At 40.9% G+C, this 57671-nt stretch carries 38 protein-coding genes and 1 pseudogene (2 of these 39 running past the window's edge); 8 read left to right on the top strand and 31 right to left on the bottom strand.

Features of this window, described 5'->3' with window-relative positions:
- The 3 genes from HG267_RS33370 to HG267_RS33360 all read left to right on the top strand — a co-directional run.
- A protein-coding gene (locus tag HG267_RS33370) for a DUF2809 domain-containing protein (RefSeq protein ID WP_045871539.1) crosses the window boundary here: on the top strand, window positions 1-310 show its 3' portion. The gene continues 71 nt to the left of window position 1, outside the view; 310 of the gene's 381 nt are visible here — the last part of the coding sequence; its start codon lies beyond the left edge, outside the window; its stop codon occupies window positions 308-310.
- 208 nt (window positions 311-518) lie between these two features.
- Entirely contained in the window at window positions 519-2234 is a 1716-nt protein-coding gene (locus HG267_RS33365; RefSeq protein WP_052335257.1) for a WG repeat-containing protein, read from the top strand.
- Between the two features lie 582 nt (window positions 2235-2816).
- On the top strand, window positions 2817-2999 hold the full coding sequence (locus tag HG267_RS33360) for a hypothetical protein (RefSeq protein WP_155539357.1): 183 nt from the start codon (window positions 2817-2819) through the stop codon (window positions 2997-2999).
- 1359 nt (window positions 3000-4358) lie between these two features.
- Here HG267_RS33360 and HG267_RS33355 read toward each other — a convergent pair.
- The 4 genes and pseudogenes from HG267_RS33355 to HG267_RS33340 form a co-directional block, all read right to left on the bottom strand.
- Window positions 4359-4805, bottom strand: a complete 447-nt coding sequence (locus tag HG267_RS33355) for a DUF3598 family protein (protein ID WP_045871538.1) — start codon at window positions 4803-4805, stop codon at window positions 4359-4361.
- A gap of 76 nt (window positions 4806-4881) precedes the next feature.
- Window positions 4882-6300, bottom strand: a complete 1419-nt coding sequence (locus HG267_RS33350; protein WP_045871537.1) for an aldehyde dehydrogenase family protein — start codon at window positions 6298-6300, stop codon at window positions 4882-4884.
- A gap of 313 nt (window positions 6301-6613) precedes the next feature.
- The gene (locus tag HG267_RS33345) at window positions 6614-7666 is read right to left on the bottom strand and encodes a nitrilase-related carbon-nitrogen hydrolase (RefSeq protein ID WP_045871536.1); all 1053 of its coding nucleotides are present in this window, start codon (window positions 7664-7666) and stop codon (window positions 6614-6616) included.
- Between the two features lie 21 nt (window positions 7667-7687).
- Window positions 7688-7904: pseudogene (locus HG267_RS33340) on the bottom strand (red chlorophyll catabolite reductase); the annotation flags it as partial.
- A gap of 16 nt (window positions 7905-7920) precedes the next feature.
- Here HG267_RS33340 and HG267_RS33335 point away from each other — a divergent pair.
- Window positions 7921-8322 (top strand): reverse transcriptase domain-containing protein, encoded by a 402-nt coding sequence (locus HG267_RS33335; protein ID WP_081584067.1) that lies wholly within the window; start codon window positions 7921-7923, stop codon window positions 8320-8322.
- Here HG267_RS33335 and HG267_RS33330 read toward each other — a convergent pair.
- The 3 genes from HG267_RS33330 to HG267_RS33320 are packed head-to-tail and all read right to left on the bottom strand — an operon-like array spanning window position 8209 to window position 10888.
- A complete protein-coding gene (locus tag HG267_RS33330) occupies window positions 8209-9936 on the bottom strand; it encodes a recombinase family protein (protein ID WP_063749834.1) in 1728 nt (575 codons plus the stop codon). The genes HG267_RS33335 and HG267_RS33330 overlap by 114 nt on opposite strands.
- 55 nt (window positions 9937-9991) lie before the next feature.
- Window positions 9992-10627 carry a hypothetical protein gene (locus HG267_RS33325; RefSeq protein ID WP_045871534.1) on the bottom strand — a complete coding sequence of 212 codons (636 nt, stop codon included), beginning with the start codon at window positions 10625-10627 and terminating at the stop codon, window positions 9992-9994.
- A 33-nt stretch (window positions 10628-10660) separates the two neighbouring features.
- On the bottom strand, window positions 10661-10888 hold the full coding sequence (locus HG267_RS33320) for a hypothetical protein (protein ID WP_045871533.1): 228 nt from the start codon (window positions 10886-10888) through the stop codon (window positions 10661-10663).
- A gap of 412 nt (window positions 10889-11300) precedes the next feature.
- Here HG267_RS33320 and HG267_RS33315 point away from each other — a divergent pair, with 412 nt between their 5' ends.
- Window positions 11301-12593, top strand: coding sequence for a hypothetical protein (locus HG267_RS33315; protein WP_052335256.1), 1293 nt, complete (start codon window positions 11301-11303; stop codon window positions 12591-12593).
- A 22-nt stretch (window positions 12594-12615) separates the two neighbouring features.
- Here the strand turns inward: HG267_RS33315 and HG267_RS33310 are convergent, their stop codons facing one another.
- The 8 genes from HG267_RS33310 to HG267_RS33275 all read right to left on the bottom strand — a co-directional run bounded on the left by HG267_RS33310 (window position 12616) and on the right by HG267_RS33275 (window position 27585).
- On the bottom strand, window positions 12616-13926 hold the full coding sequence (locus tag HG267_RS33310; RefSeq protein WP_045871532.1) for a clostripain-related cysteine peptidase: 1311 nt from the start codon (window positions 13924-13926) through the stop codon (window positions 12616-12618).
- Between the two features lie 76 nt (window positions 13927-14002).
- Window positions 14003-15790 (bottom strand): Hsp70 family protein, encoded by a 1788-nt coding sequence (locus HG267_RS33305; RefSeq protein WP_045871531.1) that lies wholly within the window; start codon window positions 15788-15790, stop codon window positions 14003-14005.
- Window positions 15791-15819: 29 nt separating this feature from the next.
- Window positions 15820-17703, bottom strand: a complete 1884-nt coding sequence (locus HG267_RS33300; protein ID WP_045871530.1) for a hypothetical protein — start codon at window positions 17701-17703, stop codon at window positions 15820-15822.
- Window positions 17700-18479 carry a hypothetical protein gene (locus HG267_RS33295; RefSeq protein WP_045871529.1) on the bottom strand — a complete coding sequence of 260 codons (780 nt, stop codon included), beginning with the start codon at window positions 18477-18479 and terminating at the stop codon, window positions 17700-17702. Before HG267_RS33295 ends, HG267_RS33300 begins: the two co-directional genes overlap by 4 nt.
- The gene (locus tag HG267_RS33290) at window positions 18479-19666 is read right to left on the bottom strand and encodes a CHAT domain-containing protein (protein WP_045871528.1); all 1188 of its coding nucleotides are present in this window, start codon (window positions 19664-19666) and stop codon (window positions 18479-18481) included. Before HG267_RS33290 ends, HG267_RS33295 begins: the two co-directional genes overlap by 1 nt.
- Window positions 19663-23154: a protein kinase domain-containing protein gene (locus HG267_RS33285; protein ID WP_052335255.1), complete on the bottom strand. Its 3492-nt coding sequence runs from the start codon at window positions 23152-23154 to the stop codon at window positions 19663-19665. The genes HG267_RS33290 and HG267_RS33285 overlap by 4 nt, the downstream gene beginning before the upstream one ends.
- Window positions 23155-23185: 31 nt before the next feature.
- Window positions 23186-24412, bottom strand: a complete 1227-nt coding sequence (locus HG267_RS33280; RefSeq protein WP_045871527.1) for a CHAT domain-containing protein — start codon at window positions 24410-24412, stop codon at window positions 23186-23188.
- Window positions 24409-27585: a hypothetical protein gene (locus HG267_RS33275; protein WP_052335254.1), complete on the bottom strand. Its 3177-nt coding sequence runs from the start codon at window positions 27583-27585 to the stop codon at window positions 24409-24411. The genes HG267_RS33280 and HG267_RS33275 overlap by 4 nt, the downstream gene beginning before the upstream one ends.
- Window positions 27586-28097: 512 nt before the next feature.
- Here HG267_RS33275 and HG267_RS33270 point away from each other — a divergent pair.
- On the top strand, window positions 28098-29195 hold the full coding sequence (locus HG267_RS33270; protein ID WP_045871526.1) for a DNA sulfur modification protein DndB: 1098 nt from the start codon (window positions 28098-28100) through the stop codon (window positions 29193-29195).
- A 66-nt stretch (window positions 29196-29261) separates the two neighbouring features.
- Here HG267_RS33270 and dpdD read toward each other — a convergent pair whose 3' ends face one another.
- The 13 genes from dpdD to HG267_RS33205 all read right to left on the bottom strand — a co-directional run bounded on the left by dpdD (window position 29262) and on the right by HG267_RS33205 (window position 50882).
- Complete coding sequence (gene dpdD / locus HG267_RS33265; RefSeq protein WP_045871525.1) at window positions 29262-31529, bottom strand: protein DpdD; 2268 nt, start codon at window positions 31527-31529, stop codon at window positions 29262-29264.
- Between the two features lie 101 nt (window positions 31530-31630).
- A complete protein-coding gene (gene dpdK / locus HG267_RS33260) occupies window positions 31631-32146 on the bottom strand; it encodes a phospholipase D-like domain-containing protein DpdK (RefSeq protein ID WP_045871524.1) in 516 nt (171 codons plus the stop codon).
- Window positions 32147-32186: 40 nt separating this feature from the next.
- Complete coding sequence (locus HG267_RS33255) at window positions 32187-32843, bottom strand: hypothetical protein (RefSeq protein WP_052335252.1); 657 nt, start codon at window positions 32841-32843, stop codon at window positions 32187-32189.
- A 3-nt stretch (window positions 32844-32846) separates the two neighbouring features.
- Window positions 32847-35873, bottom strand: coding sequence for a class I SAM-dependent DNA methyltransferase (locus HG267_RS33250; protein WP_045871523.1), 3027 nt, complete (start codon window positions 35871-35873; stop codon window positions 32847-32849).
- A 37-nt stretch (window positions 35874-35910) separates the two neighbouring features.
- Window positions 35911-36384: a hypothetical protein gene (locus HG267_RS33245; protein ID WP_045871522.1), complete on the bottom strand. Its 474-nt coding sequence runs from the start codon at window positions 36382-36384 to the stop codon at window positions 35911-35913.
- A gap of 127 nt (window positions 36385-36511) precedes the next feature.
- Window positions 36512-41056 (bottom strand): protein DpdJ, encoded by a 4545-nt coding sequence (dpdJ, locus tag HG267_RS33240; protein WP_045871521.1) that lies wholly within the window; start codon window positions 41054-41056, stop codon window positions 36512-36514.
- 23 nt (window positions 41057-41079) lie between these two features.
- A complete protein-coding gene (locus HG267_RS33235; protein WP_045871520.1) occupies window positions 41080-41784 on the bottom strand; it encodes a hypothetical protein in 705 nt (234 codons plus the stop codon).
- Window positions 41775-44870, bottom strand: a complete 3096-nt coding sequence (gene dpdH / locus HG267_RS33230; RefSeq protein WP_045871519.1) for a protein DpdH — start codon at window positions 44868-44870, stop codon at window positions 41775-41777. The genes HG267_RS33235 and dpdH overlap by 10 nt, the downstream gene beginning before the upstream one ends.
- The gene (gene dpdG, locus HG267_RS33225; protein ID WP_155539354.1) at window positions 44867-45487 is read right to left on the bottom strand and encodes a protein DpdG; all 621 of its coding nucleotides are present in this window, start codon (window positions 45485-45487) and stop codon (window positions 44867-44869) included. The genes dpdH and dpdG overlap by 4 nt, the downstream gene beginning before the upstream one ends.
- Window positions 45471-47171 (bottom strand): protein DpdF, encoded by a 1701-nt coding sequence (gene dpdF / locus HG267_RS33220; protein WP_096621725.1) that lies wholly within the window; start codon window positions 47169-47171, stop codon window positions 45471-45473. The genes dpdG and dpdF overlap by 17 nt, the downstream gene beginning before the upstream one ends.
- Complete coding sequence (gene dpdE / locus HG267_RS33215; protein ID WP_228045408.1) at window positions 47168-49966, bottom strand: protein DpdE; 2799 nt, start codon at window positions 49964-49966, stop codon at window positions 47168-47170. Before dpdE ends, dpdF begins: the two co-directional genes overlap by 4 nt.
- A 3-nt stretch (window positions 49967-49969) precedes the next feature.
- Window positions 49970-50200, bottom strand: a complete 231-nt coding sequence (locus HG267_RS33210) for a hypothetical protein (protein WP_045871517.1) — start codon at window positions 50198-50200, stop codon at window positions 49970-49972.
- Window positions 50201-50321: 121 nt separating this feature from the next.
- Window positions 50322-50882 carry a hypothetical protein gene (locus HG267_RS33205; RefSeq protein ID WP_045871516.1) on the bottom strand — a complete coding sequence of 187 codons (561 nt, stop codon included), beginning with the start codon at window positions 50880-50882 and terminating at the stop codon, window positions 50322-50324.
- Window positions 50883-50995: 113 nt separating this feature from the next.
- Here HG267_RS33205 and HG267_RS33200 point away from each other — a divergent pair, with 113 nt between their 5' ends.
- Complete coding sequence (locus tag HG267_RS33200) at window positions 50996-51880, top strand: hypothetical protein (RefSeq protein ID WP_045871515.1); 885 nt, start codon at window positions 50996-50998, stop codon at window positions 51878-51880.
- On the opposite strand, the gene dpdA is transcribed toward HG267_RS33200, so the two are convergent.
- The 3 genes from dpdA to HG267_RS33185 all read right to left on the bottom strand — a co-directional run bounded on the left by dpdA (window position 51832) and on the right by HG267_RS33185 (window position 56293).
- Entirely contained in the window at window positions 51832-53649 is a 1818-nt protein-coding gene (gene dpdA / locus HG267_RS33195) for a tRNA-guanine transglycosylase DpdA (protein ID WP_096621729.1), read from the bottom strand. The two genes, HG267_RS33200 and dpdA, sit on opposite strands and share 49 nt — an antisense overlap.
- A 258-nt stretch (window positions 53650-53907) precedes the next feature.
- The gene (dnaB, locus tag HG267_RS33190) at window positions 53908-55278 is read right to left on the bottom strand and encodes a replicative DNA helicase (RefSeq protein WP_045871512.1); all 1371 of its coding nucleotides are present in this window, start codon (window positions 55276-55278) and stop codon (window positions 53908-53910) included.
- Between the two features lie 133 nt (window positions 55279-55411).
- On the bottom strand, window positions 55412-56293 hold the full coding sequence (locus HG267_RS33185) for a hypothetical protein (protein ID WP_194007787.1): 882 nt from the start codon (window positions 56291-56293) through the stop codon (window positions 55412-55414).
- 221 nt (window positions 56294-56514) lie between these two features.
- On the opposite strand from HG267_RS33185, the gene HG267_RS33180 reads away from it, so the two are divergent.
- Window positions 56515-57671, top strand: the 5' portion of a protein-coding gene (locus HG267_RS33180; protein WP_045868498.1) for an NF041680 family putative transposase. 151 nt of this gene lie beyond the right edge of the window; only the first 1157 of its 1308 coding nucleotides appear in the window; it begins with the start codon at window positions 56515-56517; its stop codon lies off the right edge, out of view.

Genomic DNA, 57671 nt, shown 5'->3' with positions numbered 1-57671 from the left:
TTTCTTTGATGACAGTTTTATACGTCCTTTTGTCGGTGATGTTTTAGTAGTTATATTAATTTATTGCTTTGTGAAAAGTTTTTGGCAGATCAAAGCAAATGTTTTGGCTTTATCTGTTTTTGTATTTGCTTGTATTATCGAAATTCTGCAATATTTTAATTTTGTCAAGGTTTTAGGATTAGAAAAATATAAGATTGCGGTTGTAGTATTGGGCAGTTCATTTGATTGGAAGGATATCATTGCTTATGCAATAGGTAGCGCCACAGTCTTGTGGTTAGAAAATAGGATAAACAAACGGCTGAAAAGCTAATAAGTTTAAATATTATTTAATTGCTAACAAAATTTCATCTAAGTGGGATGCATTAGGCGTGAGCCGTAACGCATCCTACTTGAATCCGTTGACTATTGACAATGTTTAATATATTTTCTTTAATGCAGAATAGCTTGTTTTGTGATGTTACCTCACAGATAAGCGTAAACCAGCAATGTCATTTATATTAGCTATTACAAAATACTAGATGAATACCAGCTTAAAATTAATTGCCAACACTTCACTGATTGTTACATTATTAGGTCAGATATTTATATCTAAAGCTTCGGCATTTTCTGATATAAAAAATCAAATAGCCAAAGATTGTATTACTCAACTGGCGGAACGCAACTTAATTAGAGGATATGCAGATCAAACATTCCGCCCCCAGTCAACTATTAATCGAGCTGAGTTTGTGGTTTTATTATTAAATGCCTTTCCTAATAGCGAAGTAAAACACCCAGGAATGGAATTTAAAGATGTTCCCAATACGCATTGGGCATATAAAGCCATTCAAGCTGCTTATCAACGGGGATTTTTTAGCGGATATCCAGACCGTACTTTTAGACCATCTCAAGCTATTCCCAGGGTACAGGCGATCGCAATTCTGAGCAATCATCTCAATTTCAATACTCCAGAGAATGCAGAAACCATACTCAAACAGCATTTTGATGATGAAGCACAGATTCCAGATTATGCCAGAAAATCCCTAGCTGCAGGCATAATTGGGCGGATAGTAGTTAACTACCCCAACATCAAACAACTACAACCGAATAAAGGTGCTACTCGAGGTGAAGTTGCAGCAATTATCTGTCAATCTTTAAATTTAGCGAGAACTATACCCTTAGAATACATTGCTGGTGGGAAGCAACCTTTTACAATTCCGCCAGAAATGGGAGGATTTACAAATTTTTCTGAAGGGTTAGCGGGTGCAGAAGTTAATAGAAAGTATGGATTTATTAATAAAACTGGTGAATTAGTGATAGCTGCTAAATTTGATGGAATTCAGAATTTTTCTTCTGGGTTAGCGGCTGTGAAAATTGGGGATAAATGGGGTTATATCGACAAAACAGGTAAATTAGTTATCCCAGCACAATTTTTGCAACAACCCGCAGATTTTGTTGAGGAAGTAGCCCAGGTTCAGGTAGAAGATAAAATAGGATTTATTGATAAAACTGGCAAGCTTTTATTTACCGTTACCTATCCAGGTGCTAACTCATTACAAGTGAATAATTTTTCCGATGGGCTGGCGGCGGTGAGAATTGACTCAGAAAGAACAGGATTTATTGATAAAACTGGTAAATTTGTGATTGAACCACAACCTTATAATATTGCAGATTTTGCCTCTGGGTTGGCAGCTATTAAGGTAAATAATAAATATGGTTATATAGATAAAACTGGTAAAGTGGTAATTACCCCTCAATTTAATAAAGCCAAGCGATTTACCGAAGGATTGGCAGCAGTAGATTTTAGTGCCAACGGCATTTCTAATTGGGGTTATATTGACTCTACAGGTAAAACAGTAATAGCACCACAATTTTATGATGCTAAGAATTTTTCTGAGGGGTTGGCGTGCATATATTCAGAACAAGGTTTTGGTTTTATAGATAAAACAGGGAAATTAGTTATTTCGAGTAGTCAATTAACCTCTAATGCGGGTAACTTCATCTCAGAATTAGGCTCATTTTCATCAGGGTTAGCGTTGGTGAAAATTGGCAATAAATTTGGCTATATAGATAAAACTGGCAAGTCAATTATCAAGGTAGAACTGCCTAATGCTTTGAGTTTTCAGGATGGTATGGCTATGGTAAATGTATCTGGCACATGGATAAAAAATATTGGCTTTGATAGTGCTAATATTCCTATTATTGACTACACTTTTGACGGCGGTAAATGGGGTTATATCCGTTCGCCATTGAATTGAAAGTGCTGACTTCTGATACCATTTTGAAAAAAGAATGCCACAGATGAGTAGGGAACATACACCATTGGTATCAACTTAACGTGAAACCCGCTTTGTGCAAAGGTTTTTCCCTCACCCCCAGCCCCTCTCCCTCAGGGAGAGGGGAGCAAGAGATTCAATTCCCCTTCTCCCTGAGGGAGAAGGGGTTAGGGGATGAGGGTGCGAGGTATTTGTACAACACCCGCCGTATATAGCTTTTAGCTCAAGTTTACACCAATGGGCATCCACAATCTTTTGGTATATTCAATTATCTTACTTGTGCCGTGCCCTTACATGGAATTTATTTGTCGCAAACAGTATTTGAATTGGTATGAGTTTTTAATTAGGGACTTCCAGAAATAAAATTTAGATGAACAGCTATCTGATATATGTTGCGCTCAAGATGTTTGCAGCACAGGGGTTATAGGGGATCATGAGTGATATTACTCAATGATATGTTGTAAATTTTAAAAGTTAGCCCGTATATTTCTGGAAAAGCCATTGTACAATTTGTAGTCATAGGGCAAGTATCACTGGATGCTCCCGTTACCTCAAGAGGGTTAAATGATTAATCGCTTTGTGAATCTCGTTTTTATTGATTCCTTTGCCATCGCAATTAACGTGACACTTGGTACATTACTTCGCACTAAAATCTGTAACTATTCATGGGATGGAGTTGTAGATAATGATTTGTCAACGTTAGAAAGTAGCAACAGTTCTTGTAATGACTCCTCATCGGTAAATTAATTACAAATTCACTACCCTAACAAAATGTATAAAAATCCGATTTGATTTCTGAAAAAATCTCAGCTTTGGCACTGATGCGTCACGCTATCGCTAACGCATCCTACGTGAACTTTAAATGATATTTGCGGTAGATAAATGATTCTTAAGGGTACAGCAGTGCTGTGCCCCTTTTTTTATAATCGCCTAGAATTTTTAGCTATATTTTCATCATCTTACGGGGAAATGCGATCGCAAAGTCAGCCTTGTAAGCGAAAACGGTGCTACTCAAGTGTTTTTATCCCCTTGCAGTGGAATAGGTTGTGGAAACTAACCTTTTTTCTACTGCTCTGGACACGACAATCAAGGTTTCAATCCCCTTGCGGGGAAATAGGTTGTAGAAATTTGCTGCTGGAACCGTCCCCGCGGACGTGCAGACAGCAGTTGACAAGTTTCAATCCCCTTGCGGGGGAATAGGTTGTGGAAACCCAACCCTATGTTGAGGTTTACCAGATGGTTTCGCAGGTTTCAATCCCCTTGCGGGGGAATAGGTTGTGGAAACGCTGGGTAGATGCCTATCAAAGCCTTTTTGAAATTGCGTTTCAATCCCCTTGCGGGGGAATAGGTTGTGGAAACCCTACATAAGTAATGGTGGTATCGCTGCCAGTAAAGCGTTTCAATCCCCTTGCGGGGGAATAGGTTGTGGAAACCGATGCTGTAGCTCAAAATAAAAACGTCTTTGACTTTGTTTCAATCCCCTTGCGGGGGAATAGGTTGTGGAAACCAAATTACACAATTTTCTGACTGAAGTTTGTGGAGGTTTCAATCCCCTTGCGGGGAAATAGGTTGTGGAAACAGCTCGGTATTGAAACCTAACCAGAGCAAGCTTCCTGGAAAGCATTTTGGCAGATCGAAAATTTTAATCATTTTCAGCCCACCTTATTGAAACTAATTTGCAACTTTCCTGATTGCTAAAACGCTGTAATTATTCACTTGTCAAGGTTCCGGCGATTTTGGCATATCCCCCAGGGTTTTCGCCCCCACTTCGACTTGCCAAACATCAAGCTGTTAAATTCATCATCATGATAAAACTACTTACAAATCTTGTCTAGCTTTTAGTCCCAATAAATTGGGGATGAGGGAGATGAGGGAGATGAGGGGGATGAGGGGGATGAGGGAGATGAGGGAGATGAGGGAGATGAGGGAGATGAGGGAGATGAGGGAGATGGGGAGATGAGGGAGATGGGGAGATGAGGGAGATGAAGAGACAAGGAGACAGGGAGAAATTACTCATTACTCATTACTCATTACTCATTACCCATTACTCATTACTCATTACTCATTACTCATTCCCCCTTCCCCATTCCCCATTCCCCCTTCCCCTTAACGCAACCGTTCCTCTTGTATCAAAGTCCGTTGGTAAATTTGATGATTTTTAAACCAATGCCAGGTACGGGCACGATAGTTATTATCGGGGCTAATTTGAATCATTTCATATAAATTCATGTCTGGTGCTGTTTTATAAGCAAACCACAAAATTACTGTGGAATCATCTATTTCCCAAGCTTTGCCTAAAATCCGTTCCGTATCAAAAAACAGGATTTTATCTTTATATGTGCCAGGAAATTGATGTTCTTCTTGTTTGCCGGTAGACCATTTATAGCGATTAATTTGGTAGTAAGGATAGGTAGAATCTTCTGGGAACTGGCAGCTGAGGTGAGACTCATACTTATCGAGAATATTCCCCGCATTATCTACTATAGTATACGTGCCTACCCAATCTCCTTCGTGACGGACAAGCACGGGCATTCCTTCTCGGATTGTAGACATACAAAGCTCCTTGAAATTAGCTGCTAGGAATCAATTATCAGGTCTGAATGTTAAATTATCAGATTTGAATTTTTTCTTAACTATTCTCAAACCACCAAGGGTCATTTGCAGAATTAGTTTTGATTAAAAAGGCTTTTTTCCTCATAAATCTTTTTAACCCTGCTGCACCCATACGTGAGCCACCTAAACCAGATAATTTGAAAGAATTTTTTTCTCCTTCGTACATGATTGAGGTAAGCCCGGCATCATTAATACTAATAGCGCCTGCATCTATGCGCTGGGCGACTTCCATTGCTAATTCTTCTGGTTGTGCAAATACAGCCGCGCTTAATCCATACACTGAATCATTAGCTAATTCAATTGCTTCCTCAATGTTAGAAAATGGCATTACAGGCATAATGGGGCCAAATGTTTCTTCTGTCATCACTTTCATGGAATGATTGACCTGAGTTAACACTGTAGGGCGACACCACCAGCCCCCGCCCAATTCTTCAACTTTACCACCACAGTGAATCACAGCACCTTTTTCGATAGCATCTAAAAGATGATCGCTAATTGCTGCTGCTTGTTTTTCGGAAATAATCGGCCCGATTTCTCCACTTTCTAATGTGGGGTGAGCTAATTTTACTTTTTGGGCTTTAGCTACTAACTGGGCGACAAATTTCTCAAATATAGTTTCGGCAACATAAATGCGCTCAATTGACAGACAAGACTGTCCAGTATTAACAACTGAACCCCATAAAATTGCTGAGGTTGCTAAATCTAAATTAGCCGATCCTAAAACAATTGCCGGGTCTTTTCCTCCTAATTCTAATAAAGCCGGAATAAACTTTTTGGCAGCAAGTTCGCCAATTCTGCGCCCTGTATTGGTACTACCTGTAAAACAGATTAAATCAACATGTTCAATTAAAGCCGTTCCTGTTTCGCCAGATCCTTCCACAAAAGTGAAAACATCCCGCAATTTTGGCACAGCATTGATGGTTGATATTAATGGTGCAACAAAGCGGGGAGCATTTTTACTCGGTTTAACGACAACAGCACAACCCGCTAGCAATGCAGGAATAGCATCAATTGTAGATAGCAATAAGGGCAAATTCCAGGGACTGATTATCCCCACTAGGGGATAGGGAACAGCTGTTTGTTGCAGGGCGATAAAGGGGATAGATGTATTTTTGGCAGTTTCCTGCAATAGTTCTGGTGCCAACCGACACCAACGGTCGATGTTAGAAATAAACGAGTCAATTTCTAATTCCGAGACAGATAATCTTCCTGTATCATTCACCAAAGCCTCAGTCAAGCGATCGCGTCCTGCTAATATCGCTTGTTTCCATTCCTGTAAGGCTTCTACTCTCCCTTCAATACCTATCTGTTGCCAACGAACTTGCGATCGCCGCAACCGATTACACAACTGCGCCAGCAACTTCGGCGGCGGCGGTATAATCACATAGTCAAATTTTCCCGTCCGAGGATTACGAACATCTATTGATTTGGTCATTTGTTATTTGTTATTAGGTAATGGGGCATGGGGCATTGGGCATGGGGCATTGGTAATAGGTAAGTAGCTGGTTGGAATTAAATATAAGATGGACGTAGGTTGGGTTGAGGCACGAAACCCAACACCCGCATGGGTTACGCTATCGCTAACCCATCCTACAAATAATTATGCCTCCCTACTTAATAGGTAATTGGGTGTTTGGTGTTTCTCCCTCATCTTCCTCATCTTCCTCATCCCCCTCATCTCCCTCATCCCCAATCCCCAATCCCCATTACCCCTTATCCCCAGAGGGGGCCCCGAGTTCCCCAATCCCTCAAATCACCCCTAATTCAGCTAGCCGCGCGATGGTTGCTTGCTGGGTTTGCAGAAAGTGTTTGCGGTCTACTTCTGTTTCCAGCATAGTGTTTGGTGGGTAAAATTGTGACTGCAGATAACTCTGGGCGTAGAGTTCAAATCGCTGGCGGGAAAGTAAATTATTTAACCCTGGTCTGCGGCGATCGCGGCGTAATGCTGCTAGGTCTATCTCTGCAAATGCTGCCATGCTTTCGCCTGTGGTTGTCTCTGCTAATACTATGCCGCGATGATCGATAATTTTGGAACCGCCATCAACAGAAGCAAAGGGGATGGGGCTATTAGCGGTACCTGCTGTATTAGCAGATACTACGTAAGCTTGATTTTCTACGGCACGGGTAATTTTAGCTGCGTCTTTGGGTGTGAGTGCTTTGCTATAAACTTCGGATGTGGAGTGGAGAAAAATCTCTGCACCGCGCATTGCTAAACATCGCGCTACTTCTGGATACAATATTTCTTCTGATGCTAAGGCTGCTAAATTACCGATCGCAGTTTTGGCGACTGGGAAAACGCCTTCTAATCCGTAGCAATCGAGATATTTATCCCAAACATCATGGGGAGTCGGGGCAAACATCGAATTTAACCGCCGATAACGCAATACAATTGTCCCCGAAGGGTCAATGACAAAGCAGGTTTGAAAGTATAAACCGGGAAAATTGGGGTCTAATTCGTAGGCGTTACCACCTAAAAATATACGATGTTTTTGAGCAATTTTACTGAGAGCTTCATACTCAGCACCGTGCATTTCCAAACAGGCTTTTTCTGACCACACTGCTAAAGATTCACCCAAAGGAAAACCTGTGAGAAAATATTCAGGTAAAACAATTAACCGACAGTCAAAACCGATAAAAGCGATACTGGCTGCAATTTGTTGTGCCAAGCGGTTAATAGTAGTTTGCATTAAAGCATGAGCTTCAGTGCGATCGCTTGCTTGATTAACTGCATGGCAAGTAACTTGCAGTGCCAAAGCTCGGTATGAGTTGATATTGTCAGTATTATCAGTGTGGGCTGTCATGCTGTTTACAGGGTGGAAATTTTAACTACCACCTTTAAGAATACGATCACCACCCCAGAGCGATCGCACGAGTTTCTCTGTTAATTCTGCTCCTAACAGCCGCACAGCGATTTGGTTATCTGGATCTCGTTCCGCACTGCCATAAATCCCGATTAGCTAAGTCCTCGCGTGTGTTTTCTGGTACAGGTTCAGCTTCGTCAACCCAGACTAACCACCGATCCAACATTTCATGAGCGATCGCAACAAGACGGGTAATGATTCCTAAACCTGGCAAAGCCGAAAAGCGTCCATTAGGAATCCCGAATATGAGGGATAGAGCCACACAAGGTCTAGCAAAATTAGCACTAGAACCTGAATGGGAAGCGGTATTTGAACCAAATTCCTATGGTTTTAGACCAGGACGTTCTGCCCACGATGCGATACAAGCGATATTTTCAGGAATCAGCCAAAAATCAAAAATGGTTTTAGATGCCGATATATCACAATGCTTCGACAGGATTAACCACTCAGCAATAATGGACGAACTCATTGCCCCTTTTGGCTTAAAACTCGGTATCTTCCGATGCCTCAAGGCTGGAGTCAACCCAGAATTCCCCGAACAAGGGACACCCCAAGGGGGAGTGGTTACCCCTCCCACAATCTTGCAAACTTTCTAGCTCAAACTTTGGGAAATCAGGAACTTCCCCTACGCGAAAAACCACATTTACCTGTTCAGTGTCCACCTCAACTCGCTTTACTAGCAGGCGAATAATTTCTCGTTGGCTATTCCATTCTATTGATTCAAGGTTGTTGATGACTTTAGCGGAAAACTCCTCCAAGCGACCAATAATCAGCCTCAGTTCCCGATTTAGCGTAGCCTCATCGTTAAGATTTTTCACCTGGGCTTCGATAACTGCCACTCGTTCTTTAATTTTATGAATCCTGGGCTCAAATTCGTTTTTTTCAATTAGACCCTCAGCATAGCTATCAATCAACCGTGCAATACCCCGACGTAGTTTGGTAATTTGAGATTCTAAGGCTTTAATATTTTCTTGAGTAGCTGAAGTCGGTTCTTGCCCTCGGCGTTGATATTCCAGATAAAGGCGTTGGGGATTTCTGAGCAAAGAACATACTTCTTGCCAAACAGCCGCTTCCAAAGTATCAGTTCGTACCTGGGTATTGCTACAGACTCGATTCCCACCAAAGCGATAAGCATCAGTACCAATGCATCGATAATAAGCATAGTCACGAGGTTTGCTTTTGGCAGATTTATTACTGATAGCTTTGCCATAGTAAGTATAGCCACAGAGCTTGCAGGTAACTAAACCTTGCAACAAGTATCTGGCACCTCGTTGACCAATTCGAGAACGACGCTGATTTTCTTGCAATTGCTCTTGTACAGCAGCGAACAAATTTTCATCCACAATCTTGGGGACTGGGACTGAAATCCATTCAGAGACATCAACTGAGTTGGTTGAATAGTCACGCCTTGGTTGAGCAGAAGCACCCCGAATCGGTCTTAATCGATGCCGACGGGAGCAAACTTGGGTTTTACCAAAAGCAGCAAATCCAATATAGGCTGGGTTTTTGAGCATTCCCCACACCGTAGACCTATCCCAAACTGATTTTCCTGTTTGGGTCAAGTGTCCATCTGCATTCAGTCGCCGACACACTTCCCCAATTGTGAGCCTTTCTCTGCCCACCCAGTCAAATATTTGTCGAACTATTTGAGCTTGTTCAATAACCAATTCAAAGTGAGCCTGACCGCCACCATCAACTTTGCTGACATATTGATAACCATAGGGGGCACAAGACAAGACGTTGACTGAGCCGGATTTGGCTGCATGTCGCTTACCTCGCCGACTGCGTTCCATGATTTTGGCTCGTTCATACTCGGCTACCATCCCCTGTACCTGTAGTAGCAAATCATCTTCTGGAGATTGTCCCAATTCTCGATTGAGGAAAATTACTTCCACGCCACAACGGTACATTTCGTCAATTAATAACACTTGGTAAGCATATTTGCGAGCTAATCGGTCGGGAGAGTGGACGTAAAGCCGATCTACTCCATTAGCAAAAGCCAAGTCCCTCAAACGTTCTAATGCCGGACGTACCAGCGTTGCTCCACTATACCCTGCATCAATAAAGGTCAGTTCTTCACACAGTTTTAACCCATCTGCTGCTACCCTCAAGCGAAGGGCAGCTAATTGACTAGCGACTGTCTGAGTTTCTGTTTGCTGCTCTGTAGAAACCCGAGCGTAGATAGCAGCCTGTATTTGGTTAGTGGTCATAAATTAGACCTTAAATTAAGTAAATTTTTGTGTTCTACCTTAGCGACTGATCTCGTTAAAGATCATCTGCTTTTACCTGGGTTGAGTAGAGTTTTGACAGTAATCGGGCAATTGACTCTCGTGCTGATTTTTTTGCTGTCAGGATAGTTTTTGCGTTTTTGAGTGCAAAAGCCAGTCCTGGAAAAAAGTCGTGAGTAGTCTGACTAATCTCGAGCAAACTTGATTCTGTGACAATATCGAAATTCGGCAATCTTGATTCTGTATCATTTTCAAATTCAGCCGATAATTCTTGCTGTTTCTGTAACTGGGTTAAGGATTGTCCTGAACTAGACATTGATTCTGTGACAGTATCATCAACTAAAGATTTAGATTTTGTGTCAATATCAAATTGCGACTCTGACTGGTGGACAAATTCGCGATCGCTTTGCGGGCGCTCTACGCCATCGCCATTAGTACCAACTAGTTTTGATTTTGTAACTAAATCCTTTTCTCTGTTAATAAATTCTGTGTCATTATCAATCTTTTCACCCTGATCCAGACGACGAGCTATTTCTACAAGTTGAGAAGCAAATTCTTTAGGGATTCTGATTGTACAAGTATCTTTGTGATTCCAGCCTGATTTTCTACCTGCATTTTCCCGATATCCGCCTCTAGGCGAACTTGAGTTGTCAGGTCGCTTCTTTTTTTTCATCAATTTCAACTCCTTCCTGATTCTGTCACAAAATCACCCACTACCAAAATCTAAGGAGTTAAAATGACCGATTTCTTCGGCTTCTTCTCTTGTTAGCTCATTTTGTAATCCGGGATTTTGACTGGATTTTCGTGTTGAAAGGCGAAGTTCAGGAATTACTTGTTCATAGGCACAAGCCATACACTCATCCGATACCCGGCTGGCTTCAAAACTAACTTGCACCTTGAGATGCCGACTTTTTTTCGGCTTTTGACTACTCATGGTTTCTTTCCTCCAATAGATGGCCCTGTAATGCCATCATCGGGGACTATATGAGTATTTATTGGTGCCCCTGCAAAACCTTTACCATAGCCTGGACGCAGTTGTTTTCGAGGAATAGTGACCGAGAACTCTATGGTACTTTTTGCAAGATTGTGGGAGGGGTAATTACCCCTCCTTGTGGTGTCCCTTCCAGGTTAGGAAATAAACTATCTTCAGTAAAATCTTTAAACAAAATGAACAAGCAGAAATTAATGGAGTAAGTTTAGAGATTCCACTAGAATTACAACCAGAGAATCCAACTCATATTAATGGGGTTCAAAAGTTTTTCAGCAGTACAGATAGAATTAGTAGTACAATACGACACAGACAAGGTATTGCTCGGAAAATTGAAGCTGTAGAAGCAAATTTGAGGGTGCTTGCATCTGTCCTTCGTGAAATCGAAGATCATCATAATCAGCTAATGAAGCAGCTAGATAATCTGAACATTAAACAACTCTTCAAAGAAATTGATTTTGTGACGGTTCAACAGAATATAGCAATTGAGTTAGAGGCACTAAAAAAGCTTAGAATTAACTTCTCTCGTAACACCCTAAATATTGGAGTAGTTGGACGAGCAAGGCAAGGCAAGAGCCGATTATTGCAAAGCTTAACAGGACTTAGTGCAAACGAGATTCCTGATGGTAACCGAGGCTTCTGTACTGGTGTAAAGAGCAAAATTTACCATACTCCTAACGTTGAAACCTATGCACCGGTCTGGTTCCATACTGAACAATCATTCTTAGAAGAAGTAATCTTTCCCTATTATGACAAGCTCAACTTAAGCTCTAAGCCCTCAACATTAGAGGAGTTTGCGAGTAGTACACTTCCTGGTCTTCCTGAATACATGAGGAGTACTTCATCGCTTGTAATGTATGATTATCTCCGACAAAATTATTACTTAAATCTTCCTATGTATCGTGAGATGCTTCAGGTACAGTCACCCCAATTAATTGAAAAGAGTCAAATTCGGGAATATCTCTCTCAAGAGAACGTTACAGGTGAACGCACCTATTTTAATTATCTTGCAGTAAGAGAAGTACACATTTATTCTGACTTTCCTAATGCTTATATTGGACAAATTGCTTTAGTTGATATGCCTGGATTAGGTGATGCCAGGCTTGGAGACGAGGAAAAATTAATAAAGTCGCTTGCTGAAGATATTGATATTATTCTCTTTGTACGTCGTCCAAGTCCTTTTGGGGATTACTGGACATCAGCTGATGTAGCTTTGTATGATCTATTCCACGGATTGATGTCCGACCTTCCTCAAAGATCGTTTATGATTCTCAATCGAACAAATATTGACTCTGCGGATAGTGATAATTTGCAAATTTGTCAATATTTCCAATCACAACTAGAGGAAATGCACATTAAAGTTGTCGAATGTATAATTGCTAATTGTGCCGATTCTCAGGAAGTAAATACCCAAATTATTGAGCAGGTTATCAAGTATTTAACTACTAATATCACCTCTCTTAATCGGCAAGATGTATCTTCTCATCAGTTGCGGCTGTTCCAACTTCAAAGTACGATTACTGCCGATCTGAACAAAGCACATCAAGCTTTACTACAAGTACCACAGTTCCAAAATATACAGAAATGGCAACAATTAATAGAACAGGCAGTAACAGTTAGTCAATTACGCAATATGCAGTTCCTTGACTAATTTATAACGTGATACACAATCCTTAAACCAAATCATTAAGCTTCCGTAAAAACTCTCCCCACCCACAACCTGCAAAATCTGACCTGTCATAAAACTGACAATAACCTCTCACTGGTGAATAAATTGACAACCCCTTTACACGCTCAAATCTCACTCCTGAAGTCACATTCGCTAAAATTAACTGCGGTTCAACTTCAACAATCATCAAATTCATCACTTCATCAATAACCTGGGTTAATTCATCACTATCCCCAGCGTATTTATCCTGCAAAACTTTCAAAAAATCATACAAATCTACAAAGTCACTATCCTTAAAACGCACAGCTTTACGTTGAGAATGATACATTGCTTTCTCAGTATAAATGTCTTCTTCTGAAACCAATTGACGCAAAATCGTTGCCAATCTTCCTAAGGAATCAGCCAGTTTCTCAACCACTTTTAAATTTGTTGCTGATTGGGTAATTTGAGTTACACTACCCCGCGATTCTCCTTCGTAGTAGCGCCCATACTCCTGTACAATTAACTTTGCCAACGCCTCCGATGTTATTTCTGGATGGGCGGTTAAATTCTGCAAAATTGCTGTGTAGGGATAACCTGTTAGGGGTTCTACTTCTTGCGATGCAACCATATAATTAGCATTAGCCCGCAGCTGGTAAGCCACTTCCACCATGCCCATTAAGCAGGCATCCATACCAATTAAGCTAACTTTTTTACCTGTAATTGCTTCTGCTTCCTGAAAAGCCTGCTGAAGTTTGGCATTATCTAGGAAATCTAAGGATGAATCATCAAAAGCGATCGCTCGTGAATCTTCATCATCTAGTTGTAGCAATTCCGTAATTGAGGAAAGGAAAAAAGCACGAGACAATCTTCGATTATTTCGGGTAAGGGAACGCACTTCATCCTGACTTGCCTGAATTTCCACACCACGCGATCGCGCAAAAGCATAAATATCATCTTCTTTCCAGCCAGTACCGTGATTCCACAAAATTACTGCATAGTTTTCCGCCGGGTAATTCTCAATTCCCCAAACAATAAAGTCTCGTAATGCACGAGGATCGCCCGTATTCTGCTCTGGGATATTTTCAATGTGCCTGGGTTCTTCTGAAGGGCGAATATATATGCGGTATGTGTGTTCTCTATCAGAAAGAGTATCGAACTGCACTAACACAGCCACTTCTGGTGTTGAGCCAACTGCTTCCATCTCTGCAATGTCTTGATAGCCTTGTGCTTCCATCGGAGCCATTAGGCGCTTACCTTGTAGTTGCTCGAAAACCTTACCGTTGTCCCCAGCCATGTAAACCATCACAGTCCAGTGACGCTCATTGTGAGTCATGTTGCAAAATTTCGTATTTAAGTTTCTTATTTTTATACAAATTTATTGCTGCGATTACCGGAAATTACACAAACTGTTAGTTGATTATTTTGCTTTTAAGTTCGGCAAGTAGTTCCTCTGCTTGGCTGACATCGCGGCTATTAATAGCAGCTTGCAAGTTTCCTAAATTTTCTAATAAAAGATTATCAGATGTCTTGTCTTGATTGAGCGCACGTTGCAGTCGGGTTATCTCTTCTTCTAACTGAAAAATCCGATTAGTCACAGCGTCTTCATTTTCATGCACTTTCGCATCTTCCAGCTTCTTCTCTACCTCTTGTTGAGTCAAGCGATAAAAGCGGTCAAACGTTTTCTCCACAGGTTGCCCATCGGTGCTAGTATCTTCCGCCAACACATGAAGAATACCATCGTGGTCAACTGTGAACTTACAATTAACCCGAACTTCTCCCGCCGGACGCGCAGTAGCTAGGTTGAGAACTACTTCACCGATAAATTCATTGTCCCCGGCAATTGGTCGTTCACCTTGATAAATGCGGAAGCGGATACTCTCTTGTCCATCACGCTGGGTAGTAAAAGCTTGGGAACCCTTGCGCCACTTGGTAACTGGTATTGGTTCATTTGCACAAATAATTGCATCCATCTTGCTGTTAGCTAACTCAATTCCCAAAGACAAGGGCGTTACATCCCAAAGTTTCACCTCATCCCGAAGATAACCGCATAATCTTGCGCCCAGTACCGCCGCACCTCTAGCCACAGCTTCATCTGGATTTACAGAATCGTTGATTGTCCAACTGTAGCGTTCTTTTAGTGCTTCCTTGATAGCAGGTAGCCTGGTTTGTCCACCAACTAACAATACTTGGTCAATGTCTGTGGCTTGCAAATTTGCTTCTTTTAAAGTCGCATCGCAGATATCTAAGGTGCGGTTAATAAAAGGTTGCACAAGTTTTTCTAACTCAGTCCGAGTTAATGTTGCTTCTAGTCCCAAACACTGACTTCCTATAGTGAAAAGATTGGGAATGCTAATTTGATATTCTGTACTTTTAGTTAAAGCAATTTTGGCAGCTTCTGCCGTTTTACGTAACTGCGATCGCACGTTATTATCTTGCTCAACAGGTAAATCTACACTGTGCTGCTGCTGAAACGCAGCTTTCAGCCACGCGACAATTGCCAAATCGAAATCATCACCGCCTAAATGGGTATCGCCGCTAGTAGCCTTTACCCGAAACAAACCCTTTTCAATTCGTAAAATTGAGATATCAAATGTACCACCGCCTAAATCATACACTGCAACTGTTTGGGGTTCTGTACCCAAACCAAATGCTAAAGCCGCAGCCGTTGGTTCATTAATGATTCGCGGAACTCGCAACCCAGCTAATTCTCCGGCTTCTTTGGTAGCCTGACGCTGAGATTCACTAAAATAAGCAGGAACGGTAATGACAGCTTGGGAAATTGTTTTACCCAAAGTTGCTTCAGTATCTTCCTTCAGCTTACGCAAGATTTGAGCAGAAATCTGCGGAGGTGTAAAAGTTTCTTCGCCTACAAGAATAGCAACTTTGCTCTGTTGCACTTCTGCGATAGTGTAGGTAACTTGAGTTTGGTCGATACGTACCCGTTCATCACGAAAGGTACAGCCCATGAAACGTTTTACTGAGTAGATGACTTCACTAGGATGACTGGTAATACAACTTATTGCTGATTTACCAACGATGTGTTGATTTTTTTGGATATCAAACATGACAACTGAGGGAGTGAGGCGATCGCCTTCTGAGTTGGATAAAACTCTCGCTTTTCCTGTGTCTGGTTCCCAAATGGCAATGGCTGAATTAGTTGTCCCTAAATCAATCCCTAAAACATCTACCTCACTCACTGTCTACTCCCCTTTTAATTTTAGATTTTTTAATATGTGTAGCAACTTAAACCATAAGCTGTACCTACCCATAATTTAGTCTCTTTATCTTCACCAGTGCTGATGGCCAGTGCTATAACTCGATTTGCCCCTAAGCCACTATTGTGGATGTTAAATTCGTTAATTTTCCATCTATTGCCTTGACTCAGTAAACAAAATAGCCCCTTATCTGTCCCAACCCATAAACTGCTATTGCTCTTATCCCATACCAAGGCTGTTATAACTCGGTTTTCAAGCTCAGGTATTGGTTCCCAGTTGTCAACATTACCTACATACAGTCCCTGACTTGTACCTACCCAAACCTGTTCCGACTCATTTCCATTAATTGCTAGTAGCGATCGCACATCTGCACTACCTAAGTTACCAGTAATTGGAGTCAGTCGTTTTGTATCAATTTTCAATAACAACAATCCTGCTGAAGTACCCAGCCAAACGTGGTTTGTAACAGCTTGGGTAATTACTTGCAGCCATCCACTCACCAGTTCCTTGAGCAGTTCCTTGTTAGAAATTACTTGTACCCAAGCTGAATCTTTGTACTGATAAAGACCATCTAATCCAATTGCCCAGTAGCGATCGCTTCCAGCAGTTAGGGTTAAAATTGGTTCAGAAATATTGGGCGCGGTTTGCAGTTCATTCTGCTGTTTTAAGCTATGTAAACCACTACTCCAACTCGCAACCCAAACAGTTTCTTGGTCTTGGCTGGTGATGATAGCGCGGATATCTTGGCCAGCAAGTTGTCCATAGCGCCGCCAACTTTCGGTAAATAAGTCATATCGAAATAAACCTTGTGCCGTCCCAATCCATAAAATAGAACGGTCTGCAAATTGCTGCACTGACAGTGCTTGCACTAAACTACTGAAAGTGGGTGGAGATTTTTCGCGGGAAGCTAACCCAATGACATCAGGGGGATTGTCCGTTAAGTGCAAAAGTATTTGCTTGTTCTCGCCACGCAGTAGTCCATCATGAGTACCAATCCATACTTTATCGTCTCTACGTATTAGCAAGCTGGTAATAGGCGCATTAAATCGCTTTTCTGTCAATGGTGTCCAACCGGTTTCTGTTGCTAAACCCACCTGTCCGCCACAGGCTGCCCAAACTCCTTGCGTATGGGGAGCTAGGGCAGTAACTTCACCAGGATATGTAGTATCAATTTTGTGTAGTTTGTTCGTTAATAAGTCAATGCGTACCAGTCCGCGAAAAGTGCCTAACCACAGGTTTTCACCTTGACGAGCTAGGGTGAGAACATCTGGCTGCACGCTGTCGCTAGTACGCACCCAACTAGCATTTTTGTAATTATAAACGCCTTGAGCATTGCACAGCCAAATATCATTTTCGTTGGCGATCGCCATTGCTCTTGGAGGAAAACCAGCCGGGGGTAGTTCTAAAGCGGGTTTACGGTCTGGAGTGTTGATAGCATAAATACCGCTAGCAGTTCCAGCCCAAAGTTTACCACTAGAGTCCAAGGTCAAACAACTTACCTTTACCTCGCCCAGGATGCGGTAAGGTCGCCAAGTATCATTTTTTAGATAATAAATGCCAAATTGTTCGTGAGCAGCCCAAACTTGACTCGTGCCATCTACCGCCACTGCTAACACTGAGTTACCTGGCAAACCATGTTCGCTGGTGTATCTCACAAATCTATTTAATTCCAGCTTCCAGTGCAGTACCCCTCCCCCAGTCGCCAACCATAAATTTTCTTGTGTTGGGTCAAAAGCTAAGTGACGGACATGACGCTGACTAACTAAGTTACCCCATTCTAAAAAAGCTTTATCGCTGGGTTGTTCTTGTTGCGGCACAGCATCAGCGACGGGGATGGGCAAATCTTCTCCCCCTACTGGTACAGGTAAATTAAGTTGGTAGTCTTTACTACTCATAATCTATTGGTGCTGGTAATACGCCCCCACTCCTGCTTTAATTTATCTAACTCAGCTTGTAATTCATAATTCTGGTCTTGCTGCTGTTCAATACATTGATTGAGAAAATTATGCCAGTGTTCTTGACTTTTTTGCTGTTGCTGCCAAAGTCCGTAACGTGTATCTTTATACAACCGTTCTGTTGCTTGTTTTAAATTTTGTAGCTGTCGGTTTAACGCTGCTTCCCAAACTTTCAAACGCTGGTACTGCTGTGTCAAGTCTTCTTGAGAATTACGAGTTGTCCAAACTATTCCCCAAGGTAATTCTTCCAAAACATCGCCTAAACTAGCAGCAGCGTCACTACATAAACCCTGGAGATTGGCCAGTAATTCTGCATCCTCAGCGTTGACATCAGGATCTAATAACCGAAAGATATGCTCCAGTAGCATATCTTTATCAATGGCTTCTAGGTCTTTGAGGCTAAATTCTGTTGTTTGTTCTTCCTGGTAGAGAAAATTATCGTTTGCGACATCTTGCTGTTGCGTATCGTCTTCATCCTGGGTGAAACGTTGAATTTGGCTGCGAAGGGAGGCAATTTCTGCTTGTAAGCGCATCGACTGGCGACGTAATGTACCAACAACTGCCTGAAATTCGTTGTAAGCTGCTGCGAGATTTGTTTCTAGTGGTGCAATTGTTTCCCGTGCAGTAGTAATTGACGAGCGTAGTTGTTGCAGTTGCGTTAGTAAGTTATCTAATTCTGCTTGAGTTATTTCTGATGTCGATGCGGGGTTTGTCATCAGGCGACACCTACTGTAGCCAGGGGTTGAGTTAGTCGATAGTAAGGCGGACTATAAAGACCATAAGCCAGACCTAAAGGGTTATTGTACTCTTCTATAAAATATCTGCGGGTAGCTTGTAGGGCTTCCCCAATTGTCATTTGTTTATCTATAAAGAATGTATAAAATTGTTGAGCAAAAGCCGCAGCAAAACGGTCGGGAACGGGACAAGCAGTTGCAATTACTGCCTCAGCACCACGTTTAATAAACATTTGTGGTAAGTTAAAAGTTTTGCGTAATGCATCAGTTCCACCTGCTGACTGACAAGCATTGAGAAAGACTAATGGTTGACACTGAAATCGTTTATCTTGTTTTACTAAAATAAAAGATATAGCCCCTAATTTAATCACTAAAGGTTCGCCTTCTTCTCCTTCATCCTTTAACAAAGAAAATAGCAGGGTATCTACATCTAATTCTTCTGACTGACAGTGACAAGCAAAATGGAGAATGTTATGGTTAGCTTCTATAAAATAATCAAGTAGGTTTTCTCCATTTTCAATTTTTGTTAATTTACCTACTGCTGAAAGCAGAGAACAACGGCTATTTTGCAAGGTGCGAATCAATTTTTGAATTAGTAGCCATTCATTTTGATGAGCTTCTCGCAGTCGATGATGCAGACAAAACATCATATCTAATGGTGTAGTTCTGTCTGCCAAAAAGCGAGAAATATCTTTTTCGGGAGTAAGAATTCGAGCGGGAGTGTAGCGCAGTCCCCAAAACATTTCTGGATTAGGTTCTTGATAATTATCCCCTGCATAGAGTACTTCCCAAGGGAAAATTACCCGCTCAGATATAAAGGTGGGCGCTGGAATTTCAGTCCCCATCATTTTACAACGACCTTCGATAATTTGACGGGAGCCTTCCTCTTCAAAAAATCTGCGGTAAGCTGCTAAACCCCACTTTGCCAGTTCTCTCATTTCTTGCTGGCAAGTTTCCGCATCTAATTTGATACTTTTGGTGTGATTAATTGCTTTTTCTAGTCTCCAAAAAGACTCTAAAACATTATTTGTAAATTTCAGAAGTTCTTCATCAGTGGCAGTTATGTTAAACTTTTGCCAACCAATATTATAATAATTTTCTTTAGGAATTACAATTGGTAAAAAAGATGCCATTGTTTGATGGCGAATGGCGCTACTAATACCGCTCATTCTTCCCTCCCGTTCTCTATGTTGAGAGAGAAATTTAAGCTATGAATTGGTCGCATTCCATCTGCAAAATATACCTGAACTAAAGCTGACGTATCAGTAATTTCATTTGGTACAACTAGGGTAAACCAGCCTAAATAATCACCTTTAGCAGTAAGTGTCATCGTGATGGGCAAATCTGGAATCACTTGCAGACCATAGGTGACAATGTGTACCTGTAGATTTTCAAAGACGAGATTCTCTGCTACTTCGATAACTCTATCTTCATGCCACACCGGGGGATTTCTTCGCAGAGTAACACGAAAACGAGCGATCGCACCAGGGGGCAATGGGTCATCAATTTCCCGTCCTATAGGTTCGACAATGGCATAGCCATCACCAGGAACGGGACGGTAAGGACGCGCCATTGGGTCGCCAAACAGAACGTAAGCTAGCCAGTCAAGGGAATCAGGTGCAGCTGCACGGGCTAACTGACGGCTAGTATAGAAAGCTTCGCCCAAGGAAGCGCCAGCCCACAGACGGTTGTAGAAGCAGCTAATAAAGGCAGCTTCTACTGCTGGTTCTACAGCCCAGAGGGAACCTACAAAGCCGCTACATCCAGCGCGGATAAAGGCAGATGCCCATGTGTTTTCTAATGCTGTCAATTCTGGCACATCTGTTTTAACGTAACTCAAGGTAACAAATGGGCGATTGCGCCGCAGGTTTAGTTTGGCGGGACGCATTTGGAGTTCTATGTCTTCTGTATCGTCGCTGTTATCTAAGGTTACGGGAGCGTTACGAAGGTTGGTTGCATCTAAGGACTGACTGTAGCGAATTAAATGCAGACCTCGTATAGCTTCAGTAGAATCATGCAATACACCTGCTGGTAAAGGCTGGGGTAGAGGTGCGCCGGGGGCTTCGAGGAGGGTAGCCCAGAGTTGGGGTTGTTCGACATTGGCGTAGTGGGCGATGTTAACTGTACCTACAGGAAATTCGTAGGGTCTGGTGTCGTTTAATTCTTGTAACCAGCGGCCAATGATGAAGCGATCGCCTAAAAATCTTTGACCATCATATAATAATTCCCAAGGTATCCAGGCTTCTTGATCAGCGAGAATTAAAAGTGTAAAAGTGGTATTTTGGGGTATTAAACTGCGAATATCGCTTTGTAGTTCTGTGGAGAAGAGGTTTCCAAATAGGTATTGACCAAGGGAAATTAAACGAGATTTTCTCTCAGTGGGCAAACTATCGGATATATTTTCGAGTGTAGTTGCTAACAATCCCCGCACCTGTTCTATCCAACTGGTTGAAAGTGAGTCTGATGTATAAATGTTATTTTCGGTAAATACTGAGAGAAAGCGGAAGCTTTTAAGTTGGTATTGGAATTTGCAGGTGGAGTTGCTTTCGTTCCAGATTGTTTGGATGCGGAGCATAAAATCTGGTTGAGGGACGGGACGAGGTTGGGTGATGATGCGTTGAGGCGTGAAGGTTGCTTCGTCAATGTCGGCGACTTGGATTTGAGTTTCTAGTTTTGTCTCGAAGGTATCGCCTCGGTAGAGTTCGGCGGTGATGGTGGCGGAACCTGGGCGGAGGGCGGTGAGGCAGAAGCGGGCGGTTTGAATTTCTTGGGCTATGTCGGGATTGAGAGGTAGGCTGGTGGTGTTGTCGCCGTTGAGTTGGAAGCCAGGGGCATTGAGGATGATGTTTAGTTCAGTCTCATAAATCTGGTTTCTTGAAATTGTAATTAGATAAGCACTTTCCTCGAAAATTGCACTGTTACCTAGATTTATAGTGACTTCTAATTCACTACCAACCGAAATATCATATTTTAATACCCTTAGCATTACAGCACATACAATTATTGCTGTTTCTGACACAGATGGCGTTTCTGTTATCCTTTCAGATTCTGTTAATTCAACTTCTTGCCTGGATTCATTCTCCAAAATATATGGATTTAGATAGATAGCAAACTGAAATCTCAATCGCTGTTTAAGATTTTGATAGTCCTGAATACGACTTGTTACTACCATATCAATATCGTATTCTTGACGAAATTCATTTATGGCAAGAATACAAGGATTTTGCAAATTTTCTTTTACTTCGTCCAAGCCATCAAGTAATAATATTATTCGTTTATTGTCAATCCATTTTTTTGAATTTTCTTGAGGAATGTTATAAATTATTGTAAATTCTTGTATGATCCAATCTGCTATACTCTGATTCCTAAACCAAGTATTAATTCCTCCTTTTTTGATATTCCAAGAGGAAAGCTTAAATATAATAGGAAGAGGTTGACTAATATCTTGTTCTACGCGGTCAATTAACTCACGAGCTAGCTCTAATAGTGTTACTGTTTTACCCACACCAGCTTCACCTAAAATAAGGAGAGTATGATGCCAATCAAAAAATTGAATCACCTTTATATCATCAGGTGTTAAGATATGCGGAGTTTCTTCAGAAGGAGGTTCCGGTGAAAATAACTTCCAAGGCTCAGGAGGATATATGTATCCATCAAGTTTTGATTCAAGTTTGAAGTGAATGGATGGTTTTTCTTGTAAAATTCTTTCTAAGACACCTTTAATCCAGTAATTTTTTACCTGATTCAGTAAAATCTGATAGTTCTGATCTTCTTGCAAAAGAAGAGGTAATTGAGTTTTGCTCAAATTTTGGATAGCTTGCAAGGCTTCAGTCGCTGACTGGTAGCGCTGTGAATAATTATATCTCACCATTTTATCTAAAATGGCTGCTAGTTTAGGGCTAACTTTTACTAGATTGCGCCAGATAATTTCACCAGTTGCGGGATCTTTTTGGAACTCACGAGCATTTACTCCAGTAAGGGCTTGGATTCCAGTAATCCCTACAGCATATATATCACTGCTCAATCGAGGGTATCCATTAGCTTGTTCTGCGGGCATATAGCCTTGAGTACCAATTGCAATCGTTACGTCTTCTTCCTGTTTTTGAGATACTGTTCTGTCTTCTTCCTGTTTTTGAGATTCAGTTATTTTAGTACGAATAATTAATTGTTTACTTGCAAGAAAATCAATTAGAATTATTTTTTCGTCTGATGCACGTCTGATTAAATTGGATGGTTTTATATCCCGATGTATTACATTATTATGATGAACAAATTCTAGAATCTGCAATATATCTTGCAATAGAGTTATGACATAACTTTCGCTTAATTGCTTACCTGGAATAATTTCTTGTCTTAAATCATGCCCATCAATAAATTCTTGAACTGAAAAAAATTGCTGATTTTCTTCAAAATAAGCTAGAATTCTAGGAATTTGGTCGTGTTTCCCTAGCTGAACTAGTATTTCCGCTTCTGATGCAAACAAGCGTCTCAGCACTTTTAAAACGCTCTCTTCAGAGTTTAATGGGTTTAATTTTTTGACTATGCATTTAGGTTTACCTGGAATGCCAATGTCTTCCGCAAGGTAAGTTACATCAAACCCACTTTGGCTGATCATTTGTAGAATTCGATAACGTCCTCCCTGTATTGTTCCTAACATTACACTTATCCAAATGTGTATAAATTACCATCTACAAATTAATTAATTTTACCAAAGCTGGTTTCTGTCTCACTCGATAACTTGCCGGACTATAAACCCCATAAGCCAATCCCAACGGATTGTTAAATTCCTTCAAAAAATACCACCTCGTTGCCCGTAATGCCTCCCCAATTGTCATAATTTTAACAACTTTATCCCCAGTTACTTCATCCATCACCACCATCCCCCGCAGAAAAAACTCATAAAACACCTTCGCAAACGCCGCCGCAAACATATCCGGTACAGGACAAGCTGTAGCAATCACCGCAGCCGCCCCATGCTGAATAAACACCTTGGGTAAATTGAATGTCCTGCGTAACTCATCCACACCCCCAGCCGACTGACAAGCATTAAGAAACACTAATGGCTGACACAGAAATTTCCCCTGGCGCAACAAAAATTTGTAAGTTTCTAACTCCAGCACCAAGCCATTTTCTGTAATCTCCTCATCTCTAATAAAAGAAATCAGCAGCTTATCCCCCAGTCTAGTCTCCTTACAATGGCAGGCAAAATGCAACATATTGTGGCTAGCCTTGTAAAGATATTTGAGTAAATCATCACCCAAAGGATCGCTGGATTTACCATTAGTCAAGTTGCAAGCTGTCCCCAGCAACGTGAAGCGGTCTTTTCCTGTCACCCTCACCAACCTTTCAATTTCTGGTCTTTCATTTTTATGAGCATGAAGCAACCTGTGATGCAAGCAAAATAACATATCAGAAGGTTGAGCTTGCTCCAAAACATAATCTGCGATATCTTTTTCTGGGTTGAGAATCCGAGCCGGGGTGTAGCGCATTCCCCAAAACATTTCAGGATTTCCCTGTTCATAGTCCTCTTCAGTTCCCTCAAACAGAACTTCCCAAGGAAAGGGCATAACTTCTGAAACAAAGGTGGGAGCTATATTTTCATTTAAGCGAAAGTTAAGAATTTTATTTGGTTCATCTTCACCAAAAAAAGCTTGGTAGGCTGTTCGTCCCCATTCAGCTAATTTGATTAAATATTTATTGCACAAACCCACATCTAGTGCAAGGCTTTTTTCTTTATTAATAGTTATTCTTAAATCATCAAAACAATTTAAAATTTCTTCTGTCAGCATCTCTAAAACTTTATCATCAGGTTTAGAAAATCTCCACCGACCAATTGAGTAGTAATCTTTTTCGATTATAATTTCTAAGCAAGAACTAGCCAAATTTACACCAACTGGACTGCCAACTCCTCTCATTGCGCCTCACCGTCCTGCTTAACAATATTCAGTGCAAAACGCAAATTGTGAACAGATTCTATCCCGTCCTCAAAGTATACTTGAACTAACACTGACCGACTTTCCATCTCAGCAGGGACAGTGAGCGTAAACCAACCTAAATAATCTCCGGTAGCTGTGCGTGTCATAAGTATTGAATCACCAGGAGTAACCTGCAATCCGGACGTGACGATAAAAACACGTAAATCATCAAAACTTAAATCTTCAGCCACCTCCATTAATCGATTCTCGTACCATACAGGAGGAGTACGGCGCAGGCTAACGCGAAACCTTACCGTGCTTCCTGGGGATACTGAGTCGTCAATTTCTTGACCTATAGGTTCCACAACCGCATAGCCCTGTCCCTGTACAGGTCGGTAAGGACGCGCCATTGGGTCGCCAAATAATACATAAGCCAGCCAGTCCAAGGATTCTGGTACAACGGTTTTAGCCAATCTGCAAGCCGTTTGGAACGCCACACCCAAAGTTTGCCCTGCCCAAATGCTGTTATAAAAAGCACTAACAAAAGCTGCTTCCACATTCGGTTGCACCGCCCAGAGGGAACCAACAAACGCGCTACAACCTGCTCTGACAAAGGTAGAAGCCCAGGTTTGCTCTAATGCTGTTAATTCCGGTTGCCCTGCATTTAGATAGCTTAAAGATACAAGGGGATGATTGCGACGTAGACTCAGTTTGGCTGGTTGCACCTCACGCTCAATATCCTGAATATCGCTACTGCTATTAACCCGCACTGGCGCATCCTGGCGGTTCGTTGTGTCCACAGATTGACCATAGCGAATTAAATGCAAGCCACGTATTGATTCAAACAAACTAATATCATTAAATATACCAGCTTGCATGGAAATTGGCGGCGGTGCGCCTGATGAGTGCAAAAGCTCAGTCCAAAGTTCAGGTTGTTCCACACTAGCATAATAGGCAACATTCACCGCGCCCACAGGAAACTCATAGGGTCGTGCTTTCTCTAACTCCCAAGGCCAGCGACCGATAATAAAGCGATCACCTAAAAATTTCTGCCCATCATGTAATAATTCCCAAGGAAACCAAGCATCCTGGTCAGCTAATATTAGTAAAGTGAAAGGCTGATTAAAGCTGGCTATGGTGCGAAAAGTATTTTGCAGTTCCTGTGGGAGTAAGGAGTAAAACAGGTACTGACCGAGAGAAACAAGGCGAGAACGGAAATCTTCTGTGACGCTACTTGCTGCTTCCTCAAGGGTGGTTTTTAATAATGAGTGCGATCGCTCGACCCAATTAGTAGATAAAGACTGTGAATTGTAGTCAACATCATCCGCGAACAGCAGGCGTGGTTGATAGCTATCAATGTGATAATTGAAAGTACAAGCGGAGATATCTGCGTTCCAAGTAGTACGCACTTGGAGAATTATATCTGGTTGGGGAACGGGACGCGATCGGGCAGCAATGAGGGGCTGTAGTTCTGTTTCTTCAAATGCAGTAACTTCTACTTCTGTTTCGAGAGTAGTTTTGTAAGTTTCTCCACAGTAAAGTTCTGCTTGAATTTTCGTTTTACCTGAACGCAAGGCGGTAAGATTGAAGCTTGCTGTTTGGATTACGTTGGCAGTGTCTGGATCGATAGGTAAGCTTGTGGTGTTATCGCTGTTAAACTGAAAACCGGGAGCAGTCAGAAATATATTAAGTTCACTTCCAATAGCATCAGTCCTTGAAACTTCAAGAAGATAAGCATTGCTGCTATCATTTCCATCTGGACTCAACTCAACAGTTACTGCCAATTCCCCTCCAACCGTAGTTGAATGTGATGATATGTTGAAGAATAGATGAAAACAAACTATCGGTTCTGACTGGGTGATTGGAAATGGGTTAACAATATCTAAAGACTCTTTCTGTTCTGATTGAATTAGTGGAGTTCGACCACCACCACCAAGGCGTAACCATTTTTCCTCTTGCTCATACCAATCCAATCCAGACAGGTGACAAATTTCTGCTAAAACTAGTTCTGGAATACCATTATCACTGTTGTTCAGTATGATTTGTACTGTTTCATCTATTTGGTTTATCAGATTAGTTGGCAGTTCGTCCACCGTAAATTCTAGCCAGTTAGTCAGTTCATCTTCAGAAAATTCAGTAAGTACAGGTAGCTTAACAGGTGTATATGGGTTCCAGGTTGGGTCTAACGTTTCAGCAAAAGGAATATTCCAGCTACCCACACACCCCTCATAGTCAACCAGGAACATTAATAATCGGAATTGACTTGCTGATTCCTTCTTAATTGATATCACTTTATTCACCAATGGTTGCCAGAAATCCTGTATCAACTCTTGTAGAAAACCTTCACTCAGGGAATCGACACCAAAGAAAATTAGCAGCACATTTTGAGTCAGCCACCATTGATAAAATCGTTCGACAATTTCCTCAATTGTGCTTCGTCTCCCTAGACCGACTCTACCCCTAAGTTCATGCCATAAAGCTGCAATGTCATTCCTCCGAGCAATACGGCTTAATTCAATTCTGATAACTTTTCCGCTCGTGATGAGACTGGGAAAGTATTGAACTACTAACCGATTTAACAACCAGCCCTGACCATAGAGAATTCTTTCTAAAGTTCGTTTTTGGAAGCCACTCATCTGGCGTAGCTTCGGGAGATAGGTGTCAATTACCTCTAAAATTAGGTTTGCTGTTCGCTGTTGCTCTGTATCACCACTAAGTAAAGGTGTCATGCAGCTTTGTACTGCTATGTTCCTTCGAGGTACGCGACGAGAAGCGACACTAAACTTAATATCTGCCACTAAACGCTTGCTATTGCTGATGCGGTGCGCTACTTTGAGGTTGTTTTCTCGAACAATTCTTTGACGGAGTTTTGATAGCAACCTTACAGTTTCTGCGATTCGACTGCGAAAAATCCAGCCATCAGGAGACTCTTCTTGGTTAAAGCGGATAATTTGCAAGTCATTTGCCAGTTGCGCTAAAGCTTTTCTGAGTGCTTCTGGTTTTTCTTCAGGAGTTAACTTGATGTCTTCGGAAGGTTGAAAATTATCAATTACTTCAACCCCTGCCATTGTTACATCATAAATGCCATAGGCAACTTGTTCTGCTTCGCGTTGTTCAATGAAGGTCAGAACTTCATCAGCCAGGCGTTTTATTGTGTCAAGGTCTAAGCTCATGGTTTTTGGACTCTAAGGTAGATGAACCTAGTAAGCTAGAATTGGCTAATTTCACATCAGATGACGACGCTTTAGCTAGCGTCAATTTTTTTCTGCCCATATTTTTTGAACGAGCTACCCTGCGTTACCAAGCATTTTGCACGCTTATTAGCTGTCTTCACTTTTTCTTCGACCCATATTTGAACGGGCAGTCCTGCGCTGTTCAAGAAGTTCTTCCTGTAGCAAATTTTGCTTGTTTTCGTCTTGCCAATCCCTAATCAGTCGCTTCAGCGCTACATTTACGATGTCTTGTAAACTTGGGGCATCACTGGTTCGATTGGGAGCAAGCATTTGCTCGCATGAGTGTCTAATTGTGTACAACTGGGCATAAATTTCATCTGGAATCCGTGCTTGGTGAGGCAATGGTTTTACTGCTGCTACATATCTCACCCCAGCATAAATACACAGACATAATTTCTGCTACCATGTATGCTTGTATGCAAGCTTAATTAAGCTATAGGAAAAGCAAAGTAATGTTTGAATTGGTTATCAAAGGCGTGCCTGTACAACGCGGTCAGGCGTGCGAGCATATGAGTTATGTCGCCAGCATCACATTTGGAGATGTTGCACGATTGCTGAATGACGGTCATCTATATATACCGAATATCCCAGATTTACCAGACTTGGCTCAACGCAAACTTAACGTGACACGGGTTAAAGCAATAGCCCGATATATCCTAGAGACTTACCAAGATGGAACTACATTTTTTCCACCGATTTGCGTTAACGTTCAGCCATCGCCAACTTACAGAGATGGTAATATCTATCTTCCTTACCATTCGGTTAGTTTGCGGTTAACCGATGGTCAGCATCGATGCTATGGGATTCGCCAAGCATTGCAAGATATCCAGGCGCAAGAGTCGGAATATGCCATTATCCTTTCACAATTAGAAATTGGCGTGTTGATATATGCAGGACTGTCATTAGAAGAGGAACGCCAAGCTTTCCGCGACCAAAACCTATTAGTCCAAAGACCAAGTGTGTCGCTATCCCATGCTTTTGATAAGCGATCGCCCACGGTTTTAATCGCCAAGGACTTGATCTGCCGAGTTCCTCAGTTTCGTGACAATGTGGAGACAGTAGAAAACGGCTTGGGTAAGCACAATCCTAAGTTGCTGACCTTATCAACATTAGTCACCGCTACTCAACGGATGTTCCCCAATTTAAAATCTCAAACCGATTTGGAATCTCTGATTGATTGGGCGACAACCTTTTGGGCAGCAACAGCAAGCATTATCCCTAACGATCCTTGGAGGATTATGAATAAACAGGAGCGTGCTACCCAAAGACAGGAATTAGTAGCAGTCAGTGCTGTTGTTTTTCAGGCGTTGGGTATGTTAGCTCATGATTTGTTATTGGAAAGAGTTCCGGCAGAAGATTTGGTTAAGTGGTTGAGTAGATTGCAAGAAATAGATTGGCAGCGGGACTCTCAGTTGTGGCGAGAACGAGGAGTAACCCAAGTTGGCGCAAGCGGAGAACCTATCATTTCTAATACAAAGACAACTGTTGATGCTTGCCATCGGGTTTTGCGTGAGTTTGCTGGTATTATTCCGATGAGCAATGTATCCTGAGGGTATCAAGTATCTCCCGAAGTCCGCGCAGTTATTGAAGACAACCTATTCTTACCTCTTGATTCCTCATCCAGCTAAATACTCCCGTATAGCACGCAGCATACTTGTACTACCTTTACTGTTAACCAAAAGAATCGGCGCAAGATGCGATGGACGATTCGCTTCAATAAAACCTGTGGCGGCGTGTTTAGCACTAGCCGTCACCATCACAATAATGTCAGAATTTTTCACCCACTGACGCAGCCTATCATTACCTCCCTTGTCATGGCTGAGATAAACTGTCACTTCTTTACAAGCTGCTTCTAAAATACTTTTTACTCTGATTGCTGCGGTTTCTGTGAGAGTGTAAATAAGAACAGATTTATTCTGGAGTTTTTGGAAAACATTAGCCTCAACTTCCAGGTTTTGCTCGACTAAACTGGCTTGTTCGCCAAGCAAATCTGGAAGCGATTCTCCTAAGTGTAAATCTTTTACCAAAGCGCGAAAGATTCCCCTTTGCACTTCATCAATACGTTCTGTAAAACGGCGTATAGTTTCAGCCGTAGCAAATAGAAGTTGTTCGCGCTTTTCTGGGACTGGGCAAGGGTATGATATTAGTACATCAATTAAATCAAGCATCCAATCAACTTTTTTGGGTGAGGCGAACCTGTCCCAAAGCTCCAAAGCATAGTCTACAATCTCTGTATATTTTGCTGTATTAACTCCTAAAGTTAAAATAGCGATCGCTAAATCATTGAACAAAACCAAATCAACATCCCCACCCTCTGTACTCAGGACTAGCAGTTCTAGTAATGAGTAATAAAGACTCTCGAACTCGCCACGGGGAAATTGCTCATCTTTCTGAAAAAATCCCAGCAAATAAGGAAGCGCATCGTGCAGAACAGACTCAGCTGTTGAGCCTACTTTACTTAACAATTCGTCAAATTCTGCCACCGCCTGTGGTTTTGTAAGCAAGCTAGTGACATCCCATTCGGCAGAACCCTGGCGTGCAGTGTATAACGCTCGTTCCCAGGTTGGCTTTTTATCCAGTTGCGATAACCACTCCAACCAATTCGTTGGGACAGATAAAGGTGTTGGGGTGTCTTTTGTTGTACCTTCCTGGCTTCCCCGCAGTTGGGTAAGAAAATCTTGATTCCAGCGTACCTTCAGCAAGGCTGTTTGCTCGTCAGCAGTCAACTCGTCAAAGGCTTGCAATGCAGCTTTTTCCACCGCCAACGTTTGCAACTCGTAGACGCATTGGAGGAGTAAGCGAACTTTCTCTTTCGACGACGGAATATTACAAAGCAATGAAAATGCTTGGTCGAAGTCTCCGTTTTTGGATAGCTGTTCGGCTTGTTGCAGGGGGTCGCCTTCGCTATTCGGGGTAGCATCTTTTAGCAGTGCAGCTAATCTTTGCAAATAGCTGCGGTGAGTTTCTTCAACTTCCGCAATTGCTAGCAGTTCGTCTCGAAGTGCAGGTTTCGTTGGTTCTCCACCTACCGCCAGCAGCATAAATAATTTCAGTACTTCTGGGATTTTACTACCTGCACGGACAGCAAAAAGATTCTTGTAACGGGGAAAAACTACTTCTTGGAAATAGGCTACAGCACTGCCGGGGGCGTTATTGTCCTCAAAATGTTGTAGTTCAGTGCGGTATACTGCCTTCAGCAGAGCTTGGGTAACGGCGAAGGGGCGGCGAACCTGCAAAAGATTGCCTAGTTCCGGGAGGGTAAGCAACTCGTTCCATTGCTCTAGTTCCGCCAAGAGTTGCACCCGCAAAAACAGCAGATTCAGCGCATCCAGACGATGCTGGTCTACAAGGTATTGTAGTGAGTTTTCCGCAGCAATGCGATCGCCTGCTTGCAATGCCATATAAAAGTCCCGCAGTACGCGACCTGTGGGACGGGGAATATCTGCGGCCCGTTTCACCCGTCTCTCACTCACTCGGCGCATCTGCTCTAGTGCTTCCCAAACATCTGTCGCTTGTCCGCACAGTTTGACCGCAGCGCCTCCAGTAAATTCGTAAACTGCTAATTCTATAGGGTCTTGGGGGTTTAGTTGCGCTCTTTGTCCACGAAATGTCGAATATGTGGGGCCAACAAACGCCATTAATTCTTCACTCAAACGGCGTAATTGGCGTTCCGAAAGGGCGATGGCGTACCAATCTACACTCTCGGAACGCCAGCAGGGAAGAATTGTTGGCTGAGGTTCGCCTTTGGTCAACAACTCGACCCAAGGACGAATTTTGGCTTGTTTTCCTTCACCACGTTCAATCTTGCCAAGGTCAAATTTGTTGTCAGTGCCAAAAAACTGCTCTAGGAAGTGGCGGATATCTGCATTGCTAGCATTAGTCATCGCTTTTGAATATCACATAGTTAATATAGTAGGATGTGTAATAAAAAATACTCAAATCGTTACAAGATTAAGAATTAAATAATCCAAAATCCAAAATAGCATTACGCCCCTCCCCATCGGTTAGTAAAAATCAACTGTTGTTCGGCGATCACTTCTGGGGATGTTTCATAAGTTACAACTTCCTCATTGATTGTAATACCGTTGTAGGTGAAGTTCATCGAACCTGCAAGATAATACCCATCTCCCAGGATACCTTTTGCGTGGAGTTCTTCGGTAATGTGGAATCGCACGGGAACGTCCTGATAATCAGTTTTGCCTTTGATTTGTTCAATAAATCTGTGGTTGTGAGAGTCGGGACGGGTAGCAATGTGTACAGTCGTTCCCCGTTCGGCTAGGGTGGCGAGGACTTGGGAGAGGCGAATGCGGGAACGACTCCATGAGGGTTCTAAGCATAGGAAGGTGTTGGCGGTGTTATCGATAACGGGGATGTCAGATATCCACGGGGAAACAAGCCACACGCATTGGCTAGGGGTGATAAGTTCGGCGACAAAGATTGTTTGGAGTAAGTCAGGGATTTGGCGGGAACTTAGGCGGGAGTGAATATAGCGGGAAGGCATTTAATTTATTAAATTTTAGGAGATTCTTAAGGATAAAAATTTAATTAACTATAAGAAATAAATGGAGAATCGTCATTAAATCCTTTTGACCGTATTGAAGATGACGAGTACGATATAAATTTGGTGTTTTTCCAAAACCAGGCTCATCAATCCAATCTTCTTTCAAACGTATATCACCTTTATATTTATTCAGGCGATCGCAAATCAAATCAATACACTCAGGAACCTTACCGTCAATCACAAAGCCTAGCATTGCTGCATAGTCATGACCTATACTGTAAGTTCCTACAACAAATCTTTTTACACCCTCTAAAACATATTTTGTCGCTAAATTTCTATCTGGTTTTGTACTGCTGACTCGCTTACACTCAATACCAAAATAATCTTCACGATCCCATGAATAAATCATTTTAAAATCAATAAAACCATCTGGCTTAAAGCTCTTGTCAGAACGTCTTGTTGCTGCTTCATTATCAATTATTGGTGGCCCATTTATACCCCGGCGTTCCTTTTCAACCCACATCTCATTGTGTAAAGCTCCAGCAATAGTCTCTTCATCACTTTTAGTATTAATTTCTGGTTTTTGGCATACTTGAATCCAAGCTGCTTGAATGAGATCAAGGACTGTGGCAATAATATCGTATCGTTTAATAAATGATGGTTGTCCAACAGCACCTGAATCATCCAATGGCAACATAATTTAACGATTCCTAAAATGTTCAGCTAAAACAGTATCGGCATCATTCAACCCAGCAGAACGAGTCCAGTAACGCAGTTGAGCAGGTTTAATAATATATAAGTATTCACCGACATATATTCTGGCATTTCGTCGGGTGAAAACGCGGTCAGCCAATTGTGGCGGTAGTTGTTCCGCAATGCTTTTCAGCACAGTCACCAAATCCTCAGCCTGAACAGTTTGTATAACTGGCTCACGACCTGGATATGGTACTATGCTAAATTTAACCACCTGTAATGGTGCTTTAGGAATACTCAATATCTCAGCAACTATACTTCTTTCGTTAAGTGTTTGAAGAAAGGGTTTAATAACACTCATGAATTGTATAGCATACGCTTCTAAATCAGCAGTTTGAGGTCTTCTTAATGCTGTAGATTTCTCACGATTCATATACCAATCAATCGTGATTTGTGTAGTATCTTCAACTAAAACACGTTCATGATCCTCTAAACCGTAGAGATTAAATACAGCTTCATCAAGTTGTTTTTTCAAATCTTTCTCAACAGGTTTCTTGGGAGATTCACGCAATCTACCTTCTATTTCAATAATTTGATTAATAAATCTTTCGTTATCTTTATTTGGTTTAGGAACACGAAGACGTTCTAAATCTTGTGTTTTTATTTCCTTGCGCTCAATACCCCATGAAGAAGCTGTTAAGAATAAAAAATAACTGGTTATTGAAGAATTTATAATACCGTTTAAGTAGTGAGCTAAGTGGACTTTATTTTTTGCAAAAGAAATACCTGAATACCTTTGTGTGTAAACAATATCTTCTTGACTAAAAGCAGAAAATGCCTCATTCCCATCAATACTTTGTGAAATTATAACCAATGGAGCTTTATAAATTTGCGAATCCCTTGGCGACTCCATTGTTGCAGGTGGTAAGTCTAGTTCGTTTAAATCAATTTGATATCTAGGCATTTTGCTAGAAGCTAGACATTTTTTGTCCATCAATTCTGCCGGAACTTTACGATGATGTCCATACTTAAATCCATTCTTAGGTGGATTTCCTACAACTTGTTCAATGTTTGGAAAATTTCCCAATTTTTGGAGCAGACGTATATCTCTAGCACTACCCCAAGTAGCAACTTTCAGCATATCTGAGTCGCAAGCTGTGCTAAAAACTGGTAGTTTTTTAATATGCTCTGTTCCAATTTCAACAATGCCATGTCGTCGGAAATCTATAGAACGTTCTGGACATACAAAGTAAAAGGAATCTCTTTGTTCTGAAGGTTTACCTTCTGCTATTAAAATTATTGGTGGAGCTTCAGAGTTAGGGAATAAATTATCTCTGTAGAGCTTAGATAGATTTACTATGACTTTTGGTTTATATCTCATCAACAGAGATTTTTTTGCTTTTTTGGCTGCTGTGTCATTGCTAAAAAAAGGCTTACCATGCAAAATTAAACCAATGCAAGTTTTATCATTAGCAAAGTCGCCAATACGCCATAAAAATGCTTGGTCTGGAGGTGTACCATAAGCTGTAGGATATCCATCTGGATAACCCGAATCAGGACGCTTACGCTTACAATATTCTTCTGCTGATTTATTAGATTTAGGTTTTGTCCAAGGTGGATTACCAACGATTGCGCTAAATTGTTTATGTGCAAATTGTTCTATTTGATTAAATTCTGCTTTTTCATCAAATGCGTCATTGGCAAATAAATTATTACCTATCAGCTTTTGAAATTTTAAATCATTTGTTAATTGACGATGTTGCTCTAATTCATAATCTAATTCCAAAGCAGTAAGGTAAAGACTAAAAGCCGCAATCTGAACTGCTTCTGGATTAATATCTACACCATAAATTTGATTGTAGAGAGTTTCACGAATTAGATGACGAGTTGGTGTTTCTCCATTAGCCCAGCGTTTAACAACTAATCTCCGCAAAGATTCAACTAAAAATACACCTGAGCCACAAGCAAAATCTAGAACTTTAGCATTACCATCAAGTTCTTTAAATACTTCAGAAAGTACTAAATCAACCAAATTTATAGGTGTATAATGGGTACTATTTTCTTTTGCTGATTTGGAATCAGTAGCATAAATAAAACTTTCATAAATTGAACTAATTAATTCTATAGGTATGACTTTGAAATCATAAGCCCGCCATAGACGTTGTTGACCTGTTGCTATTTCTTCTACACCACCTATTAAACTTTGTGCAACTTCAAGATGTTTTTTAGCTACAGCATCTCTTTCTTTTATTGATACAGGAAATAAATCCCCATTAAAAATCGTTTGCAACCACTCAAATAACTCATAAGTCGCTAGTTTATCATTTAGGAGTTCATTAAATGAATCTACTCCAAAGCGGCTAGAGAAAAATTCTTGATTTAAAATATCTCTATCTTGCAGATAAGCAACAAAAACAGAACGTATTAAAATAGCATGAGCAAATTGACGCTCTAATTTTTTTTCTTTTGTTAATTTCTCTTCAGCCTCATTTAAATCTCTTACAAGAACTGAATCTACTCTTTGTTGACGGTCAATTTGCTTTGCTTTTTCCCACTGCCAAAACTCACCTGATTCAATTTGCAGACGACTAGCGAATTGATTCATACGGTTCAAGTCGCTTTCAGTAGTTTCAAAGCTTTCGATTAAATGTCGGTTTGGATCATTTTCATCTTGTTTTGTGGGTTGAGAATAACAATTATAAAGTAATACCTCATCAGGTGTAATCACCCACAACATCGGGGCTAAACCATGATTCCAAGACAGTTTATGTAGTTTAGCTAACTTTCTAGGATTAGGTTCTTTTAATTGAGTAAAATAAATACAAGGTGAACCAGACAATTCATAGATTGCTGTAGCGTTAATTTGTTCAGTATCAATTACAGCACTATATTTAATGCGCTTTTCTAAATACTGGTTGTTATTGCGAATATCTTCCGCTTTTGTAACTCCTGTAGTCGGCACACCATCACGATAGAAGCCAGTATGTGCCATTACTCGCTGGTATATTTTATTTACAGCTTTATTAGAACTCATTACTGGTTGCTCCTTGTGATTCTTATATGTATTTCTTTTACCCCTTCAAAACTATTCCTGTTCGTTTATCAAAATCTAAAACATGATGTTTCTCTGCTTCTCTGGCTAATTCTGTAATTACATCTCCAATTGCTCCAATTTCATTAATTACAACTTGTCCCTGATTTTTTCCAGAAGTTTCTAAAACCATCAAACCAAAATCTTGCATATCTTCAATTAAATAAAGTTGGGAATTAACAAAAACCAGACGATGTTTAAAAAAAGAATATTCATAATTTCTTAATTGTAAAAAAAGTAAAACTTTTCTGATTTCTTGTAATGAAAGCTTCTGTCTTAAACTTTCAATAGTTTTTATTTCTAGAATTTGCTGCCACTTATAAACGACTTTAGGGTGCTGAGGATTACCAAACTTTTCTGGCACTACCAACTCCGTTCTGTCTAAATAGCTTAGTCTGCCAGAGCTTATGCCAGTTAAAGCGATGGTTTCTTGTCTAGTAAATCCACTAGCCATAAAAGGTTTTGTACTCCATCGAAATACAGCGATGTTTTGTTTAAAAACTAGTTTAACTTTTAAACACTTGTTTTAAACATACCCCAAAACAAGATGTTTTTAACTTTTTGTTTAAAAACTGTTAATTTTACTGCACCGTTTCTCGCACCCGTAGCCTAACCCCAAACCCCTGCGGATACCTCTGCACCGCCTCAACCAAAGGGTAAACCTGCAAAAACCCAAGTTCCATAGGTTCAACAGCCAAACTCAAAATTGCTAACTTCAAATTTTCTCTCGCATCAGGAGGCGCTATGAGCGAAACCGAAGCACCTTGCTTAAACGCATCCTCTACCTGTTCCCGCCAGTCGGGTTCATCCAGCCAAACTGTGTGATCGCCCACTTGCAAAACATCCAGTAAAATTTCTCTATCTGCGTCGGGAATCACAGCAAAGGGATTATAGGAAGATAAAGTACGCGATCGCACTATATTTCCCCTTGCCCACAACAGCCCATAAATCACTTGAAACCGCCAATAGGGATTAGGCTGCACTAAACCAAGATGCAACAACGCCCGATCCAATTGGTCATAGTTGCTAGCGACATGGGCAAACACCCTGGCATCAATTTCAATACCTAAACGCGCTTCCTCCTGATGCCACAAACGAATCAAATCCAGCAGCAGTTTATCGGTTTCTGGGGTACTTCCAGGACGCAAAACCCTTGCGTTAATTGCAGTCATCACCGGATGCATTACCAAAATCCCTTCAGAGGACAGGACTTTGCGGAGGAGATCGCTAGCTTGTTTTAATTCACCATATCCTGCGGCGAACCGCACATCTGCCATTGCATCGGTAACATCTGCGCTAGTTTGGGTTAACTCCAGTAACCGCGTCAGTTCCGAGTCCACAATCTCAAAATCCGTAGGTGACAATGCACTCCCCGCCAAGCGGAAAAAATTCGCCGGGTCAGCAGCATAACGCCGCAAGATTTCCTCAATCACCCCGCCGCCACCAATCGTAGATTCAGTTATCCAAATTTCTTCTAGTCCCTCAGAAATAGCAGGTGCATCTGGTGGACGAGGGCCAGGATCGATATCTAAAATCAGGTCGCCCAAATCAAAATGAGGACACAATTGTCCGCAAGCATCCAGTAATGCCCCTCCCAAGGTCGCTCTAAAACGTAACGCTGCCCAAGAATGCCACTCCTCATCAGGTTCTGACCAAAGAATCGGTGCCAGGTCATTTAATATAGTTTGGATGATATCTGCGTTGCCAAGTGCTAGCAATCTATCATGTACCCTCTGCCGTCCCTGAATTTGTTCCGGTGCAGATTCCCCTTCTTCCAGTAAGGTTTCCTCAACATTCAATGTTTGGAAGATATTGTCCAGAACCCTTGCCATTTCTTGACCTATATTTTCACCCAAAAGCACTTCAAAAGCTTCAGATAAGGAGATTTGGGCTGTTAAGGCGCGGTCGGTAAGCATCGATATATATATTTGATAAAGCCATTCCCGTTGAAAGACATTTGTTAACTCACACAATCTGTCATCTGTCAATACCCGATATCGGAAATATGCCGTGCGAAACGCCCGAATCTTCGCTTGATTGGCATCCCTGGAACTTATACTAAAATTAGGCGGAATCCGAAAGCGAAATACTAGACCGTCAACAGATTGGGCAAATCCCACAGCCGTCGGACTACCATCCTGTCTCTGGGTGAAGCGAATTGTTGTATCAAGTTCCTGGCCATTGTCGAAGCGGATGTTTGCATGGGATGCGATCGCAAACCGCCGCACTTGCAGAGGCGATTGTTGAGTGTGAGTAAAGCAACAAACTTCTGTGATAATTTTGCACCAGGGGGAACCTTGAGGCAGTTCGAGTTTTATTCCCAAGTCGGGTGGTATAATTTGACTGCGCCATTCCAATTGGGCGTTAGAGGTAATTGAGATATTAGCCGGAACTTGGGTAGGATTTATTGCCCAAGGGCGAATACAGCGAATATCTACAATTTGTCCATCTTGCCACGATTGAAAATACCCTGCTTCTTCAAACTCGGCACAATAATCTTCTACGGGTAATTCTTGTTCTCTTTGTTGCAAATCTGACGGAGCAATCCAGTGGGTTGCATAAATATGCTGCACCCCGAAACGGCGCGTCGCCCTTCCTGGTGTAAAGGTTTTCAGGGCTTGGACAATTGGCATAGAATTAACATCTGGCTCGCTGTTGCGCGTTTGTGCAGGTGTAGTAATAGTTACTTCTGGCAACAGCAGGTCACTAAATAAGTTCGGGGGAACAAAATCAGGTAACGGGTCACGGGTTTGATAGTCTTGGTCTGATTCATCTGGGTGAATCGGAAGGCGCTTCCAACCAGACTCTAAACGCCGTAGCAAAGTAGGAAGCACCGACATCATTAATGACCTGGGCGGTTCCCAAAGAATTGCTTCAACTTCATCTTTGGTCAGGTGTAGTGCTGATTGTAGATACGTCTCTAAGTTACGTTGTCCTGCTTCTGTTTCGAGAATATTTTTGATTAGTTCTATTTCTAGTCGCTGACGGTTAATTAAGTAGAAATCGGTACTAGCAAAGTCTCTCCAGACACTACCTCTAGTTGCAGCTAATTGCTGTCCAACCCAATCCATAAAGGCGAAAACTGCCTGAATGCGAATAACATAGCGGTTGGCGATGGGAAGCGATCGCTTTTCTAAAACTGGGTTAAACAGCATATCGTAGCCTTGATAGGCGATTCTGTCCCGTCCGTAGTCAGACAGCACCACCACTGTCCAAGGTCGCATACTTCTGCGTCGTCCCGCCCGTCCTTTCCTTTGCAGGAAAGATGCCATATCTCGCGGTGCTTTGTGCTGGATAACACCTCCAACTTCTGGGTCGTTAAATCCCACTTCCAGAGATGCAGTAGCAACAATTACATCTGCATTTGGGGTAACTCCGGTATCTTGGGAACTAGTGCGCCCAATACTTAAAGGCAGTTCCAAGCCATGACCAATTTCTTCGCATAACAGCCAGGATTGTGCGGCAATCAGCCTTTCTCTACCATTAGCAGCACCATGCGATCGCAATGCTGCTAATGGCTGTCGTCCACGCAAAGGACGACCCCAACTGTCTCGACCTTCGGCATCTAAAAGGTTGTGGAATAAACGATTGGTAACATCTAAGTCATCAGTGAAGGCAAAAACACGGGAACCATAGAAACCTTTGCTAGGGGGGTCTTCAGATGGGTCGAGTACACGCCGCAGCAGCATCGCCGTTTGGATGCTTGTAGATAAAAGACTTGTCCCTGATACTGGGTCGCCCCTGAGAACCAATTGATACTCCATCCCCTCTCTGCGAGACGCTACGCGAACAGCAATTTGGTCTTCACCAGGAGAAATTTCTTCCACTGAACCAGGGTTTAAACCTGTAAGTTGACTGAAAAATTCTGCTGCACTTTCTAGAGTTGCCGAAAGTCCAGTAAATTGAACTTTCTTGTTAATGATTCTCTGCCAACGCCGCAGCAGGTAAGCAACTTGTGCGCCGTGGATACCTGTATAAGTATGCACTTCATCCAACAAAACTAGCTGAGGCTTTTTCACGGCCGCGATGCCAAATACATGACTGTAACGGGAGTCTCCCATAGACCGATTTAGCATTTCTGTGCTGGTAAAAACCAGGTCTGGGGGATTCTTCGCCATGCGATCGCGTGTCAAAATTACTTCGTCTTCTTGGATAACAGCACCGCAGGATGGGTTGAGACAAGAAAGCTTTTCTCTACCAGCTTCTACATCAGCCCGTCGCCAAGATAGCGCACCTTCACATCTGGGACACCGCAGGTAAGGACAAGTAAACCCACCACTTTCAGGTTCCCATTTATCCTGTACCCGATCCAAAGTTGCGCTTCTGGGAGTTAAGCCAAAAAATGCACCAATAAGAATTTTACGCTTACCTTCTGCTTTGAGGACAGCATCGAGACGACGTGCTTCTTGATAGGTTTCAGAAAATTGGTCTTTGAGAAGTTCGTTACGGGGATAAATTGCCAGTCCTTTACACCAATACTCATCCTTTTTCAACAAACTTGCAATATGTGCCAGTGCTGGTAAGTAAAAAGATAAAGTCTTTCCGGTTCCTGTCCCAGCACAGACAATCATCCCACGACTTTTTGTGCTGTTTAAATCCTGCAACATCCGCCTTGTAGCGCGTAGCTGGAAGTCTGCAAGTTGAACTTCACCGCGATCGTGAGAAAGCAGTATCGCTGTAACGGCTTTTTGCTGTATGGGAGTTAGCAGTTTGTCTGCTGCCAACTGCTCAATTACTGCTTCTGGCGTAATATACCTGTTAGGATAAATTCTCGGACGGATTTGTAAGCGATAATCAGCAACTAGGGTAGGAGATGTTTGCCAATTATTATTCGGGAACAGTTGGCGAAGACGGGCAAATAATCTCACTGCTTCCGCCATCCGGGTGCGGAAAAGGCGATCGCCTCTAAGATTCAATTCAAACAACAATTTCCGTTCAAGGATTTGGTCTAAAAAAGCCCAAACATCCTCATCAATTTCGCAAGTATTTAGAAAATCTTCCGCAAGTTCTACAATTTCATTTTCAGAAAATCCACCATCAACGATTCCCCACGTCAAAAGTTGGACTTCTTGGCGTTCCAAATTATCTAAAAACTCTCTAATTATTTTATCCCAATTAGTAGTCACCCTTACTCTGCCCCTACCTTCTCTTAAATCAAGCGAATTTTTAAAGAATCAGAAATGCCATGTTGATTAATCCAATCTTGAACTTCTGGAGTTAAAAGATTTAAAGATGCTCCTTGATTGGCTGCTGCTCGCAGGAAATGCAATACCGCTTCCGGGACTTCATCAGAACTGAGAGTATTCCAATAATATTTTAATTGTTCAATTTTACGTTCATATATCGCAAATTCAGCATTATTTTTGGGATAAGTAACGTTTTTTATTTCTCCATCTATAATCTGAATTTGCAGAACTGTATGTTTAAAAGCTTCTACTTTAGCTAGTAAATTGAGTATTTCATTCTTAGTGCTAGGCATTTGTTGGTCGCGGTAGCTTTTCCATGCTTCGCTCAGTTGCTGTTCTAGCGTAGTTTTTAGACTATCTATATTTGACTTTAAAAAGCTACCTTTAAAATTTTTATTATCAAGAATCCAATCAGAATTTTTTTGTAAATTATCCTCAGCATTGAGAATGAAATTTAATACTGACTCTGCTTTATGAGTTAAATCAATATTGTTAATACCCCTTTGGCGAAAAGCTTTTAATGCTTCCACAAGTGGCTGAATGGTTACAACAGCATCAGTTATTTGCTTTTGCCTAGTTTGAATAATTTGAAGATTAGCTGCAAAATTTTGCAGAGATTTTTTACGTTGAGATAACTCTATTAGTTCCTGTGATTTTTCTAAGAGCATTTTGTATCCCCCTTAATTTCATTCATTAAATTCCGTAAGTTGGCTAACCCCTCACAAATTTCTTGAAAACTTGATTCTACTGTTGCACCTTCAGATTTTTCTAATTCTGCAATACGACTTTTTGCTTCAAGAATCGAAGCATCTAGAAAATTATTAGTGTTATCGAGGAATTCTTGAGAGTCTATAATTACCTTACTTAATTTTTGATAGTCTTTACTTAGATACTGGAGTATTTTACCTGAGTTACTTTCGGAATCATTTTTCTCTATCTGTGCCTGCTTACTTATTTCTAAATATTTGGAAATTGCAGTACCATTTCTGAATTGATTTAAAATTTGTATCATTTCATCATAGCTTTTTCTACCACGGAATACAGCTGCATCTTGCGCGTTTTCTAAAGCTGAATTGATAGCTTTAATCACGTCATTTTTTTTAACATCCTCTCCCAAGTCTGAGATGAAATCCTGGTACTTATTTAAATTTCGTTCGTACTCTTCTTGGATAGCTTTCTCTAAGAATTCATCGACTTGTTGACGTACCTTTTGCAACTCTGGAAACTTATCGCTGACATCTTCAGGAATTTGCTGTTGAGGCTGCCAAGTTTTACGTACTTTTTCTAAAGGCTCAATAATTTGAATTGCATCAATAATTTGAAATGTTGAATTACTACCTTTTGTACAAGCAATTCGACTTTTAACAATATCTAATAATGCTTCTCGGTTTCTCTTGAGAGTAAAAGTATCAAACAGCTTTTTCCAACTAGATGCACGAGTCGTATCATCGTTTTTATCTAAGTCGATAAACAAAGAATTAATCAAATTTTCGAGCGTATTAGTAGGATACCCTGCCATTGTGGCACTAATCGCTAACAATTCCACCGCAGCAGGTACAGGGTTCCAAGGTTCACCAGACTCGCGGGGATAAAGGCGAATTTTTTCGATGACGTACTGACTCCAGCGTTCTAGATACTTGGCGTACATACGAAAATAGCGATCGCCATTTTCAAACTTCCAGTTACCGAATTTATTGTACTTTAATATACCTTGAATTACGTATACAGTTTCTGTAAATTCCTTATCATCATCTGGGTTAAGAGGCAGCGATACAATAATTCCAGAATAACGTGTTCTCTTAAGTTTCTTTGGGTTATGGAAAATGAGATTTTCTTGCTTAAGTAACTTACCACCACTACCGATGAAACTACCCTTCAGCAGCATTTCCGTATCCCATTCGATTTTTTCGATAATAGCGGGGAAAAGTAACTGACGAATATGTTGTGCAAGCGTATCTGAGAGTTGTCCTTGATTATTCCAACTGTTGAGTTCTTCCAGCTTTTCTTGTAGCGAAGTATCAATCTGATAATCCCCTGAAGGTTCTACAACCCTTGGTGGTACTCGACGATTTTCGGGTATAACCGGCGGAATTTCTTTCGGTTTAGTCTTGACATCAAGCAGAGGTAAATTAAAAGCAGTATGAACTTCTGGAGATAAATTACAAAGTTCATTACTATCATCCCACAGGTCTAAAAATACCTCGCGGCGCTTTGAGTTTTGTGGATCTTTGGATTGAATATCTAACTTTACAGTAGTACTTAATTTCATGTTACCAAAGTATTTTCCTAAAGTAACTGAAGGGAAAGTTCCATTTTTAATATCATCAATAGAATTTTCTAGAGTGTGTTTCAAAACATCTCTGATTAATATTCGGGGATTAAATTCACCTGGATTTACTCTACTAAACATCTGTACCAACGCTTTAGAATTGAAAGGATAAAGACCCATTCCCTGAACATGACCAAATCCTGTATGACAAGCTTGGGAATGTTCGCATTCGCTACAAGCACTTAGTAGTTCATCTCTATTTTGAGAATTTGCCCAATTTTCAATTTCCCTTTCTTCTAAACGAACAGCATTCAAATATCTCGCAACAAATACCTGAATATCATTCTGAGTAATTAAAGATTGTTCACCAATTGTATCAATATTAAGATTGACGCTGAAAGTAACGCGCTGTTGCACTGTATCAATCAAGTTTTTAAAGTAACCTGTAGTACAAGCTAAAGCTGTACGCATAGCACATAATGGCTTATTGTCACCTTGCTGTGGTTTTGCTAAAACGGCTTCGAGAACTTCTCTATCAATACCTTGCAATTTAGCAAAATCTTCAATTAAAAGTACTAATTCAATATTTTTTTCTGCCAATGTCTCACGAACTTCGCGCATTAATTGTTGCAAGTCTTCTCGACCAAAATTCAAAACTTGGGTGATAGCTTCATCTAAATGAGAGTTTAACCAAGTCACAGTTTGCTTCTGGATATCCTCATTACCTGTTAAGAACCAATAAAATTCTTTAGCCTTTTCTCCAGCTTTTTTAACATCTTGAAAATTAAGAGGTAAATCCTCAACAGAAAACTCCCGACGTTCGTTAATATCTTCAATAGTATATTGATATCCAAGTGTATGAATCACCAAGCGATGAATAATTTTTCCATCTCTTAATAAATGTTCTCGAAAGAAATCATCATATAGTAAAGCAGGTAATTTTTCGATTAGATGTTCCTGGGTTTCTTCATCAGCAAGTTTAGCCCGTGTATGTTGTCCGTTAACGCCAACTTGAAAAGCTAAATTATTTAATAATTGTTCTCTTGCACCTTTATCTGTAAAAGTACGACTCGATTGATTTAAACGTTTACGGTACTCATCTAATTTATCTACCTCAAATTCCGCAACATTTAAAATTTTTTCAATGATATCTTTTAAATTTGTCCCAATTCTGGGAATTAGCAGTACCTTTCGTTTATCAGTTGATTTTATATTAGCTTGCAACCAACGAATCAGGTGAGATTTTCCAGTACCTGATTCACCTAAAACGGGTACAAAAGCAAAATCTTTTTCAGCTAAAAAATCATGAAGAAACTGCGATTCATTGTATTCGCTCTTCGATAATGCCTTTATAGAGTCCTGGCGATACATTGCAATCGGATGATGTGTAGCCAAAAACAAATGATTTGCAGTTTGGGTTGCTTCTACATTCATCACCTGACGAATCATATCCAGCTTCCAACAGATGAATTTTTCAAAAGTCATGATTTGTATCCTTTCCAAATAATATGAGAAATTCGCCCATTATTATCAACTTGGTTATTAGCTTTTGGTAAAATCATAAAGGATGAATCAGATTGTCTCTCAAGCTGAATATCACCCTCATCTTGAAGTCTAAATAAGGCAAAAGCTGTACTTGTAGAAAGAAAGTTAGTTTCCCGTGCGCCAATTTTGGCTTCTACTTCTTCTCTAAACTTCCCAGTTTCAAATAAAGGACATTGTTTTGCTAATCTACTAATAAAATCTTGGATTGTAATTTCTTGTTCTTCATTAAACAAATGTTTGAGATTTCTTTTAATATAAGCAGTTGGATCTGGAACTGTTACAGGTTTTCCTCCTAAAGTATGACCCCATGCAAAACCTAGGTAGCGCATCCAGTCATCCATTTGAACAAAGAGACGACTGCTTGACATTTTCAAAAAATTGCCTACTTTTTGTTCGCTAACTCGCTTTTCCACTTCTTCCCAAGTCCCTGGTGCATCATAAATATCCTGTGCTAAATACCAAGCACAAACTCGACCAAAGTCTTCTTCATCTTCGTTATCAGTTGCAAAAAATAGATAAGTGAACGTATCAGGTAATAGCCTATTCTGCTGAGTCAATTTCAATTAGATTTGCTCGGTTAATCAGCGTCAAAGTGCGGATATTCCAAGCCCTATTTTTGTCACTTTGCATATCAATATCTTTTTCTAGCAAAGACGGAGGATTATCAATAGGTACGCGATATCTGCCGTTTTTTAAAGCTTCTTTTTTTGCAAACATACTTTGCCAACGCTGCAATCCTCTCTCGATAGTAATTGTCGATTTTTCGTTTAAACCATGAGCAATGTTGAAGTCTTCCGTTGTATATAATGTGAGCGATAATGATGCTTTACCGTCTCTTCCTCCGCGTCCAACTTCTTGATAGAAACGGTCAATAGTTTCGGGAATACAAACGTGAATTACTGCTCTGACATCTGCTTGGTCTATACCTAATCCAAAAGCAGAAGTAGCAACAACTATATCAATCTTTCCTGCACGCAATTTTTCAATAAGTTGTAACCTTTGTTGAGAGGTAGATTTACCTGTCATTATGTCAGTTCTGTTAAACCCAGCGCGGGTTAATTCTCGTCTCCAATCCTCGACATCTTTAACTTTAGTACCGTAAATAATTAACGGGCGAGGAAGATGAGAAACTGCCTCAAGTAGTCTTTGTTTTCTAACTTCTTCATTCTCACATCGCTGAAACCAATAAGCAGGCTCTGGTCGCAACTGTACGGCAGATATAACTTGTAAATCTTGACCAAATAATGTTTCCAGGGTGTCTAAACAGGATTCTGTTAATGTTGCTGTTAGCAATAAAGTATTAAAAGAGCTAAGACGCAATAAATCTCTTCGCAAACCAGGAATTTCTTGAAATGCGGGACGAAAATCATCTCCCCATTGCTCTACCATGTGCGCTTCATCGATAATAAAATACCTTAATATTCCCCGCTTGGCTGCTTCATACAGAGCAGGTGCCAGAGAATCCATTAAACTTTCAGGAGAGGTAAAAATTATTCTTTGAGTTCCGGCGCGAATGCGATCGCGTATCCCTTCTCTTCTTTCTTTACCCTCCACAGTATCATCGCTATAATACGCTGTGGCATGGTGTACAAAAGATTTCAATGCCCGTTCTTGGTCAATAGCTAACGCAGTAGTCGGGACAACTACCACGCTGACACCATTATTGTTTCTGGAGTTCAGCAATGCAGGTAGTTGAGCGCAAAGGCTTTTTCCCGCACCCGTAGGTAAGTTAATAATTAAAGTTGAATTATCAGGAGCAGTCAAAACTGCACGAATTGCTTCGCGCTGTCCGATACTGCGATATGTGTTTAAATCTACGAGTTGCAAAAACGGGTCGCCTGCAACTGGTTTATAATTCCGTCGAGGTTTTTCATCAAGTAAGGGAGTATCCGGGGGGTATTGGTCAGCAAGGTCAAGCCATTCCGGTTGCCAAGGACGGGCGCTGATGAGATAGTATTCTTCTTCTTCACCATATACGGTTATGCTAGCCTGCTCCCAAATAGTGCTATCGAGAAAAGGCGGTTTTCGAGGTATTTGGAGATAAGTTGGAGAACTTCCACCCTGTTTTGCATCCTCGCGTCGCAACACATGACGCACTAGGCTAACAATATCCCCAGACCCAGGCGAGTTTTGCAGCGCATCCAATAAGCGCCGATGACAAGGTTCTGAAACATTACTAATATCTTCAGAAATTTTACCTGTTTTGAGAATTTCCCGAAGTGCTGAGAATGAATCATTCATAAATCATCCTCCTGGGATTGCACTGGAGTTCGCCCAGAAACGATAATAAAGCCAACAGAATCTAGGCGAATGCTAGGATGGCGAATTCCTTCGATAATTATTTGATTTAATGCTATTTCGTGATTGAGTTCTTGCTCCAGTACCAAGTCGGAAATTCGCTCTTGGTTCATAAGTCTGTTGAGACGCAGGCGCAATTGCTCTAGTCTCTTACCTAATTTTTGTTCAGCACGGGTGGCGCTATCTTCACATAATGCAATAAAATCGGGACGTTGACTGAGTAATTCTAAAGACTTACTACGCGCCTGATAGCAAAATTCTGGCCAATTGCTCGCATCTATAAAGTTATCAAGAATAGATAAACGACTTTTAGCTAAGTTGTAATCTCGGCATTTACTTCCTTTGCCTTTATAAGGCCGTTTCAGGATATTTAATAGAGTCTCATCTTCAACAGCACACATTGGTTCATATCTGGCATCAATAAATACACTTTCTACAATTGGCGGAAATAACCCATCGACACGTCTTTGCAAAATTTTAGATTTTGTATTAGTTTCTTTGTAATTTGTTAAATTTGTTTCAATAACGTAATTAAATCGGAAACCATACCACTCTTCACCTTCCCCAGAATCCCAAGTTTCTGCAACTCGCCACATAGCAAAAGCTTGACCCCGATCGTCCCAATGAATATAAGATGATAGTGCGTCTACAAATTTTTCACCAATGCGATAGAGTTTCATACCAGACTGTTGATTTGCTACCCTACGGTTAAAAGTCCCAAATTCTTCTAAAACTCCTGCAAAATTGCTCCTCAAATCATTTGCTGGAATTAATGTATTTCCGGTAGGTTTATAACGCATTAGTGCCGACAAATTAGGATTAGTAATTGGCTGAAATCTCAACGCATCACAAATCCAATCTTCAGTTACTTGCTGGATTTCTTGATGACGAGCATCATAATCGTCTAAAGCTTGAAAATATTGGGTAGCGTTATCATCTAGAGCATCAATTTCATCAAGGGCATTTTGTTCGCTAATTTTTACTTGTTCTTGCTCAATTTCTTTTTGAATTACTTCTATATTTTCTAATAAACCATTTGCACCCATTTTAAAGAGAACTTCTGCTAATATAGGTAACTTTTCATCAACATAAAATTGGAGACTGGCAATAGATTGCCCAAAGATATTAAACCCTTCTTTCAATAAGCGATACCATGCATCATGGAGACTATCGGGTAAGTCTACGCCAGCAAATACTGTAAACTCAACTTTCAATAAACGACCAATCCGGTCTATCCTACCAATTCTTTGTTCTAGGCGATTTGGCGACCAAGGCAAGTCAAAACATATCATGTAGTTAGTAAATTGTAAGTTACGACCTTCTTCACCGGAGGAGTCGCAAACTAAAATAAAGCATTTGGGGTCTGTTTTAAACCTATTTAAGTTCTTCTCTACTTGAGAGCGAGTTTGTCCAGCTTGATGACTGACAACAGTCTCCTCACCAAAATGATCGCTCAAGTAACGGACAATTTCGGCGCAAGTTTGTACAAAACTGGTAAATATAACAATTTTTGCCAGACTGTCTCCCGGTATCGGTCTTTTTAGCCGTTGTTGAACCTCTGCAAGCAATTTAGGGAGGTTGAATTTCAAGGATTGTAATTTTAAAGGTTCGCAGAGTTGATAGAGAATTACTGTCTTGAGTAATTCCAGGCGATCGCCATCCTCTGACGGTTGTTCTAAAATTCGCAGCAAACTTTGCAATACCTCTGCTTCCCCAGCAAATTTAGGAGTTTCGGTCAGGGTATGAACGCTATCAGCCCCAAACTCCTGAATTACTTCCGCAGTAGATACACCGTTTAAACGTGCTTGAATTACTTGTTTTAAAATACCCAGCCAAGTACCAGAAGCACGAAATAGCAAGAGAAAAATATGGTGATATTGTTTGTCATCAGGAGCTACTTCACGCCACTCCTCAATTAGTTCGTGGATGTCAGGCGATCGCTCATCTAAATCGTATTCGGCTCTCAGTGTAATATTACGGTCAAAAATCACATCTTCTACGGAAGCACGACGATTGCGAAGCATCCTTCTATGAAGTCTGTAGGTATCGCTAATATGGGTACGAATTGCCCTGACAATTTCAACTGTATCCCCAGTCTTTGCTTGTAAACTATTTTCTAGATGGTCTGCCAATTCAAGTAAATACTCATCTTGAGCAAACAGGTTGCGGAGATTTTTGAGATTAGTTTTCAGAACGAAGGGGTTTGCACCTTCTTTAAATGACAGCAGAATTCGACCAATCTCTTGGCGTTTTACTACCCTTTCACGAAAACCTGCTAAGTCATTAAGTTGATAAGTTGTCGGATCGAGCAGATGTAGCATAGCGAGAAAATCTTGCTCGTGGTTGAGAACCGGAGTAGCCGATAATAGAAGCAGGCGATCGCTTTTATGGGCAAGATGTTTACAAGTATCAAAACGCTGGCGCACTGCTGCATAGCTAGAGGTCGCCATCGCTGCGATGTGCTGTGCTTCATCTAAAATTACCAAGCCAATATTCGCTTTTGGGTTGATTTTGTGAATATCCTCAACCGCCAGCACTTCCACCCGCTTGGGAAAGTGGGAGATGTAAAACTTATTTTCTAATTCTTGCTGCCATTGTTGAAGTAGATATTGCGGAACTAACACTACCGCATATCCAGAAGGTTCATCCAATAGGTATTGACGAAGAATCGCGCCAGCTTCGATGGTTTTTCCGAGTCCAACTTCATCCACCAGTAGATAGCAGTAAACGCCGGACAACTATTACCTAGTGTTTCCCATGCGCGATCGTGCTATCTGACGCTGTTCTAGAAGATCGTTTAGTAGCTGAGTTTGACTATCAGGGTGTTCCCAGTCTTCAATAAATCGTTTCAAAGCAACGTTTACCATATCTTGTATGCTTGGCGCAGCTTTCATGTACTCAGGATCAAGAGAAAACTTGATCTGCTGCAAAATTGCGTAGATTTCATCTGGAACTCGTACTGGTTGTGGCAAGGTTTTTGACTCTGGTGAAACTACTCTGTTATTATTCTATTAAACATATAAGCTTGTATACAAGCATTAATGAATGCACGTTATGATTTCTGTGTAGTTTAATTGCTAAAAGTTTTATGGCTTATGAGCTTTTAAGATTCCAGAGAAAATAAGATGGAGGCGCTGCTGTTTTAGCAGCGTCAAATTGAACATCTGTCCAGGGAGAAGCTGTTTGTATATTAGCAATTAGTCTAGCCCAATCAAGATTATTCGCTATTTTGATAACCCGCTCTGGTTGGTCATAAATCTCATATAAAAGTAAACTAATCTGCTTCATTTGCTGTAGTTGAAACAAAGGTGAAAAAGTATTTTCTAAATTTGTGTAATGGTTAATCCAAACTTCATGTATAAAGTCAATACCAGGAAATAAAAATAATAAATATACTGCTACTACTCCTTGATATTTGAAAATTCCTGCTTTTAATTGAATTTGCACTCTTTCACCAAGTCCCCAACTCTCTCCAGGTTTCATTTTAAATAGAAACATTGGAGAGTAATCAGTAGTTAGACGGTTATTATCTGTAACAACTGGAATAAAATAATGCTCAGAACGCTGGTCTTTTTTTACCCAGTTCCAAACTGATGTTCCAACTTCATCATTCAGCAGAAGTTCTATAAAATCGATTGGTTTCGATTCATTCATAACTCTCAATAGTTTGAAATTTTTGAATTATGGGTGTACTAACATCTTACCTTCAGCAAGAGTTTATCCGACGATCTTACCCTGGATGGGTATGTCGTCATGAGAGTGCTATATTGCCCAAGAATCTGACAAATTTATTAGGCTATGCTCCTCGTGTAGATGTTCTGCTAGAACGTCAAGATGGTTCAAGGCGGCTATGGATTGAGTTCGAGATTAGCAGAGCAGATCCGGTGGCTAACCATGCTAAATTTGCTACTGCTCACTTATTTAAGCCACAACAAGAAACTGACAGCTTTATTAGTATGGTGAGTTCTCATGTGGCTCGTGGGCGGAGGAATTTAGCAGCAAATACTATTTTATTGATGCGTCATATAGGTATGAGTGCCTTTCAAACGGTACTATTCCCACAGATAGCTAAAGAAGAAATTCAGCGTCTCAATCATTTGAACCTGAAAAGCCTAACAAACCTTGGTCTTGCAGTCGAACCTGAAATTGAACGTGCGATGTCTATTTCGGCAACCATTTTGACTGCTTTATCTCGTCGCATTCATTTCGCAGGTGACATGATGGATGTCATGCTTAACCTTCGCCAATGGAATAATGATTTAGAAACCCTTCAAGGAAAAAAATTATGGGGTAAGCGCACAATTACTTACTTTGTTTTTGATCCATACTCAAAAAGTTTTGCACCATCAAAATTCTGCGCTTACATAGCTATTCCATCTGTATTTAACCCTCATATTACTAACCTTAGTTATATGAACAGAGTAGAAATGACAGTAGAGCTTTATGTAACTCTAGATGGTACAGATAGTCGTTTTGATGGTCGTAACGCTCACAATCATCTCACTCAAAGTTTAGCTATGACTCATTGCAAATATAATGAATCTCCAGAGATAGCATTTATATTTAATGAGTGGCTTAATCATTACTCAAGTAGTATTAACGTTCACCCTAATGGTGCTGTGTTTTTATTACCACCATCATGGTTTAAATAGTCAAAATAATTACTCGTAAAACCGCTTTTGAATAAATGCTTAATTCGTGGTGACTGCTTATCTATAAAAGGAATACGCACAGCAGCATAAGCTTTACCACTTAAAGTATGATAGTTTTCTACTGCATCAAACCAAGCTTTACGTAATGGACTTGCTGAATCAAAACTGGTTATTCCCAAATGGCGGAAATAAGGAAGAGCATCAATACGCCCTACTCCAAATAAATGTAATCTGGTGTTCGGTGTTAAATGTTGATAAACTTCTTTCAAAATTTCTAAAATTTCTATAGTTGGTGTCCTGGCAACTCCCCCTATAGCAATATAGTCATATCCCATTTCAACCAGTTTTTTTACTGCATCAGCATAAGTTTGAGGATTCCAACCTTGAGCTACACCAATAGGAGTAAAATTATATCCAATTTTATGATGTTTAGATATAAACTCTTCTGCATTTCGTAAAGTTAAGTCGTAGCGCTTCTCTCTAACTCCAGGCTCGGCAAATGGCCCTACAATTAAATGGTCAATACTTACTCCATAATTAAATTGTAATTTTTCATAATAATCTAGAATTTCTACAGTATTATAAGGAGGTATTTCAAGCTTAATATATCCAAAAGCTCCGCAATCTCCCATAATTTCACCTGGGAATCTTACAAAGTTACGGATACCTCCTAATTTCTCTATATCTGCTCTTTTATTTTTTATCTTATCAACAACTACTTTTGAAACCAGAATTCCGTCATAATTAGGCTCTGAATATATCTCATGAGCATATATATCATCTTTATATGCACTCCGATTTTTAGTAGCTTCATCTAGTAAAAAGTTATATCCATTATCTACCTTATCATCCCATTCGGGAATGAAATATTTCATTATCAAATGCGTATTAATTGCTCTCGGTAACTTCAAAAACTCATCTAAGTTTGCTATTGTTTTTTTTTGTTTTTGAGATTTCTTATTAATATTTGTTTTTTTTGATGTAGTCGAAGTAATTTCTAAAGGAAGTTCTAACTGTTGAGGTTGATTATTTAGGACTTTCTCTAAAATTTTGGGGTTGTTATATAGCTCTGATAATAAGTTAGGTTCTCGTCTACTTTCACTAGCAATTAACTTAAGTAATTGTCCTTTTAGTCCAACTAAAGCACAGCCAAATCGTGATGCATCTGCATTAGAAAACGTTAACAATTCAAAATTGGTATCTTCTAAAAATACAAGGTTTCTACTTTTATTAGAAGCTAAAATAATAAAAGTCTGTTTGGGATGAGTTTCAACTGGTAAGTTTAAAGCCCTTAGATATTTATCTCCTAATAAGACAAATACTAAATCATACCCAATAACTGTTTCCTGAAAATCTTTATGTATTCCGATAAAATTCGCCCACGAAGAAATTTCATCACTTTTCATTGAGTTGAAAGTAACGGAATAGGGGACAATAACTTTGTCTTCAGGGATTAGTCCATAACCTGCTGAGATGATTTTTACATCTACCACTTCTTTTCCAAAGCGCGATCTCAGGATATCCACCCCCTCCATTAGCCGTAGATGTTGCAGCCCTGTGTACATCTGACAGGCTGAACAAGAGAATTCTGAAAGTGATTGTGTGCGTTCTCTTAATCTCTTTGTGTCTTTAAAATCTTCTATTGTTAGCTGATTTGTTGGGTTATGAAGCTTTTTCCCAGTACAAGAAGTAATAATTAGTGTGCGAAGGCGTGAAATTGTGCTAGTTGAAACCAAGGTTTTTGTTAAGGGTGATTTAGTTATCTTCATACTCTACCTAAGAATTAGGAGTTTCTGACACTGCAACCTTTAGCTGCATATCAGACTTTACAAGCCACGACAAATACAGCCTCATGTAATTGAATTTTCTTAATCTTTCAAGGTGCTTCTTTGGGATAGGCGATGTCTGCAACAAGCCGCTAAAAGCGTCTACGCTACCGACGCATTTGACCAATAACGCTTTACTGTACTTTGTATTTCTGCATTCAGCTTGCCTCAGAGCAAGCGATTGCCTGTGAACAGCTTTCATCACCCTAAATTCCGGATAATTCCATATGATTTGTCAAAAAACACTGTTGCTGTGCCTGTATCGCCGTGGCGAGATTTAGCCATGATAAGTTCTAGAATTCCTTGGTCTTCTGTGTCTGGGTTGTAGTACTCATCTCGGTAAGCCAAGATGATATTATCAGCAACCATCTCTAAAATTCCCGACTGGCTGAGGTCACTCATCATAGGACGCTTATTTTGCCTACCCTCTACTCCCCTAGAAATTTGAGAAAGCGCTAACACAGGAACATTTAAATCACCAGCCATTTTGTAAAGTCCCCTGGCGACATCTCCTAGTTCATAACTGCGATTACCCCCTGAGTCTTCTGCCATCATTTGTAGGTAATCGACTACAACCAATCCCAACTTTCCTTCTTTGGCTTTTATCTGACGACATTCGGAAGCAATTCCAGAAACAGTAATGCCTCTTGAGTCATTCATATAAAGCGGTAATTCTGAGGCAATACCAACAATTTTGGCAATACTGGTGAATTCCCAGCCCTCTAAAGGTTGATTACCTGAACGATGTCTGCGGATGCGATCGCTCTTTAGTGGGATCAAGTCTAAATGCTTGTAGGCATTGGTAACACTAATTAAACTCCACAGTCTGTACTCCAATTGCTTTTTTGTCATCTCCAGCGAGAAGATAGCCACAGGTAAGTCGTGGAGCAGTATCATCTGGAACGCCAGGAACAGCGCGATGAAAGATTTCCCTATTGATGGCCTACCCCCAACTATGGTGAGTGTACCGTCTTCAAATCCCAGCATTAAATTATCAAGCTCATGAAGTCCTGTGGGGTATATGGGATTATCTGAATCTAATTCCTCGTAAGCAGCAATATTAATCGTGCTGTTGTGTTCAGTATTGTTCGTAATAGTTTGATTAGATAGTTGAAAAACCTTTTGCTCTGCCTGATCTAGGACAATTGGTAACTCTTTTTCAGTCTCATAACCCAGATGCACAATTTCATTACCCGCTTTAATTAACTGCCGCCGCAGATACTTGTCCATCACCAAAACAGCTAAGGCATCGATGTTAACGGCTGACACTGTGCGGTCTACAAGGGTGGCTAATTTATTTCTCCCACCAATACGCTCAAGTAAATTTTGGTCAGCCAGCCAACTGGTGACTGAGAGTAAATCTGTGGGTAAAGATTGACTCAAGAGCCGCAGCGCAGCTTGGTAAATATCTTTGTGGGCGCTGATGTAAAAGGCTTCTGGAATTAAGCGATCGCAAATCCTGCTGATTGCTTCTGGGTCTAGCATAATCCCGCCCAAAATGGCCTCTTCTGCCTCGATGTTTTGGGGTGGCAGGCGGTCAGCTGGCCCTTGAAAACTTAGTTCTTTCGCCATAAGCAACTTGAGATTTTCAATTCACAGGACAAAGCTTTTGTAGGGAGGTTGAAGCTCACTATGCTGATTGCTTCTGGGTTTGACATTATCCAAACCAAGCTGGCTTGTTCCATTTCAAGAACATTGGGAGCGATCATACTTTCTCCTTATAGGTTTCCATAGCTTGCTGATGTTGTTGTTCGATTTCCTGTTGAAACTTTTTCATCATTTGGCTGCTGCGACTGCTTTGAGATTTTTTGGCTTTTGCTTGTTGCCAAGCCAGAAATTTCTTGTAATAAACTTCCCAGCGATTTTGTCCAGCTTTATTTTGATGAGCCAACCAAGCTTCTATGTCGTTAACTGGGTAGCTAAGATTTTTAGTTTTTTCCTCACAAAATTCCAAAAAATTCGCTCGCTCGTCTTCTGAGAGAGTCTGAATAAATTCTGTATAAGTCTGAGAGATCTGAGGGGATCTAGAACCATTACTGTACAAGGGTTCTAGCTCTTGATTTGGACAATTCTGTCCAACTCCGGACAATTCTGTCATTTTTCTCTCACGAGAAAATTTAGGTTTACTTTTAGATTCTGGACTGTCCAACTCCGGACAATCTTGTCCAACTCCGGACAATTCTGTCATTTTTCTCTCACCGGAAAATTTAGGTTTACTTTCCGATTGATTTGCTTTTTTCTTTTGACGTAGTTCTTTGGCTTGCTTACCTGCTAAATTCTGTCCACGAATTACTACGGGTTCCCATCGGTAAAGTTCTAAATCTTCAAGTTTTGCCAGAGAACGTTTAACCTGTCTTTCACTGACACCGATTGCTTCTGCAATTTCTAGAATTCTTGGTAGTTCTACCATGCGATCGCCGAAAGGCTCAATCATTTGTAGATAAGACCATAGTGACCAGTCAGCAGCAGTTAACTTGCCGCGAATAGCTTTAATAGCCATTGAGTTAGGAGTTTGGTAGAAACCATCTAATTCGATACCAAGCATTGGGCAATCAGGGACTACCGTAAGTTGAGTTTGGTTTGACATCGCTAGTCCCTTTGTGCTGGTGTGAATTCACCGTAGGCTTTCAGCCACTCTTCATGCTGAAGTGGGTAAAAACGTCCTTGATTTTTTGAATTTGGCTGTGTCATAGTTCCTGGAGTTTAGACTAAATGGAAGAGATGAAAGAGAAAAAGGGGATGTCTGATTGAAGACAGTCCCCCTTTCGGCAGAAGCTAAGAGAGAATCACCTACTCTTATCTGCCAATATGAAACGTGCCAGACTCGAAGAATTTCGTCAAGCCGCCTATACGCATCTAAGCAAAGCACATGATGCAACATTTGAACTAACAGATGCGATACTGTTGACCCGTAATGTCTACAGTCTGGCAGATTTATCGTTATCGCCAGTGTTTAGACGCAAATGGCCGAGTATCTATGAAGCGATACAAGATACCAAACCAGACCGCGAGAAATTAATGGAGTTATATATCAAGCAAATACCAACAGAAAAACGCATATTGTTGGCAGGAGATCATACAGCTTGGTCACGCCCAGATGCGGTGACACTCAAAGAACGGACAATAGAACACAGTAGCACAGCGATCGCGGGAAATAAACCGATTACGATTGGGCAGGGATATAGTACTATAGCTTGGATACCAGAGGATTCAGGAAGTTGGGCACTACCGCTGAGGCATGAACGGATTACCAGTTGGGACAATCCGATTGAGAAAGCAGTTGAACAACTCAAAAAGGTATGTGAATCAATGTCTGTTCGACCAATTTCGCTTTGGGACAGTGAATATGGTTGTGCGCCTTTCGTATTAAAGACAGCTAGTATAAAAGCCGATATCTTAGTTAGACTACGTTCAAATCTGTGTCTATGGGGCGCACCACCCGCTTACTCTGGCAAGGGTCGTCCTCGCAAGCATGGTGCTCAATTTAAACTCAATGAACCCTCAACCTGGGGCGAAGTGGCATCTGTGCTGGAAGTAAATGACCCAAAATTGGGACGAGTTAAAGTCAGTCTGTGGGAAGATTTGCATTTTCGCAAAGCTGCTGCACGCCCAATGACGCTACTGAGGGTGGAACGTCTTGATCTTGATGGCAATTTGAGAGTATTAAGACCTTTGTGGTTGGCTTGGGCTGGGGAACAAATGCCACCATTGGATGAAGTTTGGCGATTGTACTTGCGCCGATTCACAATTGACCATTGGTATCGTTTTCTTAAGCAACGCTTACATTGGACAGTACCAAAATTCAGTACTCCAGAACAATGTGAACATTGGAGTGACTTAATGCCGTTAATCACTTGGGAGTTATGGTTAGCTCGTGATATCGTTGCTGATCATCCTCTTCCCTGGCAGAAGTCAATAGATAAATTGACCCCGGGACGAGTTGCTCAAGCTATGGGTGGAGTTTT

Source organism: Tolypothrix sp. PCC 7601, assembly GCF_025677855.1.
Lineage (GTDB): Bacteria > Cyanobacteriota > Cyanobacteriia > Cyanobacteriales > Nostocaceae > Aulosira > Aulosira diplosiphon.
This window is presented reverse-complemented; position numbering and strand designations above follow the sequence as displayed.

Excerpts from the sequence above, each read along its gene's own strand:
- HG267_RS33365 (WP_052335257.1), top strand. The coding sequence starts at position 519 with ATGAATACCAGCTTAAAATTAATTGCCAACACTTCACTGATTGTTACA.
- HG267_RS33360 (WP_155539357.1), top strand. The coding sequence starts at position 2,817 with ATGATTAATCGCTTTGTGAATCTCGTTTTTATTGATTCCTTTGCCATC.
- HG267_RS33355 (WP_045871538.1), bottom strand. The coding sequence starts at position 4,805 with ATGTCTACAATCCGAGAAGGAATGCCCGTGCTTGTCCGTCACGAAGGA.
- HG267_RS33350 (WP_045871537.1), bottom strand. The coding sequence starts at position 6,300 with ATGACCAAATCAATAGATGTTCGTAATCCTCGGACGGGAAAATTTGAC.
- HG267_RS33345 (WP_045871536.1), bottom strand. The coding sequence starts at position 7,666 with ATGACAGCCCACACTGATAATACTGACAATATCAACTCATACCGAGCT.
- HG267_RS33335 (WP_081584067.1), top strand. The coding sequence starts at position 7,921 with ATGATTCCTAAACCTGGCAAAGCCGAAAAGCGTCCATTAGGAATCCCG.
- HG267_RS33330 (WP_063749834.1), bottom strand. The coding sequence starts at position 9,936 with ATGACCACTAACCAAATACAGGCTGCTATCTACGCTCGGGTTTCTACA.
- HG267_RS33325 (WP_045871534.1), bottom strand. The coding sequence starts at position 10,627 with ATGAAAAAAAAGAAGCGACCTGACAACTCAAGTTCGCCTAGAGGCGGA.
- HG267_RS33320 (WP_045871533.1), bottom strand. The coding sequence starts at position 10,888 with ATGAGTAGTCAAAAGCCGAAAAAAAGTCGGCATCTCAAGGTGCAAGTT.
- HG267_RS33310 (WP_045871532.1), bottom strand. The coding sequence starts at position 13,926 with ATGACTCACAATGAGCGTCACTGGACTGTGATGGTTTACATGGCTGGG.
- HG267_RS33300 (WP_045871530.1), bottom strand. The coding sequence starts at position 17,703 with ATGAGTAGTAAAGACTACCAACTTAATTTACCTGTACCAGTAGGGGGA.
- HG267_RS33295 (WP_045871529.1), bottom strand. The coding sequence starts at position 18,479 with ATGACAAACCCCGCATCGACATCAGAAATAACTCAAGCAGAATTAGAT.
- HG267_RS33290 (WP_045871528.1), bottom strand. The coding sequence starts at position 19,666 with ATGAGCGGTATTAGTAGCGCCATTCGCCATCAAACAATGGCATCTTTT.
- HG267_RS33285 (WP_052335255.1), bottom strand. The coding sequence starts at position 23,154 with ATGTTAGGAACAATACAGGGAGGACGTTATCGAATTCTACAAATGATC.
- HG267_RS33280 (WP_045871527.1), bottom strand. The coding sequence starts at position 24,412 with ATGAGAGGAGTTGGCAGTCCAGTTGGTGTAAATTTGGCTAGTTCTTGC.
- HG267_RS33275 (WP_052335254.1), bottom strand. The coding sequence starts at position 27,585 with ATGAGCTTAGACCTTGACACAATAAAACGCCTGGCTGATGAAGTTCTG.
- HG267_RS33270 (WP_045871526.1), top strand. The coding sequence starts at position 28,098 with ATGTTTGAATTGGTTATCAAAGGCGTGCCTGTACAACGCGGTCAGGCG.
- dpdD (WP_045871525.1), bottom strand. The coding sequence starts at position 31,529 with ATGACTAATGCTAGCAATGCAGATATCCGCCACTTCCTAGAGCAGTTT.
- dpdK (WP_045871524.1), bottom strand. The coding sequence starts at position 32,146 with ATGCCTTCCCGCTATATTCACTCCCGCCTAAGTTCCCGCCAAATCCCT.
- HG267_RS33255 (WP_052335252.1), bottom strand. The coding sequence starts at position 32,843 with ATGTTGCCATTGGATGATTCAGGTGCTGTTGGACAACCATCATTTATT.
- HG267_RS33250 (WP_045871523.1), bottom strand. The coding sequence starts at position 35,873 with ATGAGTTCTAATAAAGCTGTAAATAAAATATACCAGCGAGTAATGGCA.
- HG267_RS33245 (WP_045871522.1), bottom strand. The coding sequence starts at position 36,384 with ATGGCTAGTGGATTTACTAGACAAGAAACCATCGCTTTAACTGGCATA.
- HG267_RS33235 (WP_045871520.1), bottom strand. The coding sequence starts at position 41,784 with ATGCTCTTAGAAAAATCACAGGAACTAATAGAGTTATCTCAACGTAAA.
- dpdH (WP_045871519.1), bottom strand. The coding sequence starts at position 44,870 with ATGACTTTTGAAAAATTCATCTGTTGGAAGCTGGATATGATTCGTCAG.
- dpdF (WP_096621725.1), bottom strand. The coding sequence starts at position 47,171 with ATGAATGATTCATTCTCAGCACTTCGGGAAATTCTCAAAACAGGTAAA.
- HG267_RS33205 (WP_045871516.1), bottom strand. The coding sequence starts at position 50,882 with ATGAATGAATCGAAACCAATCGATTTTATAGAACTTCTGCTGAATGAT.
- dpdA (WP_096621729.1), bottom strand. The coding sequence starts at position 53,649 with ATGAAGATAACTAAATCACCCTTAACAAAAACCTTGGTTTCAACTAGC.
- dnaB (WP_045871512.1), bottom strand. The coding sequence starts at position 55,278 with ATGGCGAAAGAACTAAGTTTTCAAGGGCCAGCTGACCGCCTGCCACCC.
- HG267_RS33185 (WP_194007787.1), bottom strand. The coding sequence starts at position 56,293 with ATGTCAAACCAAACTCAACTTACGGTAGTCCCTGATTGCCCAATGCTT.